The organism is Peribacillus sp. RS7 (assembly GCF_041956845.1).
GTDB lineage: Bacteria > Bacillota > Bacilli > Bacillales > DSM-1321 > Peribacillus.
Map to the genome: position 1 here is coordinate 5,362,121 of NZ_CP168135.1, position 57,671 is coordinate 5,419,791.

Annotated in this window: 49 protein-coding genes, 2 pseudogenes and 1 riboswitch (2 of these 52 running past the window's edge); of the genes and pseudogenes, 15 read left to right on the top strand and 36 right to left on the bottom strand. The window is 36.4% G+C overall.

Going from position 1 to position 57,671, the window contains the following annotated elements; translation table 11 throughout:
- A protein-coding gene (locus ACDZ29_RS26515) for a cell wall hydrolase (protein WP_375089268.1) crosses the window boundary here: on the top strand, positions 1-575 show its 3' portion. Its footprint begins 43 nt before the window's first position; the window shows 575 of its 618 coding nt (coding positions 44-618); the start codon falls outside the window, past its left edge; the stop codon is at positions 573-575.
- Positions 576-1,068: 493 nt separating this feature from the next.
- Here ACDZ29_RS26515 and ACDZ29_RS26520 read toward each other — a convergent pair whose 3' ends face one another.
- Entirely contained in the window at positions 1,069-1,806 is a 738-nt protein-coding gene (locus ACDZ29_RS26520; protein ID WP_375089269.1) for a polysaccharide deacetylase family protein, read from the bottom strand.
- Between the two features lie 259 nt (positions 1,807-2,065).
- On the opposite strand from ACDZ29_RS26520, the gene ACDZ29_RS26525 reads away from it, so the two are divergent.
- Positions 2,066-3,414 (top strand): IS3 family transposase gene (locus ACDZ29_RS26525; protein WP_375089270.1). Its coding sequence is split into 2 segments (ribosomal slippage): positions 2,066-2,510 and positions 2,510-3,414, totalling 1,350 coding nucleotides; the frame shifts between segments, so codons are not numbered across the junction.
- 97 nt (positions 3,415-3,511) lie between these two features.
- Here the strand turns inward: ACDZ29_RS26525 and ACDZ29_RS26530 are convergent.
- The 3 genes and pseudogenes from ACDZ29_RS26530 to ACDZ29_RS26540 form a co-directional block, all read right to left on the bottom strand.
- Positions 3,512-4,309 carry a fumarylacetoacetate hydrolase family protein gene (locus ACDZ29_RS26530; RefSeq protein WP_375089271.1) on the bottom strand — a complete coding sequence of 266 codons (798 nt, stop codon included), beginning with the start codon at positions 4,307-4,309 and terminating at the stop codon, positions 3,512-3,514.
- A gap of 129 nt (positions 4,310-4,438) precedes the next feature.
- On the bottom strand, positions 4,439-5,872 hold the full coding sequence (locus tag ACDZ29_RS26535) for an alanine/glycine:cation symporter family protein (protein WP_375089273.1): 1,434 nt from the start codon (positions 5,870-5,872) through the stop codon (positions 4,439-4,441).
- Positions 5,873-6,037: 165 nt separating this feature from the next.
- Positions 6,038-6,241: pseudogene (locus tag ACDZ29_RS26540) on the bottom strand (L-asparaginase 1); the annotation flags it as partial.
- Positions 6,242-6,787: 546 nt separating this feature from the next.
- Between ACDZ29_RS26540 and ACDZ29_RS26545 the strand changes: the two are divergent.
- On the top strand, positions 6,788-6,967 hold the full coding sequence (locus tag ACDZ29_RS26545) for a hypothetical protein (protein WP_375089275.1): 180 nt from the start codon (positions 6,788-6,790) through the stop codon (positions 6,965-6,967).
- Between the two features lie 119 nt (positions 6,968-7,086).
- Here ACDZ29_RS26545 and ACDZ29_RS26550 read toward each other — a convergent pair whose 3' ends face one another.
- The 7 genes from ACDZ29_RS26550 to ACDZ29_RS26580 all read right to left on the bottom strand — a co-directional run bounded on the left by ACDZ29_RS26550 (position 7,087) and on the right by ACDZ29_RS26580 (position 15,545).
- Positions 7,087-8,679 (bottom strand): APC family permease, encoded by a 1,593-nt coding sequence (locus ACDZ29_RS26550; protein ID WP_375089277.1) that lies wholly within the window; start codon positions 8,677-8,679, stop codon positions 7,087-7,089.
- 56 nt (positions 8,680-8,735) lie between these two features.
- Positions 8,736-8,814: riboswitch (ZMP/ZTP riboswitch) on the bottom strand.
- Positions 8,815-9,810: 996 nt separating this feature from the next.
- Positions 9,811-10,893 (bottom strand): ABC transporter ATP-binding protein, encoded by a 1,083-nt coding sequence (locus ACDZ29_RS26555; protein WP_375089278.1) that lies wholly within the window; start codon positions 10,891-10,893, stop codon positions 9,811-9,813.
- 13 nt (positions 10,894-10,906) lie between these two features.
- Positions 10,907-11,989: an ABC transporter substrate-binding protein gene (locus ACDZ29_RS26560; protein ID WP_370015480.1), complete on the bottom strand. Its 1,083-nt coding sequence runs from the start codon at positions 11,987-11,989 to the stop codon at positions 10,907-10,909.
- Positions 11,990-12,012: 23 nt separating this feature from the next.
- Positions 12,013-12,801, bottom strand: a complete 789-nt coding sequence (locus tag ACDZ29_RS26565) for an ABC transporter permease (RefSeq protein WP_289325466.1) — start codon at positions 12,799-12,801, stop codon at positions 12,013-12,015.
- Positions 12,798-13,640, bottom strand: a complete 843-nt coding sequence (locus ACDZ29_RS26570) for an ABC transporter permease (RefSeq protein ID WP_375089280.1) — start codon at positions 13,638-13,640, stop codon at positions 12,798-12,800. Before ACDZ29_RS26570 ends, ACDZ29_RS26565 begins: the two co-directional genes overlap by 4 nt.
- Positions 13,641-13,652: 12 nt before the next feature.
- Positions 13,653-14,822: a M20/M25/M40 family metallo-hydrolase gene (locus ACDZ29_RS26575; protein WP_375089281.1), complete on the bottom strand. Its 1,170-nt coding sequence runs from the start codon at positions 14,820-14,822 to the stop codon at positions 13,653-13,655.
- A 24-nt stretch (positions 14,823-14,846) separates the two neighbouring features.
- The gene (locus ACDZ29_RS26580) at positions 14,847-15,545 is read right to left on the bottom strand and encodes a GntR family transcriptional regulator (RefSeq protein WP_289325469.1); all 699 of its coding nucleotides are present in this window, start codon (positions 15,543-15,545) and stop codon (positions 14,847-14,849) included.
- Between the two features lie 687 nt (positions 15,546-16,232).
- On the opposite strand from ACDZ29_RS26580, the gene ACDZ29_RS26585 reads away from it, so the two are divergent.
- Genes ACDZ29_RS26585 through ACDZ29_RS26600 form a run of 4 tightly spaced genes read left to right on the top strand, consistent with a single transcriptional unit; the run spans position 16,233 to position 19,638 of the window.
- On the top strand, positions 16,233-16,901 hold the full coding sequence (locus ACDZ29_RS26585) for a GntR family transcriptional regulator (RefSeq protein ID WP_370015487.1): 669 nt from the start codon (positions 16,233-16,235) through the stop codon (positions 16,899-16,901).
- On the top strand, positions 16,885-17,556 hold the full coding sequence (locus ACDZ29_RS26590; RefSeq protein WP_375089282.1) for a DUF2848 family protein: 672 nt from the start codon (positions 16,885-16,887) through the stop codon (positions 17,554-17,556). Before ACDZ29_RS26585 ends, ACDZ29_RS26590 begins: the two co-directional genes overlap by 17 nt.
- Before the next feature lie 12 nt (positions 17,557-17,568).
- Entirely contained in the window at positions 17,569-18,825 is a 1,257-nt protein-coding gene (locus ACDZ29_RS26595; RefSeq protein WP_289325472.1) for an MFS transporter, read from the top strand.
- Positions 18,826-18,849: 24 nt separating this feature from the next.
- Positions 18,850-19,638 (top strand): carbon-nitrogen family hydrolase, encoded by a 789-nt coding sequence (locus ACDZ29_RS26600; protein WP_375089284.1) that lies wholly within the window; start codon positions 18,850-18,852, stop codon positions 19,636-19,638.
- 156 nt (positions 19,639-19,794) lie between these two features.
- Here ACDZ29_RS26600 and ACDZ29_RS26605 read toward each other — a convergent pair whose 3' ends face one another.
- The 4 genes and pseudogenes from ACDZ29_RS26605 to ACDZ29_RS26620 all read right to left on the bottom strand — a co-directional run bounded on the left by ACDZ29_RS26605 (position 19,795) and on the right by ACDZ29_RS26620 (position 23,391).
- The gene (locus ACDZ29_RS26605) at positions 19,795-20,424 is read right to left on the bottom strand and encodes a fumarylacetoacetate hydrolase family protein (protein WP_289325474.1); all 630 of its coding nucleotides are present in this window, start codon (positions 20,422-20,424) and stop codon (positions 19,795-19,797) included.
- 356 nt (positions 20,425-20,780) lie between these two features.
- The gene (locus ACDZ29_RS26610; RefSeq protein ID WP_375089286.1) at positions 20,781-21,614 is read right to left on the bottom strand and encodes a radical SAM protein; all 834 of its coding nucleotides are present in this window, start codon (positions 21,612-21,614) and stop codon (positions 20,781-20,783) included.
- A 60-nt stretch (positions 21,615-21,674) separates the two neighbouring features.
- Positions 21,675-21,961, bottom strand: a pseudogene (locus ACDZ29_RS26615) (glycine betaine ABC transporter substrate-binding protein); the annotation flags it as partial.
- Between the two features lie 185 nt (positions 21,962-22,146).
- Complete coding sequence (locus ACDZ29_RS26620; RefSeq protein ID WP_370015492.1) at positions 22,147-23,391, bottom strand: nitrate/nitrite transporter; 1,245 nt, start codon at positions 23,389-23,391, stop codon at positions 22,147-22,149.
- 844 nt (positions 23,392-24,235) lie between these two features.
- Here ACDZ29_RS26620 and accD point away from each other — a divergent pair.
- Together accD and ACDZ29_RS26630 are read left to right on the top strand one after the other, a co-directional pair.
- Positions 24,236-25,063 (top strand): acetyl-CoA carboxylase, carboxyltransferase subunit beta, encoded by an 828-nt coding sequence (gene accD, locus ACDZ29_RS26625; RefSeq protein ID WP_375089288.1) that lies wholly within the window; start codon positions 24,236-24,238, stop codon positions 25,061-25,063.
- Positions 25,060-26,022 carry an acetyl-CoA carboxylase carboxyltransferase subunit alpha gene (locus ACDZ29_RS26630; protein ID WP_375089290.1) on the top strand — a complete coding sequence of 321 codons (963 nt, stop codon included), beginning with the start codon at positions 25,060-25,062 and terminating at the stop codon, positions 26,020-26,022. The genes accD and ACDZ29_RS26630 overlap by 4 nt, the downstream gene beginning before the upstream one ends.
- A gap of 438 nt (positions 26,023-26,460) precedes the next feature.
- On the opposite strand, the gene ACDZ29_RS26635 is transcribed toward ACDZ29_RS26630, so the two are convergent.
- Together ACDZ29_RS26635 and ACDZ29_RS26640 are read right to left on the bottom strand one after the other, a co-directional pair.
- Positions 26,461-27,690, bottom strand: a complete 1,230-nt coding sequence (locus tag ACDZ29_RS26635) for an NAD(P)/FAD-dependent oxidoreductase (protein ID WP_375089291.1) — start codon at positions 27,688-27,690, stop codon at positions 26,461-26,463.
- Between the two features lie 409 nt (positions 27,691-28,099).
- Positions 28,100-28,735, bottom strand: a complete 636-nt coding sequence (locus ACDZ29_RS26640; protein ID WP_289325480.1) for an FMN-dependent NADH-azoreductase — start codon at positions 28,733-28,735, stop codon at positions 28,100-28,102.
- Positions 28,736-29,255: 520 nt separating this feature from the next.
- Between ACDZ29_RS26640 and ACDZ29_RS26645 the strand changes: the two genes are divergently transcribed.
- Positions 29,256-30,074, top strand: coding sequence for a histidinol-phosphatase (locus tag ACDZ29_RS26645; protein WP_375091225.1), 819 nt, complete (start codon positions 29,256-29,258; stop codon positions 30,072-30,074).
- Between the two features lie 397 nt (positions 30,075-30,471).
- On the top strand, positions 30,472-30,642 hold the full coding sequence (locus tag ACDZ29_RS26650; RefSeq protein ID WP_375089292.1) for a hypothetical protein: 171 nt from the start codon (positions 30,472-30,474) through the stop codon (positions 30,640-30,642).
- A 780-nt stretch (positions 30,643-31,422) separates the two neighbouring features.
- On the opposite strand, the gene ACDZ29_RS26655 is transcribed toward ACDZ29_RS26650, so the two are convergent.
- From ACDZ29_RS26655 to ACDZ29_RS26740, 18 genes are all read right to left on the bottom strand, one after another.
- On the bottom strand, positions 31,423-35,355 hold the full coding sequence (locus ACDZ29_RS26655) for a discoidin domain-containing protein (RefSeq protein WP_375089293.1): 3,933 nt from the start codon (positions 35,353-35,355) through the stop codon (positions 31,423-31,425).
- A 94-nt stretch (positions 35,356-35,449) separates the two neighbouring features.
- Positions 35,450-36,565 carry an N-acetylglucosamine-6-phosphate deacetylase gene (gene nagA, locus ACDZ29_RS26660; RefSeq protein ID WP_375089294.1) on the bottom strand — a complete coding sequence of 372 codons (1,116 nt, stop codon included), beginning with the start codon at positions 36,563-36,565 and terminating at the stop codon, positions 35,450-35,452.
- Between the two features lie 57 nt (positions 36,566-36,622).
- Positions 36,623-37,039, bottom strand: a complete 417-nt coding sequence (locus ACDZ29_RS26665) for a PTS sugar transporter subunit IIA (protein ID WP_375089295.1) — start codon at positions 37,037-37,039, stop codon at positions 36,623-36,625.
- Between the two features lie 47 nt (positions 37,040-37,086).
- Positions 37,087-37,902: a PTS system mannose/fructose/sorbose family transporter subunit IID gene (locus ACDZ29_RS26670; RefSeq protein WP_375089296.1), complete on the bottom strand. Its 816-nt coding sequence runs from the start codon at positions 37,900-37,902 to the stop codon at positions 37,087-37,089.
- On the bottom strand, positions 37,892-38,668 hold the full coding sequence (gene agaW / locus ACDZ29_RS26675) for a PTS N-acetylgalactosamine transporter subunit IIC (RefSeq protein WP_375089297.1): 777 nt from the start codon (positions 38,666-38,668) through the stop codon (positions 37,892-37,894). Before agaW ends, ACDZ29_RS26670 begins: the two co-directional genes overlap by 11 nt.
- A 41-nt stretch (positions 38,669-38,709) precedes the next feature.
- Positions 38,710-39,189 carry a PTS N-acetylgalactosamine transporter subunit IIB gene (gene agaV, locus ACDZ29_RS26680; RefSeq protein WP_375089298.1) on the bottom strand — a complete coding sequence of 160 codons (480 nt, stop codon included), beginning with the start codon at positions 39,187-39,189 and terminating at the stop codon, positions 38,710-38,712.
- A 300-nt stretch (positions 39,190-39,489) separates the two neighbouring features.
- The gene (locus ACDZ29_RS26685) at positions 39,490-39,645 is read right to left on the bottom strand and encodes a hypothetical protein (protein WP_375089299.1); all 156 of its coding nucleotides are present in this window, start codon (positions 39,643-39,645) and stop codon (positions 39,490-39,492) included.
- A gap of 524 nt (positions 39,646-40,169) precedes the next feature.
- Positions 40,170-41,156 carry a tagatose-bisphosphate aldolase gene (gene lacD / locus ACDZ29_RS26690; RefSeq protein WP_370015500.1) on the bottom strand — a complete coding sequence of 329 codons (987 nt, stop codon included), beginning with the start codon at positions 41,154-41,156 and terminating at the stop codon, positions 40,170-40,172.
- Positions 41,157-41,169: 13 nt separating this feature from the next.
- Positions 41,170-42,105 carry a tagatose-6-phosphate kinase gene (gene lacC / locus ACDZ29_RS26695; protein WP_375091226.1) on the bottom strand — a complete coding sequence of 312 codons (936 nt, stop codon included), beginning with the start codon at positions 42,103-42,105 and terminating at the stop codon, positions 41,170-41,172.
- Between the two features lie 377 nt (positions 42,106-42,482).
- Positions 42,483-43,649, bottom strand: coding sequence for an SIS domain-containing protein (locus ACDZ29_RS26700; protein WP_370015503.1), 1,167 nt, complete (start codon positions 43,647-43,649; stop codon positions 42,483-42,485).
- Positions 43,650-43,668: 19 nt separating this feature from the next.
- A complete protein-coding gene (locus ACDZ29_RS26705; RefSeq protein ID WP_375089301.1) occupies positions 43,669-44,574 on the bottom strand; it encodes an ROK family protein in 906 nt (301 codons plus the stop codon).
- Between the two features lie 411 nt (positions 44,575-44,985).
- Positions 44,986-45,750: a carbohydrate ABC transporter permease gene (locus tag ACDZ29_RS26710; RefSeq protein WP_370017063.1), complete on the bottom strand. Its 765-nt coding sequence runs from the start codon at positions 45,748-45,750 to the stop codon at positions 44,986-44,988.
- A gap of 83 nt (positions 45,751-45,833) precedes the next feature.
- The gene (locus ACDZ29_RS26715) at positions 45,834-46,718 is read right to left on the bottom strand and encodes a carbohydrate ABC transporter permease (protein WP_370017064.1); all 885 of its coding nucleotides are present in this window, start codon (positions 46,716-46,718) and stop codon (positions 45,834-45,836) included.
- Positions 46,719-46,838: 120 nt separating this feature from the next.
- Complete coding sequence (locus ACDZ29_RS26720) at positions 46,839-48,083, bottom strand: sugar ABC transporter substrate-binding protein (protein ID WP_370015506.1); 1,245 nt, start codon at positions 48,081-48,083, stop codon at positions 46,839-46,841.
- A 295-nt stretch (positions 48,084-48,378) separates the two neighbouring features.
- On the bottom strand, positions 48,379-49,656 hold the full coding sequence (locus tag ACDZ29_RS26725; RefSeq protein WP_370015507.1) for a Gfo/Idh/MocA family protein: 1,278 nt from the start codon (positions 49,654-49,656) through the stop codon (positions 48,379-48,381).
- Positions 49,657-49,741: 85 nt separating this feature from the next.
- Positions 49,742-50,791, bottom strand: a complete 1,050-nt coding sequence (locus ACDZ29_RS26730; RefSeq protein WP_370015509.1) for a LacI family DNA-binding transcriptional regulator — start codon at positions 50,789-50,791, stop codon at positions 49,742-49,744.
- A 418-nt stretch (positions 50,792-51,209) separates the two neighbouring features.
- A complete protein-coding gene (locus tag ACDZ29_RS26735) occupies positions 51,210-51,941 on the bottom strand; it encodes a GntR family transcriptional regulator (RefSeq protein ID WP_375089302.1) in 732 nt (243 codons plus the stop codon).
- A gap of 449 nt (positions 51,942-52,390) precedes the next feature.
- Positions 52,391-53,383 (bottom strand): MBL fold metallo-hydrolase, encoded by a 993-nt coding sequence (locus ACDZ29_RS26740; protein WP_375089303.1) that lies wholly within the window; start codon positions 53,381-53,383, stop codon positions 52,391-52,393.
- Between the two features lie 214 nt (positions 53,384-53,597).
- On the opposite strand from ACDZ29_RS26740, the gene ACDZ29_RS26745 reads away from it, so the two are divergent.
- Both ACDZ29_RS26745 and ACDZ29_RS26750 read left to right on the top strand, forming a co-directional pair.
- A complete protein-coding gene (locus tag ACDZ29_RS26745) occupies positions 53,598-53,909 on the top strand; it encodes a hypothetical protein (RefSeq protein ID WP_375089304.1) in 312 nt (103 codons plus the stop codon).
- 516 nt (positions 53,910-54,425) lie between these two features.
- Entirely contained in the window at positions 54,426-55,046 is a 621-nt protein-coding gene (locus ACDZ29_RS26750; protein WP_375089306.1) for an NAD(P)-dependent oxidoreductase, read from the top strand.
- Positions 55,047-55,238: 192 nt separating this feature from the next.
- Here the strand turns inward: ACDZ29_RS26750 and ACDZ29_RS26755 are convergent, their stop codons facing one another.
- On the bottom strand, positions 55,239-55,979 hold the full coding sequence (locus ACDZ29_RS26755; protein WP_375091227.1) for a VCBS repeat-containing protein: 741 nt from the start codon (positions 55,977-55,979) through the stop codon (positions 55,239-55,241).
- Between the two features lie 488 nt (positions 55,980-56,467).
- Here ACDZ29_RS26755 and ACDZ29_RS26760 point away from each other — a divergent pair, with 488 nt between their 5' ends.
- Both ACDZ29_RS26760 and ACDZ29_RS26765 read left to right on the top strand, forming a co-directional pair.
- A complete protein-coding gene (locus ACDZ29_RS26760) occupies positions 56,468-57,049 on the top strand; it encodes a TetR/AcrR family transcriptional regulator (RefSeq protein WP_289315956.1) in 582 nt (193 codons plus the stop codon).
- Between the two features lie 25 nt (positions 57,050-57,074).
- Positions 57,075-57,671, top strand: partial view of an MFS transporter gene (locus tag ACDZ29_RS26765; protein ID WP_375089308.1) — the start only. Its footprint extends 606 nt past the window's final position; only the first 597 of its 1,203 coding nucleotides appear in the window; its start codon is at positions 57,075-57,077; its stop codon lies off the right edge, out of view.

Genomic DNA, 57,671 nt, shown 5'->3' on the forward strand with positions numbered 1-57,671 from the left:
TCATGTTTTTTATACCAAATTCAATCTTTGCTCAAGAAATTTTACACAATGGAAGTCAAGGACAAGCAGTTTATGACTTACAAGAAAATTTAAAGAAAATGGGTTACTTTAACAGTCAACCAACAGGGTATTATGGTTCAATTACTGATCATGCAGTGAATCAACTTCAACTAGATTCTGGACTATTTCCAGATGGAGTTTTTGGATTCCAAACACAACAAAAATTACATAGTATTGAAATGATGGCCAGGGTTGTTCATGGAGAAGCTCGAGGAGAAACTTATGAAGGAAAAGTAGCTGTCGCTGCAGTAATTTTGAACCGAATGTCAACGCCAGGTTTTCCTAAAAATACTTACGATGTTATTTTCCAGACAAATGCTTTTACAGCTGTACATGATGGGCAATATTATTTGACCCCAAATAGCTATTCTTATCGAGCTGTTATTGATGCATTACAAGGTTGGGATCCTACTCATGGTTCTGTTTATTATTATAATCCTTCCTCGGCAACAGATGAATGGATTTTCACTAGGGAAACAGTCATTAGAATAGGCAACCACTTATTTGCAAAGTAAAACTAATCTACATACATATTGAGGAATGATATTTTTATAGTTTCGTATTATAAATATCCATTAACTATGTAGTGGGGTATAGTTGAAAGGTCGAGCAGTAGTTGCCCGACCTTTTTTGCGGTACCCCCATAAGAAAAAGCTGCCTTAAAGACAGCTCCGAGCTTCAGCTAACGCACCCGTTAGTTGAAAAGAGTGAAAGTTAAATTGTACCTTTCATTCTAATTACTTTCACACCTAACTCAAATTTAAGTTCTAGCATTGCTTTTTTTAAAAAAAGCTATTGCTTGCTTGTTACTTGGTGACACACGAAGGTGGTATTCATCCACTCCATTGTTTTTAAAGAACTTCAATCATAAATCACCCAATTAGTTCAATATCTATCTCCTTAAACTTTTGAATTATATTTGATGTTTTCCTATTTCCGTACCCATTTGCTTATAAACAATATTAAGTACTTTTCCCTTGGTTCCAAAAGAAAAAGCGATTACCTGGTTTAGGAACCGCTTTCAACTATCTTTGCAAAGTCATCAAGAGTAGTTGAATACTTGATATAAATTCGTGGTAAAAGATAAAGTTCGTCTTTAATGCCCTTCTCAGAAAATAGTTCAGGAGTTGTCGTAAGTCCAAATAAATAATATTTCTTCGTTTCTTCTACGACTTTGTCATTGAAATTTCCGTATGGATACGCAAGAGCATTAACTGGTTTGCCTGTTATTTTTTGAATTTTATCTTTGGACCCTTTCAGTTCATATTCATAATTTTTTATTTCCGTCAAATCAGGATGTGTAGCAGTATGAGACTGGATTGAGATTATACCCGAATCAGCCATCATTTTTAAATCCGATTTCGATAAACGGTTTGAACGACCGATAAAGTCAGAAATAACAAAAATGGTACCACTTGGTTTAAAACGTTCGTTTTCAAGTTTTTGAAAGATAGCAAATGCATTCAGATTGTTTTTGTATCCGTCATCAAAGGTAATGAAAATGGGTTTATTTTCTTTATTAATGTCTTGCCAACGATCAAAAGTTAATAATGTGTAGCCATGGTCTTTTAAATAAATCATTTGTTTCTGGAAATTATTAGGAGTTACATATAACTCCTTAGAACCCTGCCCAGTAAACTCGTCAATCGAATGATAAATTAAAATAGGTACTTTTCGTTGAGCAAAAACTTGTGATGGAAGAATTAAGATAAGAAGACATAGGAAAAACATTACAACCTTTTTCATAAAATTCCTCGCTTTGCATCCTTTTTATATCTTTTCAATTTATTGTGCCTCAAAAGCATAGTTCTATTATGATTTCTCTCATATTTGATTCTATCTCCCATTGATCAATGGTGACTTTGATAATCCCAAATGAAAAACTAATTTCTTAAAACACTAAGGAATCGGACTAACTGCCACAATAGCTCTATAAGAAAAAGAGCTGCCAAATGAACTGCACCCCAATTGTTAGACAACATCTAACAATTGGAGGTGTATTTTTTTGACTAAATATACGATAGACGAAAAATCAAATGCAGTTTTAGAGTACTTAGAAGGGAAAAAATCCTATAAATCCATTGCTCAAGAAAGAAATGTAGGTTTATCCCCTCTGAAAAGATGGGTCGCTCGCTATCTAAAACATGGGATGGAAGGACTTGTTCCATCCTATACAAATTACACTCTGCCCTTTAAACTAGAGGTACTTAAATATATGAACGAATATGGGGCATCGATCAACGAGACCGCTGTACACTATAACCTTCCTTCCGATTCTACACTTTTGAATTGGGTAAATCAGTTTAAGGAAGGAGGTATAGACGCCCTAAAACCAATGAAAAAGGGGCGTCTATCCATGAAAAAAGAAACTAAGAAAAAATCGCAAGCTAATGGCTCTCAAGAAGCACTTCTTGCCGAATTAGAATACTTACGTGCAGAGAATGCCTATCTAAAAAAGTTGAATGCCTTAGTTCAAGAAAAGGAAGCCTTACAAAGAAAGAAAAAGCGAAAGTAGTCCATGAACTAAGGAAACAATTTGATTTAAAACTGCTTCTATCCATTTCTAAAATGGCACGGAGTACGTACTATTATTGGGTAAACGCCTTCGGGCGTGAGGATAAATACACAGAAATTAAATTCCTTATCAAAGAGATTTTCCATACGCATAAAGGGCGTTATGGGTATCGGCGTATTACCCTAGAATTACGTAACCGAGGTGCTCGCATCAATCATAAAACAGTTCTCCGATTGATGAATGAACTAGGATTGAAGTCATTGATTCGCATGAAGAAATACCGTTCGTACAAAGGGAACATCGGTAAGATTGCGCCCAACATTCTAGCACGTGATTTCAAGGCGGCAAAGTCCAATGAAAAATGGGTGACAGATGTCACGGAATTCCATCTAGCTGGGGAGAAACTATACTTATCAGCCATTCTTGACCTGTTTAATGGAGAAATCATCGCCTATACTATCGAATCTCGGCCTGTTTATCCGCTCGTTTCCAAAATGCTGGATAAAGCCTTTGATCGCTTGGAATCGAAAGATTCACCCATTCTCCATTCAGATCAGGGCTGGCATTATCAGATGAAACAATACTCGCATGATTTGAAAAAACATAACATTACACAAAGCATGTCCCGCAAAGGAAATTGTCTCGATAATGCGGTCATTGAAAACTTCTTTGGCTTATTAAAATCCGAATTACTCTATCTTCAAGAATTTGAAAGCATGGAGCATTTCAAACAAGAACTAGGAGATTATATCCATTACTACAATCATCAACGAATCAAGGTAAAATTAAAAGGCATGAGCCCGGTAGATTACCGGGTTCATGCCCTCAAGGCTGCCTAAGTAAATAAAGTGTCTAACTTTTTGGGTTCACTTCATAAAGACAGCTCTGATTTTTGCTAACTATTTATCATTTCGATATTAAGAATTCCAGCACATCCTACTGGACACCATTACACAACCGACCGATATTCTCGACTTCAACAACGACCTCATCCCCCGTCTTGATCGGGCAGCTGCCAGATGGTGAACCCGTGGCCAAAATGTCACCGGGCTCGAGTGTCATCACCTGCGAAAGCCAGCTGATCAGATACGGAATGCTCAGAGACATTTGATTGGTATTCCCGTCTTGTACAACACGGCCGTTTAAAGTGGTCACAATCCGCAAATTGGTAGGATCTATCCCGGTAACGATGCACGGCCCCAAAGGCCCGAACGTATCAAATCCTTTGCCCCGCGTAAACTGTGGATCTTTTTTTGTAAGATCTCTTGCAGTGACGTCATTAAATATCGTGCAACCAAACACATAATCAAGCGCATCTTCTTCTTTAATGTTCTTTCCGCGCTTTCCAATGACCAGGGCCACTTCCCCTTCAAGCTCCACTTGGTTGGTTAGCTCGTTTGGAGGAAGTATAATTTTCTCCTTGTCTGGAATAAGCGAAGATAATGGCTTTAAAAATAGAAATAGTTCTACAAGGTTTGCCTCTCCGCCCGTTTCCTTCGCATGACCTGCATATGTCCAGCCAAAATTAACCACTTTAGAAGGTTTTACAGGTTCCAAAATTTTCACGTCACTATATTTCAGCTCTACCCCGTCATACTTTATTTCCTTGTTGACAAGTTCAGCAAAACTGCTAGACAGTTGTAATATCATCTCATCCTCAACAATACCGTAATGTATTTTGCCCTGTTGATTCTGATAGCGAACTATTTTTTGTGTTTTTTGTTGCACATGCATGATGAATAAACTCCTTTGATGGGTAAGGTATACTTACCTCAGATAATATAAAATTCGGCTCTTCTCATAATCGCAAACAAGCCCCCTGTAGGTGATAATACCAAACCCTTATGTCTAAAATCTTTTTTATTACATGGTGTTTTCCTTTTTTAAAGTGGTAGCATCTTGAGAGTGCTCCCAACAATCAAGGTTTTCAAGACCTTTAATGCTATCTTTATAAAAAACTGGATCTTGACCGGCTTTTTTCTGTTTCATATAATCACTTAATGCTGCAAAAGCTACTTTTGATAATAAGAGAACGGCAATTAAGTTTACGATAACCATTAAGCCCATAAATAAATCTGCTAAATCCCATACAAGCTCGACCTTTGCAACCGAACCGAATACAATCATGGCGAACGCACCTATTCGATATAGAATCAACAACACTTTACTTTTGTGTAAAAATCGAATATTTGTTTCCCCATAATAATAGTTACCAATTAACGAACCGAATGCAAATAGGAATACAAAGATAGCAAGACAACCTGATGCCCAGGAACCGATGTGTTCACTTAATGATGTTTGTGTAAGTGCAATGCCAGTTAGCCCTGGTTGTTTATAAGCATCAGAAAGTAAAATAATAAATGCTGTGCTTGTACAGATGATCAGTGTATCCGTTAATACGCCAAATGCTTGAATAAGTCCTTGTTTCACCGGATGACTTGTTTTTGCCGTTGCGGCAACGTTTGGCGCACTCCCCATACCAGCTTCATTCGAGAATAAACCACGTTTAACTCCATTCATGAACGCAGCGCCTATTGAACCGCCTGCTATTTGTTCAAAGCCAAACGCGTTATTAATAATAAGAGAAAGAATTTCCGGCATTTTGGTTATGTTCATTGCTACGACAAATAATGCCATTCCAAGGTATAACACACCTAGAATCATAACCTTGTATTCAGCAATTTTTGCAATACGATTCACACCGCCAAAGATAATCACAGCGAAAGCAAATGTCATGAGAATCCCTACAGTTAAACGATCTGAACCAAATGAGTTCTCAAAAGCAATTGTAACGGTATTTGATTGTACAGAATTGAATACAAGACCGAAAGAAAGCGTAATTAAAATGGAGAATAATACTCCCATCCAACGTTTGTTCAATCCTTTTTCCATATAATAGGATGGACCGCCTCGGAAACCAGTTTTATCTTTTACTTTATATACTTGTGCTAAGGTACTTTCAATAAAGCTGGTTGCTGAGCTAATAATTGCAATTATCCACATCCAGAATATCGCTCCAGGACCGCCTAATGCAATCGCAATCGCAATTCCTGTGATATTACCTGTTCCAACGCGAGCGGCCATACCAATACAGAAAGCTTGAAATGGGGAAACGCTGTCTTTAGAACTAGTTCTCCCTTCCATTAAAACACGGACCATTTCCTTTAACATTCGAACCTGTACAAATTTCAATTTAAATGTGAAATAAATCCCACAAGAAACAAGCATAATAACTAATAATTTTGACCAAAGGAATTCATTTGTTACGCCAACTACATCATGTAATAATTGTTGCATTCTATCACCTCTTATAAGAAATTTACTAGCTTAGAAGATACCTAGTTTTTTCACTGTAAAAAGACCAACTTCATCAACTGATGAATTCTGTCCAAAGTCAGGAGTTATATAGCCCCCAAATATTTGAGTTAATCGCCTTGATAGCAGTATCTCAAAAAAATATGTAATATCTGCTGCAATCGATGTATCCATCATTTGTTTTACCTTTTTAGGATCTGATGTTTTTCCTAGCACCCACATCAATTTCGTCACGATTGCTACTGTGTTCATATTTTTAGAACGTACTACACGATTATGGTCAATTTTCCGACCAACTTCATATATACCCATGTCTTCTCCTTCTTCTAGACGTTGAGTCGTAATGACAACTCTTTCGTATCAATACGGCAAAGTACATTTAATTCAGGCATGTAACTTAATAGATCATCGGCATGCAGTTCAGGTACAAGTCCGTTTTCTCCTTCAAGTGAGGCTACTGTTCACCAGTCGTAAACAACATTAATTTTTTCAATGATAATGGCTCCTCTATCTCTTTTTTACAATAAGTTTTTTAAAAGAAAGTATTCAATTCGCGTATGTTTATTCAATTCGCGTACTTTCCATGTAATTATAGTAACATAAATATAATAATTCAAGATAAAAATATTCAATTCTCGTACACCTCATCCACTTTTTGAATCCACAGAATGGTGTTTGCTTCCTAAATCTGAGCTGAGTTATTACAAATAATAAATATCAAAAAGATAATTATTTCATTAAGTTACTAAATTGCAACTTAGATGTTTAAGCCTAAAAACCATATACATCAACGTGTTTATATGTTCATATTTAGCCAGACACGTTTTCAGCTCCAGTTTTGCCATTTCGAAGCCTTGTCGAAGTCCGATGGACTTACTTACTGCAGACCAAAAATTAATGGAAGATTTACCAGAGGATGTTGATCCATGTGGTGAGTTTGGTGATTATCACTCATTCGTATATAACGGAGACATTTTCTCTCATTCGATACGACTAGACTTGGGAGATGAAATGTTTGTACTTCCTGCCAATCATTTATTCAGCGAGGTTGGCTATAAACGCGTGGTAAAAGTTTGAATTTTTCATCAATATTGTCAGGTGTTCCAATTTGCGAACACTTTTTAATAAATAAAAAAACATGGTCATAAAGTAACCATGTTTTCTTTTTACTCATATAGCTGTGTCTACACTAAGAGTTATTTATTAATAAATTCTTTGTTGATTTTTTCAGCCTCAGCCAAGTATTCTGTTTTAATCCCGCTCTTAACTCCCCACCAATAGAAGCAAAGTGCCAGACATGCGATGACCACCATATCCCAGCCAAATGTAAGAATATTTTTTCCGCCGAACTTCTCACTTCCAATATAAGAAATCAAAATCATACAACCTAAGTAAAGAAGCATCCAAACACCTGATAAAAATTGTTTTTTGAAACCATTCCATTTATTTTTAGCTTGATAATAAAAGTAAATAGGTAGTCCAATGGCAATGATGAAAACGACTTCTCCTGTTAATGGCCAACGCGCCCAGTATAAAGTAAGCGATGCAAAAACAAATCCACAAGGTGCAATAATAGAAGCACCTTTTAAGTGAAATGGACGGTTAAAATGAGAAGCAGTACGTCTTAAAGTTGCCAATGCAACTGGCCCCATGATATACGAAATAAGTGTAGCAACTGAAATCACTTCAGCAAGTACGCCCCATCCGCGGAATAAAAATAAAAAGATAAAACATACGCCTAAGTTTAATAACATCGCTGGACGAGGAACACCATAAAGTGGATGTAATGTACCAAAGATATTCGGTAAGTACCCATTCTTCTGCATTCCATAAAGCATTCGCGAAGTTGTAGCTGTATAAGTGGCACCTGAACCAGACGGTGATACAAACGCATCTACATACAATACAATCGCTAACCAGTTAAGGCTAAGAGCAATTGCCAAATCTGCAAAAGGTGAATTAAAATTCAGTTGACTCCATCCGTTCACAATCATAGACGGATCGATTGCACCGATAAAAACAACTTGTAAAATAACGTATATAAAACCTGCAATTAGAATAGACCCAATAACAGCAATTGGTATAGACTTATTCGGCGACTTCGCTTCTCCTGCCATATTAACTGGACTTTGAAATCCGTTAAACGCAAACACTATACCAGAAGTAGCTACTGCTGTTAAAACGCTTGCCCAACCATATGGTGCGATTCCTTGAGAACTTGTAAAGTTTTCACCATGAAATCCAGCAAAAAATAACGATCCTGCCATTACACCTGGAACAATTAATTTAAAAATAGTAATAAATGAATTTGCCTTAGCAAAAAGGTTAACTGTCCAATAGTTGACGAAGAAATAGAACAATAATAGTAAAGAAGCTATGAATAATCCTTTGGTCGTTAAGATATTGTTATCAACTAAGGAATGAGACCATCTGGCCCATTCCCAAGGCCACGTACTCATATATTGTACAGAAGCAATGGCCTCAACGGTAATAGTCGAAGCGATAGAAATCCAGTTCGCCCACGCAGCTAAAAATCCAATAAAAGAACCATGCGAATATTGAGGATACTTAACCATTCCTCCAGCTTCAGGAAACATTGCCCCAAGCTCTGCGTAAGATAATGCAATAAATAAAATTACAACCATACCGATAATCCAAGAAAAAATAGCTGCTGGCCCAGCAATCTGGGCAGCTTTCCATGCTCCGAACAACCAACCTGAGCCGATAATAGAACCAATACCTGTCATAGTTAAAGCAAAAGTCCCCATATTTCTATGCATATTACTCATCTCTACCTACACCTCTTCCTAGGAAAATAAAAAACACTTGATCTATTTATAGATCAAGTGTTTGCCCAGGCGCGCGGCTTATACTCTATATGCTCCCCCATGGTTCTCCATGTTGCGCCAGTTACATATAGGAAAATAGTTTTTTTATAGTATATAGGATTATTTTAAATTTCACAACACTTTAAAAATATTTATATTTTATATATAATCTTATTTATTTTTCGTAATTCCCTATCAATATTCATTTTAATTTGAATAAAATAGGAAAATCAAGGTCCAAAAAGCAAACATTCGATTTCCAGAACACATGCTACATCAATATAATCATTTTTCTTTAACATTATACTTAAAAATCTTTAAGAGCTTATATTCGCAAAATAAACCGTTCATATTTTACAAATTATATCCCAACAACATTTACATAAACTGTTCTTTTCTTCCTCAAAAAAAAGCCATGCACAAGTTGGGGAAAATACCTGAGGGATGAAGATTTCTCTTTATCTCTCTTTGTTTCGTCCACAACTTATGCACAACTTTAATTAGTGTCTATTATATTTAACTAATGTGAAACACACTCGGCATAGCTAGAGTGATGAACGTAGATTAAATTTCCAAATCTGATCATTATTATCCACATATGATGATTAGCTTCATGATCATCTTCACCTAATCCGTTACAAAATATCTTTCCCTATCATTATCCCTTAATTATTACAATCGGCTAGGTATGACTTCGTTTTAACGGAACTGTTCCGAGAATAATTGCTTAACTCCGGTGAAGAATGGGAATTTCAATAGTAAGATTAATAGGTAAGAAAAGCTAACCAATGGGTGGATTTGAAGAGAAATAACTATTATTAGAATTTACCTATTAATCCTGATAGTCCTTTTTACAGTAGCAGTACTTCTATTGGTAAGAGAACTAAAGAAAAGCATATCACCTTACAAATTTTAAAATCATTGAAGAGAAAGTCAGATTTAGCTGAATTACCCAACGAAAAAATTTTATATATTTTTATTATTTTACTGAAATAAAAATATGAAGTATTAGAAAGTTTGAGCAGCTGTCCTGTTACTTGAATTGAAAAAAGCTCTGTGAAAAGTTTCCTCTAAACAGAGTTTACCGACATATTAAAGTATTTTCACCAAGTCTTTTCTAGCACTCAAGCAAATACTCTCACCTAGATGATCCATTTGCTCCTCATCAGATAGGTTAACAACAATCTCCTGAGAGCCTGATACACACTCTACCACTCTTTTTGAACCAACAAAATGGACCTTTTTCAATTTAGCCTCAAACGTAATTCGATTAGGCTGAAAGCGACTTTGGGTAATTTTTAAGTGTTCAGGTCTTATTACAAGCTTTTTATCTGAATTCTTAACTTGGGAAAACTCTTTTAATAGATTTTCTCTATTCTGGCTTTCTAATAGATCCACATCTATTACATTCGTTTCCCCAATAAAGTCGGCAACAAAAAGAGTCTTTGGATTGTTATAGATTTGCTGAGGCGTGTCAATTTGTTCGATTCTACCTTGGTTCATAACAGCAATTCGATCGGACATGATTAATGCTTCTTCTTGATCATGAGTGACATATATGAACGTGATTTCGAATTGTTCATGAAGTTTTTTTAATTCAAACTGCATCTTTTTTCTTAGCTTTAAATCTAATGCTCCTAGTGGTTCATCTAGAAGGAGCACTCTTGGCTTGTTGACCAGAGCTCTTGCAAGTGCAACCCTTTGCTGCTGCCCACCTGAAAGTTGTCTTGGATATTTTTCCATGTGCTGCTGCAACCCCATAATTTCGATCATTTCGGTTGTATCACTTGCAATTTGCGCTTTTGATATTTTTTTTTGCTTTAATCCAAAAGCAATATTATTGTAAATGCTCAAATGAGGAAACAAAGCATAGTTTTGAAAAACCGTATTTACCGGACGTTGGTTGGGTGGCAAATTCCCTGCTTCTTTTCCATCGATCTTTATACTGCCTTGATTTGGAAGCTCAAAACCGCCAATCATTCTAAGGGTAGTGGTTTTCCCACATCCGCTTGGACCAAGAAGCGAGAGGAACTCACCCTCCTTTATATTAAGGGAAATGTTGTCTACGGCAGTTGCTTGACTATATTTTTTCGTGATGCTATGTAACTCAATAATGCTGTCTTTTTCTTTGGCTACATGTGCTATATTGTTTTCTACAATCGGAACCACTGACATGATTGAAACCTCCTTAATTTCCGATTTCTCTGTTCCATAGCTCGTTCCACTCATCTCGATGCTGGTTTATGAGATTATAATCAGGCATGTTCAAATCCTGTAAGGTGCCGTTTTTGCCATAAGGCATTCTTTCAAGGGTTGTTTCATCTAATTCAACATCCTTATGAACTGGTGCCAAATATAAATCACTCGCAATTCCTTCCTGTGCAATCTTAGTAGTAGCATAGTTTAAGAAGGAATAAACCTGCTCAGACTTTTTCGAGCCTTTCACAACATGCCAAAAGCTACCTGCACCTAAAACGCCTTCTTCCGGAACAACAAATTCAATCGGTTGACCTTGGTCTTGCATTACATAAGTAGGGCCTCCGTAGTGAGCTCCAACTGATGCTTCCCCGCTTTGATATAGATTTGTAGCCGTTCCAGAACCATCGAAGTATGCTACTACTTCTAATTCCTTCATTTTCCCAAGTCCTTTTTCTACTTTTCCTTTTGCTTCTCTTTCTAGCTCAGAAACTTGTACCAATAAAGGAAAGCCTCCGGTAGTTGCAGGTGTAGGGACCGTTATTTTTCCTTTGTACTCTTCCTTCCAAAGATCTTTCCACGACTTTGGTGGGTTTTTAATTACGTCTTTGTTATAAACAATCCCTAGCCCCCAATACCCTAGAGCTACTCCAAATACTTCTTCACCATTACCTTGATATGCTTCTGGCAGAAGGGCAGCGTTTTCTTTGAGTTTACTTTTATCAATATTTTCAACAATTCCTTTTTCGTAGGATAGTTCAGAAATTCCGGAGTCCATTAATGCTAAATCAATGGTAGGCGCGCCTTTTTCCTGTAATAGACGGGAAAAAGTTGCCGTTGAATTGCCTTCAATGATTTTTACCTTGATACCAGTCTCTTTTTCAAAAGGATGAATGATATGCTTCTTGATAGTTTCGCCCCAATCACCACCGAAAATGGCAATCGATATTTCTTGTTCTTGTACATCTGTATTGGCTTCAGTCGCCCCACTATTTGGTTGAACGGGCTTTCCGCAACCGGTAGCTACCACTAAAATAATTGCCAACAAAATGGTGTAAACACTTAACTTCTTCATATAACATCCCCTAGTCCCATGTTTTATTTTGAAGCAACATTTTCAATGCCTACTAACATATCAATGACAAGAATTAAGAAAAATGCAATATAAATCGTCACGGCTGAAACAGCAGCTATCATTGGATCGATGTTGTACTGAACATAATTGAACATTTTAACCGGAAGTGCCATCTGATCGGCAGAGGTCAAGAAAATCGTAACTTCAACATTTACCCACGAAACAGCAAAGGAAAACAGCGTTCCTGCGATAATACTAGATTTCATCAGTGGCAATGTAATGAAAAAAAAGGTTTTCAATGCACCCGCACCTAAATCCCTTCCTGCTTCTTCAATATACGGACTTATCCCCAGGAAGCTATTCACACACGTCCGAACAACATAAGGCAATGTAATAATGATATGACCTAACACTAGATTTAAGAAATTCTGTGGGCTATTAGTAAAGTAGTAAAAAAACTGAAGCAGTGCCAAGCCTAAGAAGATTTGAGGGAGCAAGAGAGGGGATGAGATAAGACTCATCACAATCCCCTTGCCTTTAAAATTATTCCTTGCCAAACCATATGAGGCTGGAATACCAATTAATATCGCACCTAGAGTAGCAACACCCGATAGTTTAAAACTATATATGAAGGATTCTACGTACGATATATCCTCATAAAGCTTTTGATACCATTTCAATGTAAATCCTTGTCCAGGAAAACTTAAATAATTTAGTTCAGTAAATGAAACATTAATCAACACCAATAATGGAAAGGCCAGAAATAAAAGCAGGAAGCCACCTATTGTCCACATTACTAGTTTAGAGATCAACGTCTTCCCCCCTCCATCCAGTCAGACCTTAATAAATAATGGTTTAATCCAATAATCAAAAAGCTAAAGATTAACACAGCAAAAGCAACCGCAGAACCGAACTGATAGTTGAATACCTGCATCATCTGTTCATAGATAACGGTCGCGATCAATTGGATCCTTCCACCGGAAAGCATAGCAGGCGTAACATAAGCACTAATAGCTAGAGAGAAAACCATCACACTGCCAGCCAATATTCCTGGGACTGTTAATGGAAGCGTTACCTTTAGAAAGGTTTGTAAACGACCTAAACCTAAATCCGACGCAGCCTCTTCCAGCCTGCTGTCTATATTCTCCAAAACCGTCGTAATGGATAAAATCATAAAGGGAGCTAAAATATACACCAAACCTATTATTATACCAGTCTCATTATACAGAAGTCTTAGAGGCTGGGAGATGATACCCAGCCCTAATAGAGTTTTGTTGATAAATCCGTTATTCCCTAAAATGACCATCCATCCAAATGATCTTACGACAGCGCTCGTAAATAATGGTGATATGATCACGATATAGGCAATACGCTTAATTATCTTACTCTTGATATATTTGGTGGTGAAGTAGGCGATAAAATAACCGACCAACAAGGTGATAAATGTTGCTATTAAGGAGATTTTTATTGATCGTATGGTAATAGATAAATAGTGTTGATCGTTAAAATATGAAAGATAATGCTGAAAAGTTATTCTTCCGCTTTCATCCAAGATGGAATTATTAAGAACAACAATTAAAGGAATAACAAAAAGTCCCAATAAGATCAATACGGATGGAGCTAATAGGATAAGAACAGTTTTTTTGGACATGGGAATTCTCCTTTACTCTATCCGATTGAGTAAGTTGAAAACAGTCTCGATAATAAGCTCCACTTTGTCATATTCGATTTTTTCCATAGTATCTGTCGGACGGTGATAGTCCGGTAATCTCCAAAACATAAGGAGCGCCGTTGGAATCCCTTCTAAATGGAACATCCATTCATCGGCTCCCGCTTTAGGAGTATCAACATCAACTTCGAAGTCATCTCTATCATAAGCTCCAGCTTCTCTGAAACTTTCTTTTACCTTTTGACGGAAATCTTCCGGCCCTACCCAAGACCATATCTTGTCTCCCGCACTAATTTGGTCAAGATTGATAACTGCCGCTACCTCATTAAGTGTTCCTTTTTCCTTTAAATCGTTCACATAATAATCGGCTCCTATGAATCCGACTTCTTCATTGGAAAATGCTATGACATCAATATCAAAAGGAAAATCATGATTTTCGGTTTTCAGTCTTCTGGCAACTTCAACGATTCCTGCTATACCTGAACCATTATCATAGGCTCCAGGAGTATTTAACGTAGTATCAGAGTGACCACAGACAATTACTTTTTTCTTTTTAACCGTATTTTTCGATTTATATGGATGACTAATGATGTTTGCCGATTTACATTCCTTTATTTTGCCCTCTACCTTAACAAATACCTCAATGTCATGTTTTTCACTTAATAACTCCTGAACACGAATGTGATCTTCATAACTCATCACTACAGCAGGAATTGGGAATTTTGCTCTTGGATTCAATAATGCAATAGGGTCACCGCCGCTATTTACAACAACCTGTGCCAAAATTTCTCCTTCAGCACCTAAGACATTGTAACAAGGCATATCATACACGCCCGGAATCAGGCCTTTTATTCCATGATATGTAAGCTTCCCTTTAATTCCTGTACTTGGAGTAGATCCAGAGAATAGTAGATAAGCCGTTTTTAATACTTTAGGAATTGGAGACAAGATTTCAAGCTCAGGTGTTCCTTCAGGCTCCCACCCCACAAAAGGATACACTTGCTTTTCATTTTCTACTCCTAATTCGCTAAGTCTTTGGTGTATATAATCAGTACCCTTCCACTCACCTTCTGTTCCTGCGAATCGTTGCCCTACTTCTTCACTTAAAACTCGAATCGTTTCTTTGATTTCCCCACGGATACTTGTCGTTTTCATATTACTCATTACAATCCCCCTGTTCTGATTACATCATTTTTCCAAACCGATTTGTTCGGAATGCATACTATCTTCCATTACCACTCTTTCATAATCTGTAATTCCGCTCAGATGTTTGATAAATACTTTTTCTACTCTGTCTTCGTCACGGCTACATAAAGCTTCATAGATTTCAGAATGCTCTTTGATGGATCTTTCTACAAGGTGGGGTCTGCTTAAAAAGGAATATCTAAAATGAACAATATAATCATGTAAGTTTTCTAGCATATTGATCAGTCTGTTTAACCCAGAAGTTTTAATGATTTCCGCATGAAATAAATCATGGACTTTCATAAGGTCTTCAATTCTACCTTGTTGAAAATACATTTCAGACTGATCTAGATAACTTTTTAATTTCAATAGCTGTTCATCGGTGATTTTGGACGCTGCGACTCTAGCAGCAGTAGGCTCTAATAACGAACGAATGAGGACAATTTCATTGATGGCTTCCAAGGTTATGCCTTTCACAACGCAGTGTTTTCTGGGGAGTATTTCAACTAAACCTTCTTGTTCTAGCCGTTGTACCGCTTCTCTAACAGGAGTTCTGCTTACTCCCATTTCCTTGGCTAGATTCATTTCAACCAATCGCTCTCCATTTTTCAACTCACCATTGATTATTTTTAATCTAAGTTGATCAAAAACTTCTGAAGCGATTGAAACGGATTTAATTTTATTTAATTTCATTGCATCCATTTGCCCTCCTTTTTGTAAATTAAACTCATTATATGCCATATTGTATACAATACACAATATATTTATTTTATAATTCTGAATTTTTTATTAATAATTCATTTACCCAAAAAACCCGTGCCACTCAAAACTTTTTACATTTGAAAAACCGGAACAATATTTTGAATTGGAGAAGTTGCTGTGTCCTTTTCTTTTCCTTTAAATTTGCCTTTAATTAAAACCTTTTTAAAGAGTGCTTATGTTTAAATATGGGCAGTTCTCTTCTATCATCTATTTTTGGAATTCGACCTTTTTTATACAGAATCTCCATTCACCAACTTTGTTAAGTTAATAAATGAAGTTTTGAATACTATTTACAGGAGAATGATCAACTTCCTAGGTCTGCGAACTGAGTAATAATGGTATCACCTCCACCATTTCACCACGGTATATGAAGGAAAAAAGCATTTCATGCCCACCAACTAATTACACCTTTTGTCATAATTTTTGTTGTGATAAAAACCAGCTGGACTAAAAACTTGCGTGTTTAAACGCGTCTGCCGGTTGAAGATTCCCCTTTCGAAACCTTGCCAGAATCCTAATTGCTACAATGATAGAAAAAGGAACCAATGAAATCTGTCAATTATGAATTGACTGAATTTTCAGCGTGTGATAAAGTTGTTGGTATACCACATACCAAGAGGAGGAAAAATGAAAAAAATAGAGCCAGTTATGCCGTTAAGAGATATAGCTTTTGAGGCAATCAAAAAATCAATTTTGAATTACGAACTTCTACCGGGTCAAGCCATTTTTGAAAGAGATCTAAGTGAAAAGTTAGGTGTAAGTAGGACTCCTGTAAGAGAATCCCTGTCGTTGTTAGAAAGAGAAAAATGGATAATTTCAAAACCACGGGTTGGTACGTTTATTAATGAAATTACCGAGGAAAATGTAATTGAAGTAATGGAAATTCGAATGATTATTGACCGATTCTCATTAGAAAAAATGTGTGGAAATATTACTCTAGAACAAATAAAAGTATTGGAAGGTTACATTGAGGAGCAAGAAAAAAATAAAACAGATCACCAAAGATTTATTGAATTAGATAAAGAGTTCCATTCCGAAATTGTATTTTTAACTAAAAATCAGCGATTAGAAAAATGGTTTGAGGAAATTGGTGATCAGATTAGATGGTTTGGGTTAAAAGCCATAACTGAGAAGTCGCGTATTGAGGAAACAATATCTGAACATAAAGCAATTGTGCAGGGTTTAAAATCACAAGATATTAATCAACTTCTGGTTGCATCAAATAACCATGTGGAAAATACCAAAAATGAAATCATTAATCAATTGAGGAGGAATTCAAATGAGAAAAGTAATTAATTTGCATCTTTCTAATGGAGAGGTCAAAAAGCATGAAATTGATATTAATAAAGTAATCGTTGTTGGATATGGTGGACGAAATATAGAAAAAATTCAAGAGCACATAGATGAATTAAAAGAATTAGGTATTGCACCTCCACCCCATGTACCGATGATATATCCACAAAAAATAGAACAACTGAATTTTTCTAATGAATGTAATGGAAGTAAATTTTCCTCTGGGGAAACAGAATATGTGTTATTCCATGACGGAAAAGAATGGTTGGTTACCCTTGGCAGCGATCATACTGATCGAGAAGTAGAAAAAGAAGATATTTTAAAGTCTAAATCAATTTGTGATAAACCTCTTGCAACTGATTTTTGGAGATTAGCAGATTTAAAAGAAGATTGGGATAATATTATTTTACGTTCTTATGTTACTTCAAATGGAGAGAAATGTTTATATCAAGAAGACACTTTAGATGCACTCTTAGAGGTTGATGTATTATTGGAAAAGCTGGACAAGTTCGGGGAAAAGGATTTAGAACATACTATTATTTTTTCAGGTACTGTTCCTACAAAAAATGGGTTTATTTTTGGTGATAAATTTGAATATGAAATCGAACACCCCAAGTTAAAAAGAAAAATTACACATCATTATTCCATTGTTTATTAAGGGGGAATTGTTTTGAAAAAGAAACCTACAAAAGTTAGATGGGGACTAGCATTCTTTTTCTTTATAATAGGTGTAATCGCTTACATGGATAGATCGAATATTTCAATTATAGCAAAACCAATGATGGATGATTTAGGTTTAGATAAAGTGCAGTTTGGTATGCTCGCATCACTATTCTCATTAGGTTACGCGTTAGTTCAAATTCCGGCAGGACTTATGGCAGAAAAATTCGGTCCTAGAAAAATGATCGCTTTTTCTCTAGTATGGTGGTCAGTATTTACGGGTTTGACGGGTTTAGTTAAATCTCATGGTCTCTTGTATATGGTGAGATTCTTATTTGGGATAGGTGAAGGACCGATGTTTCCAGCTAATGCCGTATTTAATACAAACTGGTTTAGAAGAGATGAAAAAGCCAGAGCATCCAGTGCATTATTGGCAGGTTCATATTTTGGACCAGTTATCGCCCCTATCGTCACGGTTTATATCTATCAATATTTTGGTTGGCAAGCTGTATTTTATATTTTTGGATTAATAGGAATAATCATTGCAGGTGTATGGTATGTTATAGCCCGGGACTATCCTGAAATTCATAAACTTGTGAATGAACAAGAAAAAGAATATATTCTAGAAGACAGAGAAATTGTTGATACTGCTAAAGTTAGAGCCCCTTGGAGTACTTTTCTGAAAAGCTATCGATTTTGGGCTTTAGGATTACAATATTTCGTTGTTTTGTATATTATCACTTTCTTTTTAGTTTGGTTACCTACATATTTACTGGAAGATCGAGGATTCTCATTAAGTAAAATGGGATTTGCTGCAAGCCTACCTTGGTTAGCAATACTGATAACAGTAATGACTGGTGGTATTCTTTCCGACTACTTAGTACGTAAAGGTTTTTCAAAGCAAATATCAAGATCCTCTTTAGCTATATCAGGTTTAATAGTATTTATTATTTCAATGTACCTTGCTGTTATGACAGTATCTCCTTATATGAATGTTTTATGGTTATCATTATGCTTGGGTTCACTAGGATTTACAGTAGTGTGTTCATGGGCTTCCGCTACAGACTTAGGGAGAAACTTTTCAGGTTCCGTTTCAGGTTGGATGAACTTGTGGGGAAATCTAGGAGCTTTTGTATCACCGTTATTATGTGGTTGGTTAGCAGAAAACTTTGGGTGGAATATCACATTAGGAGTAACTGTAATCCCTGTGTTTATTGCAGCTATATTATGGTTGTTTGTGAAACCAGATACTTCATTACTAAACTAAATACTATTAAGAGGAGTGACCGATTTGAATTATTTAGTATTTCAAATGGATTTAGTGGTTGGAAATCCTGTAGAGAATAGGAAAATCATTGAACGCTGGTTAGAAGCTAACTATAGTGATGATGTAGATGTTGTTGTACTTCCTGAAATGTGGTCTACGGGCTATGCGTTGGAGGAATTGAAAGAAATCTGCAAAGTGGATGGAAAGCAATCCATGGAATTTTTACAATCACTAGCTAAGAAGTTTAATGTAAACTTGGTGGGTGGCTCGATTGCCGTATTAGAAGGTAAAGATATCTTTAATCGTGCGATTATAGTAAATCGAATGGGTGTGATTGTTCACACATATGACAAGATGCACCTTGTTCCGATGTTAGATGAACCTAAGTTTTTAACGGGCGGTCATAATCAAGTTGAAATATTTGAACTTGAAGGTGTGAAGATGGGGGTTATTATTTGTTACGATTTACGATTCCCTGAAATTATTCGTGACTTAGCATTACAAGGTATTCAAGTGTTACATATCGTCGCAGAATGGCCACTTGCAAGGGAAACACATTGGAATACGTTACTTCGTGCGCGCGCAATTGAGAACCAAATGTATGTTGTTGCATCAAATGTGGCGGGGACAAAGCTAGGGGTGGAATTTGCAGGTTGCTCACAAATTGTAGATCCATGGGGAGACATTGTTCAAAAATTAGATCAAGAAGTTGGTGAATTAAAGGCAACTTTAAATTTAGAGAAAGTACCCCAAATAAGAAAAGATGTTCCCATATTCGATTCCAGAGTACCAGAAAAGTATAGAAAGTTATAAAATAGGAGCTACTTCAGAGATACCAATCTTTAGGAGTAGCTTTTACGTTTAATTCAACAAAGCATAAGTTTCATGTAAAATCCATTGATAATTTTTATTTTCTTATGCAACTACTGTCCCGACAGTTGCATACAAAAAGGAAATGACTACTCTTTATCATGGATGTAGTGTGACAGAACAGGATCCAATTTCCTTTCCACCCCAGTTTAGTGAAAGCTTGTCTTGATCTGAAAGAGGACCGACGCCACTAGGAGTACCAGTAAAAATAATATCTCCTTTCCCAAGCCCAAAATGCTCTGCTGTAAAATCTATAATTGTTTGCAAATCAAAAAGTAAGTCCTTAATATTTCCGACTTGTACACGCTCTCCGTTTTTAAAAAGGGAAAAATCTAATTGTTTACATGCTTCGACACCTTGAAACGGAATGAAATCACTTACAACAGCCGAATTTTTAAATCCTTTAGCCAAAAGCCAAGGATGCTGTTTTTGCTTTAACTGTGCTTGAACATCTCTAAGTGTTAAATCCAAACCAATGGCTAAGGCATCTACTATTTCATCTACTTTCATTCCTGTTTCGTACGGCTTTGCGATATGAAGGACAAGTTCTGTTTCATAGTGAATGGAACCCTGATTACTCGGCAAAGTAATTGACTGACCATTTGCTTCAACTAGCGAATGAGTTGGTTTTGAAAATAAAAAAGGGGAAGTTGGTACTTCATTATTTAATTCTTTTGCATGCAAAGCATAATTTCGACCTACACAATAGATATTTTTAATGTCTTTCATTATTAAACCCACTCTTTTCTTTTAAAGAATAAAATTTTTGATACCAAAAATTTCAGATTTCTTTTTTATTAAATCTTACTGTGTAATGATTCAATAGTAAATGGAACTAACGCCCTTGTTTTTTCTTTAACTACTTTATTAATAATATAAATAGTTTTTTCTTAAATTCAATGTCAAACGATGTCATAATTATTAAGTGTGATAGATTGGCCCAACCTTCCTTACTATTAATTCTTCACAAACCCAGCACACGTATGAACAGTGATTCTCTAAAAGGTCACATACTTCCTAACGAGTCGTTGTTACTTAACTTTACTTTACTTTCAATTTCGATAATCCTACTCAAAACAGGAACTTTATTTTGGGAAAGCCTCTGTTTTTGAAACTCGTATTATGTCACTAGGAAAGTACTTTTTAAAATATTTAACCACCATTACATGTATATCCTCCCGATACCATTTCGAGAGTCCATGTTCTTTAAATAATTCTGGCATTCCTAATCTCCTTGAACGTTTACCCATCGTACCATCGCCAATAATTAAAGTATCAATCCAAATATGATCCACGATTCCATCTAAAACTTTTGGGAAATCCGGGCTAAATGGCATTACGGGAGAAATCGAAACTTGGGTGGATATTCCGGCGTCATGTACCTCTTTTAAAGCTTTAGTACGCAGCTTAACTCCTGGTGCATAAGGAGAGAAAATTCGCTTTATATCTTCCCTATCTGTTTCAATCGTCATGGAAACAAGGACTCTACATTTTTTTTTCAATTTTACTAATAAATCAATATCCCTAATTATCAGTGGACTTCGAGTTTGGATTTGAAGAAAGTCAGGAGGATTTTTAATCATCTCTTCCAGGATTGCCCGTGTAATGTTTGTTTTCCGTTCAATTGGCTGGTATGGATCTGTTGCGGAAGACATAAATATATTCACAGTTTTGCTTTTTCCGCGAAGTGTTAAGATCTCCTTCCGGTAAATTTCTGCAGCGTTTGTTTTTATGTCCACCCATTCCCCCCAAGGAACTCCCTTAAATTTTTGAATGGGCATTTCTCTGACATAACAGTACCTGCAAGAAAATGCACATCCACTGTAGGGATTTAATGAATGTGTAAATCCAACTTCCAAATAACCCTTTGCCTCAGTGAGGATTTTCTTTGAAAGAATTTCCTTTGTTTCTATTATCATTTGAATTCTCCTCTCGTATTTATAGACGGATGAAATGCTGTCTGGTTATTTACGTCTAGTTCAGCAAATGATTTTTTCTAAAAACTCTTTGGCGCTATTCGCCTCTTTCTTCTCTGCGGCTACTTCGTAATTCATTTTTCTCATTTCGTCATCGGTAATTTTATCAGACAATTTATTCAAAATTCCTTTTAACTCTGGGTATTCTTCTAATGTCTCTCGCTTTAACAATGGTGCTCCTTGATAGCTTGATAGGGAGAGAATTAATGTTTGTCGTCTTCCAATACTGTAAGATGATATTTTTGCAATTCACTATCTGTTGAATAGGCATCAAGTGCATTTATCTCTCCCAGTTTGTTTATAGTATTTTGATAAGTTCTATATAGCTAACTCGTTTGCTATAAGTGAAAAGGACATATTCTCCTTTACATATTGTTTTAACTATGTAAAGGAGAATATGTCTGGTAATTTTATAAAAACTTACTTTTTAGAACTTGGACGTTTACAAATCGGACCTTTATAACTGAAATATATATTAAAACGTTTTTTTCTCTTTGATCAAAATGACACCTAACAATCCCATCAAAGAAAATATGACAGGTATGAGAAATCCATAATGATAGCCCACATCTATAGAATGCCGAGGAAATAGATCCAGTACATTTCCGAAAACACTAGGCAACAACACGGCACTTAAGAATCCACCCATATTGGCAAATCCAGAAACAACACCTACTTGTTGAATAGGAAATGATTCCCGTACCACTGCAAAAGTCAAAGAGCTAGCTCCATTTCCAAAACCTATGATAAATAGTAAAACCACCACCATTATAAATGGAGGTTTTACGCCGGAGAAGAACAACCCACTCCAACTGCATAAGACAATTAGATGGATAAAGGTGTAGACCTTTTTGATAGAACCCAGCCGGCTTGTAATCCAGCTAATTAAAGGGCCTCCTATGATGGCTCCAAAAAGACCATACATAATAAGCTGGCTTGCCCCTGAACGAGACATTTCAAACACATGAATTCCATAGGGAACTCCCCACGAACCGATGAATCCTATATATGTGCCAACAACTCCAAAGTGGCAAAAGAAAGTGGCCCAGGCTTGACGGGTAGAAAATATTCGGCGTAGAATCGACCAAACACCTTCCCGGTCTTTAATTAGAATTTCCTTGGCTTTGGAATCAACTTTAAATATTTGTTTTGGTTTCGATACAAGAACGACATACAGAAGATATGATGAAAGCACTAAAATAATTCCTATGCTAAGGAATGGGGTTCTCCAACCAGCGAATGAAATCCACATGGAAAAAGGAACGGTAGCTGATAACGAACCAAGGCTCGCAACCATGGCAACCAGGCCTAATAATTTTACAAATTCCTGTGCCTTAAACCATTGGCTTAATATTAAAACCAAGTTGACAAAAATGGTGGCATCTCCAATTCCAACTAATAACCGGGAGAAAATCAACACATATTCATTGGGAGAAAGGCTGTATATTAGGCTTCCCAGCCCATTAAGGAGTGTGCCGATAATGAGAAATCGATTGGGGCCATATCTGTCTGATAAAAGACCAACCGGTATTTGTAATCCTGCATAGGCTAAAAATTGAATGCCGCTCATAAGACCTATGGTAGAAGCGGAAACATGAAAATCCTTCATCAATTGATCGGTAATAAGACCAGGAGCCGTTCTTTGGCTCACAATTAAAAAGTAAGCAAATAAAACGGTGCCAAATACCACCCATCTATAACCGCTTTCTTGTTTATTCATCTTTATGTATCGCCTCCCGTCTAAACCTCATCCTCCCCACAAACAAAATCAATGCAGCGTGAGCACATACCGCTCTCATACATGAAACCCCCAATTAATCTAATTCAAGCACTGGATGCCACATAGGGCTCTTCGATTTATTCAAATTAGGTGACATCCATCACATTATAAACAGCGTGACCGCCATAATTCAGAATTTCTTTTTGTAATTTTCTAAACAAACTTCGCGATGAGCTACCGATACCAGCTTCGCACCCTTAGATGCAAGCTCCTTTGAAGCGGCTTCTCCATTGCCCCTGGAGGCGTAATAAAGACAACTTTATCTTGAAAATTAGACATACTGCATATCATCATTTTAGTTTTACCCACTTTTGGAGCAAAATGTACGATTATTTTTGGTGCGGTGATAATTCCTTGGATTTTAATCCCTACGATGCATATATAGTGAATCACACGATAGGAGTTTATTCCAATTATATGATTTCCCCCTCATTACACCTAGGTACATATGTCCATTTAATTGTAATGAACTGCTTAACCCATTCCATTACTTTAGTAATTGCATATGATACCTCTATCCTCTTTTCAGAAAGAGAAAGAAGTTTTTAATACTTTTATAAGTACAAGCCTATGTAATTCCCGTCAATATAACCCTGTGTTTCTGATTCATTCATACCTTTTTTCTCCTCCCAGTAAATGTATTATACAGGAAAAGTAAAATCATAATGAAGGACCGACAATAAAGTTTCATTCTCTACAATTACTATGATTTTAAAAAGTTTTATAAAAATATCGCGCTCCTTTTTTTACATAATTGGGAGCGTAACTTGTTATAGGAGGATTGATGAAGGTGTATCCAATAAAGAGAGAAAATATCGAATCGGACTCTTTTACTTGTAAATCGTGTGGGGAAACGTATGATCACTCTCTTATGAAAATGAATTTGAATGTTTGTCCTAAGTGCCAATATCACTACCCCGTAACAGCTTATGACCGCATTTCAATGATTACAGATAGTAATTCTTTTTCGGAATTCAATAAATGTTTAACTTCCGTTGACCCGTTATCCTTCCCTGAATATAAAGATAAATTAGTTTCTGATAAGAAAAAGACTTCATTATATGATGGGGTCATTACTGGGGAAGCTTCCATAGGCGGCTATCCGGTTGTCATTTGTGTCATGGATTCTCGCTTCCGTATGGGTAGCATGGGCTCAGCCGTGGGTGAAAAAATCACAAGATCCATTGAAGAATCATTAAAAACCCGAAAACCATTAATAATATTTTCAGCAAGCGGTGGAGCTCGGATGCAAGAAGGGATTCTTAGCCTTATGCAGATGGCGAAAACAAGTGGTGCTTTAGAAAAACTAAACTATGAAAAAATTCTTTTCGTATCCGTTTTGACGAATCCTACAACAGGGGGCGTTTCTGCTAGTTTCGCTTCATTAGGCGATATCAATATTGCCGAACCACAAGCTTTAATTGGCTTTGCAGGTAGACGCATAATTGAACAGACTATAAGAGAAGAACTCCCGGAAAATTTCCAAACCTCTGAATTTTTATTAGAACACGGTCAACTGGATATGGTTGTAAATAGAAGTGCATTAAGACAATCATTAACAACCATTTTAAAAATCCATCATCTAAACTTCAAGGAGTGCCTTGAACGATGAATTTTCAAGAATTAAAAAAACTAGAAAACCATATTGCCGAACTGAAAGAGATGTCAGCAAATCATAATCTTGACCTTTCCGAAATATTAAATAATCTTGAGCAAAAAGCCATTGAAATCAAAAATCATCTTTATGAAAATATGGAAGTTTGGGATAAAATTAAACTATCTAGAATTCAACAACGCCCTACTACTTTAGATTTCATCCATCATATTTTTGAAGACTTTCTTGAACTACATGGTGACAGACTTTTTGGGGATGACCCTGCTATGGTTTCAGGAATAGCTACCTTCGAGGGAATGCCTATTACTGTAATAGGAAATCAAAAAGGGAAAAATACAAAAGACAATATCCATCGTCGTTTTGGCATGTCGCAACCTGAAGGCTACAGAAAAGCTCTAAGAATTATGCAACAAGCCAATAAGTTCAATAGACCTATCGTAACATTTATTAATACGTCTGGAGCCTTCCCGGGTCGTGAAGCAGAAGAACGTGGACAATCTGAAGCTATTGCCCGCAACCTTCGTGAAATGGCTGGCTTTGGAGTGCCCATAATCTGTATTATTATTGGTGAAGGTGGGAGTGGTGGCGCTTTGGCTTTAGGTATCGGCAATCGAATCTTCATGCTAGAAAACACATTTTATTCGGTTATATCGCCTGAAGGAGCAGCAGCATTATTATGGAAGGATGCCACACAAGCAAAACGCGCAGCTGAAGTATTGAAAATTACGGCTAAGGATTTGATGAAACTAGGCGTGATTGATGAAATCATAAAAGAACCAGTTGGAGGAGCACATATTGACCTCCCTCTTCAATCGCATTATATCCAAGAAACTCTACGAAAAGCATTGCAAGAACTTGGTCATTTAGATAAAGGCATTTTACGCCAACAACGTTATGATAAATTCCGCAAAATTGGTGAGTATATGGACGAAATACTGGTTAAACGTGATAATTAACTAAATCGCGGAGTATTTTCATGTTGGATTTCAATTCAATTGAAAATCGCCAAACTTCGGTATTTTGTATGCTAAGCAAATCCCAGCAAAAAAGAGCCGTTTCCTGTACGTAAGGAAATGACTTTTTTTATTTCTCTAATTTGTGCCATGGCACCTGGTGAAAAAAGTACCAACCGTAGCTTTGAAATAAAGATTTATTAACCGTTCCTCTTGATCCCCCATATTAGGGGTAGCACCACTGATGCAGGCTCAATAGGTTAAGCTGTATTGTGTAAACCGGGGCAACTTTACCAAGAGGATACGCTTTCCAAAATGAGATTGAACTGCTTTATAATTTGTTTGAATTAGTCCTATCTTAAAATGAACAGCATATTGTCGCTCTATCTTTATTAGTGAATTATTTTTGTACTTGAATCACTTTATTTTTTAGAAATATCGCTAGATTGACTGCATGATTCGTACAAGTTCTTTTTCTAAAACAACGGGCTCATTTGCGTAATTGTAAATCCCTAAAAACTTCTCTATGGCCTCTGGATGGGAACTGATTAGCTTGTTGACAGCATCCTGTTGTTCAGATATGCGTTCGTTCTTGGAAATTTGGCATCCCATGTGAAACCGAACCATAAACTCATCTTCCATTGCCTTTTGATATTCTTCAGACATTTGATTTGATTGATCTGATTGTCCCTTATATTTTAATAGAATATTGGATAATATACGTGCCCCACATATAGCATCATGGATACCCTGCGCCATGCCAGGATCTTTAAAACATACCGCATCTCCAACTAACGCCCATCCTTTTCCCATTCCTTTATACCAGTAATTATCATAGCCTTGAATGCCTTTGACCGGTTCTTCTAGTTTTGCATTTTTCAAGCGGGCCCCAATTGTTGTATTCGGAAAGTTATCTGTTAAGAGATTGCGTAGACCGCTTTCCGGATTTAATTTCAACCGTTCTATCAATTCCTTATTTCCTAATGGGAAAATGCCGACAATAACATATAAATCATCATTCGTCGGAAAGAGAATGGCTGTGTTATCTTTTAACTTGTATACTTCGAATTTAGGAACATTATCATGGCAAAATCCAGAGAAATACCCAAAATAGATGCCGACTGTTGCCGGAATACTTATTTTGAGTTCACTTTTTACCAGCTTGCGAATAATAGAGGATCGGCCGTCTGCACCGACTACCAGGCGAGCTGAAAATTCTTGTTTCTCGTTGTTGCTGTCTAAACCTTTCACGCCTATTACTGTTTCGTCTTCACGGATGACATCCGTCACACGAAATCCTTCTAAAACAGTTACATTCATTTGAGATTTGGCATGTTCAAGTAGGATATGATCGAGATAAGTGCGTCTAATGCAATAACAACTGTCCTCTCCGTAAACCTCAGGGATGAGACCTTCTATCACGGTATCCTCAAATTGAAATTTAATATCCCGTACCGGTGGTGCTTTTGTTTCCAATAACTTGTCCAGGACACCTATTTCTCGAAGAAGAGCGACAGTATTATTGAAAAAGGTATGGGTTGATAATGTGTCCCTTGGAAAAGTCGATCGGTCCACTAACAACACATGGAAACCAGCCTTAGCAAGATAAATTGCCAAGGTAGAGCCGGCACATCCAGCACCGGTAATGATGACATCATACATCTTATTCATCGTATCACTCCATTTCTAAGTACAATTATTAACTTGCATTTCCATTTGCAGAGTTCTAAAGTTAATGCTCCTAAGAGTTAAAGCAATGGGGAAAATTGATAAGAATATTCTTCATACATAAAGTATGGAAAATAAAACGAAATAAGTACAGAGAATTCCAAAGTCGATCTCCTCTACGTTTAGGATCGACTTTATTACTTCTTCATATAGAACATTAAGAAATTAAATTATCAGGCGAAATTTTAACAAGCCAAAATACTAAAGCAACAATAATAAATACCCACTAAATAAAAGAAATACGAATTTATTAGAGAAATGCCCCTGATTGATGAAGTAAGAATAAATAAATCCAGATATTACTTTTAATTATGCAAAAAACAAAGAGCCAACAAGTTGTTGACTCTTTGTTTTAAAAAGTAGATGCTAAATCTTTTGATCGTGCAATGGCATTTTCTTTAATTTCTTGTGCTTTATCAGGCATTGCAGCATGTCCTTCAACGAATATACCTTCAAAGGAGGGCACTCCGAAGAATTGCATAATGATATTTAGATATCGGTGACCCATTTCCATTTCAGCTGCAGGTCCTTCGGAATAAATACCACCACGAGCTTGAATATGTAAGGCTTTCTTATCAGTTAAAAGACCAACTGGGCCTTGTTCGGTGTATTTAAATGATTTTCCTGCTACACAAACGGAATCAATATATGCTTTCAATACTGGAGGGAATGAAAAATTCCATAAAGGTGTTACAAATATATATTTATCGGCAGCTATAAATTGCTCACATAACTCTGAGAGACGACTGACTTTTGCTTTCTCTTCCGACGAAAGTTCTTCAAAGCCCTTTCCAGATTGAAGTTTCCCCCAACCACTGAAAACATCTACATCGATCTCAGGAATATTTTCTTTATAAAGGTCAATATTCACAATCTCATGGCTAGGATTAACTTCTTTATAAGTGTCAATAAATGCTTTTCCAACGGCCATACTGTAAGATTGTTTGTCATCATGGGGATGAGCTGTGATGTACAATACCTTTGTCATTTTGTATCTTTCCTTTCTTTTTACATATTTGAACATTCTAGTTTGTCTAAGAAATCCTACATTTATACAAACCTCGAACTAAAAATGACCAATTCCTTGTACAATGCGCCCTTAAACAGAATAACCTTCTTCTAGCCGGTTCGTTTAAGACCAAATAATTTTAGTTCCTGGAAACTAAACCAATCTCCAATCATATTTTTTCGTGTTGACCAATTCGATTCTGCCTCTTGTTTCTACTAGGAACAACTCACAATGGATGTTGTGTAACCGACAAACATATGAAAATCCCCCGACTAAGAAATTTTCTGGCAGGTATAAAGTTGTTTTCAATGATAAGTGATGTGTATAAAATTATTTCCTTTAAAAAAAGGGGTATCACCAGCTAAAGTAAATCCATTCCCCGTCCATAAAACGGCAGATTTAAGGAAGGTATAAATCTTCTTACAATTTGTGAGAAAGAGTTTGAATTTTGGATATGATAAAACAAGACAATATGGTTGGTTTTAGGAGGCCTAAGGAAATGACGAATTCAATAAAATTTGATCTGCACACTCACCATCATCGCTGTGGGCATGCTATCGGCACAATTGAGGATTATGTAAAGCAAGCCATCGAATACGAGTTGCATTATATTGGGATTTCAGATCATTCTCCATATTTTTATAGTGAGGACGACCATCTCTACCCAACTATTGCAATGGCAAAAAGTGAACTTGTCCCTTATATTGAGGAAGTACATCGTTTAAAAGAGAAATATGAAGGTAAAATTCACGTGTTATTAGGAATGGAAAGTGATTTCTTCCCTGATCACATTGAAGTCTACCGTGATCAATATCTTTTACACCCTTTTGACTACATAATTGGATCTGTTCATTATGTTCAAGACATTAGCATTTTTAAAAAAGGGCGTTGGAATGGTTTGACCTCAAAAGAACAGTCAAGAATCAAGGATGAATACTATGAATTAATACAGAAATCAGCAAAAAGCGGAGTGTTTCAAATCTTAGGCCATATTGATGCAATGAAGGGGTTTTATCCAGCCTTTTCATCCATTGAAACAGACAGTATTGAAAAAACGTTGAAAATCATTAGTCAAGAAGATATCGCCATTGAGATCAATACTTCTGGTAAAACAAAAGATTGTGGTGGATGGTATCCAGCGGATGACATTTTAGAACGAGCACTTTTCTATAATGTGAAGGTAACATTTGGATCAGATTCCCATACACCTGAACGTATTGGTGATGAATTTGAATTAGTCCAAAAAAGACTAAAGGAGATTGGCTTTTCTGAGTGGGCTTACTTTGTTAATAAGCAAAGGATTCTCACTCCACTTTAACCTTCCCGTCAATAGGATTAGAACTGGGCCGATCACTAGAGCGTCCTGTCACAATGTGTATCGGAGGGATGGATTGATGTTTTTCAATCCTTTTGCTACTAAGAAGGTCGAAGAACAAAAAATAATTCGTGGACAGGAATCGATAATGAATCCTGCCTGGAATTAATTTCATTACACCCCTCATCAGATCAATGAATCGGTACCAATCTTTTTTATGAACATAAAATAATCATTATGCATTCTGTAATAAAAATTATAGCACTTTTGCTTACAATTTCTTACCCGTTCATTTCAACGAATTCGAGTCATCGCCGATATTTTTTAGCATAAAATTATAATATATAGGGAATTAATAACTTACCATTCGTTAATCTTATAAAAAGGAGTTGATCTGGGTATGATTGATAACCCATTGCGTAAAGAGAATGACGAAACCTCTGTAGAGTCAGTTGAAGGTGAGGCTGTAATTAACTCTACTATAGGGCGATCCGAAGCCCCTCCCATAACTCAGTCAAAAAATCCTGAATTCGATCTTTTTGGTACAGGATTAAATGGGTATCCGTTTTAATTCAAACTTCCTATTCAATTTACCTTCAGAACATATTGAATGGTATTAGAGGATTAGATATCAAGACCTACATTATAAATACCTATAAAATATAGAAGAGCACATATTGTCACGTATAATATGTGCTTTCCATTTATTAAATTCAAGCGCCCTTTTCTGGAATAAAGCTGGTGTACCTAAATGTTAATTAACTTTATATTATTAATGAGTATATATAAATGCAGTTTAATATCATTGTTAATTTCTTTATTTGGATTTCCTTAACGTTGTAAATCCGCATTTTCCTAACGCTAGCCCTTTAAGGAATTGGCCACTATAATATCATAAGTGACAATAGTTTTACCCTTTTAAAAAAGGAAAGTATAGTTAGTGCATTTTACTTTACATACTAAAAAAAATAGCCACTCTCTTAATGGTTAGAAAAGTGGCTGGTACACATTATTATTTATTTTAAATCTTTCATTTTAGGTGTCGCTCTTTGCTTATTGCCTCGGTCTCTTTTATTTTGAATTCTAATGCCATTATTCCAGATAAGCACTATTCTTAGCTATAAATTGAACTTCAGCAACAGATAGCATAAGAGGACCGCTATGTGATTCCTCAAAGGTAGTGAAATTCCATCTTCAGATGTTATACTCCATTTCAATTCGGCCAATGAACCCTCACTTAGATCTCCATCTATAGGTTGTCAAAAGCGGCAACTCCACCTTGCATTTTTTCTAATTCTCCTGTAACAGTCAGATCCCTTTTCGTTATTGATAATTTCTTAGGCTCTTCAGGTTAGTCTATCTCACCTGGTTCTTCACCTGGAATTAACACTTCTCCAATTTTATCAATTGAGTCAAAAGCTGTATTAACCAGTAAGGACCTTGTAATTGGCATATCAAAATCAATATCTTTCTTAGCCTTGAGCCTTATGGTGGCTAATGTATTTTTACCCTCTAATGTTTGTTGAGATCCTTTATGGGAAAATGCCGCCATAATCCGTTGCTCTGTATTTCCTATACCTGCAAGTATTGAGTAATTTAACATACCTTTAGTTACATGGGTTGGTTGAACAATACTTGAATCACATGTACCATCTGCTTGACATTCCTTAACCAATTCATATTTTTTCGGATCTAACTTCAACTCTAAATTAAAGGCATTGATATCCTTTAATCCCACTCCAATTATTTCCACTAAAAATTCCTCTCCTGCCTTTAACTGTTGTTTACTAGGTCTAATATCTAGTAAACCAGCAATTGGCCGACCTGTTGCTATAAGTGGTGTTTTTCCCAGTTGCCCTGCTACATACATTAAATCATAAGCATCAATTACCCCATTGTAATTAATATCAACCTTTGCTACCTGATCCCATGCTGTATCTGTGTTTTCAACCCCCATGTAGCTAGCAAAGAATAGTAGATCTTCATCATCAATTGCACCATTTGGTATATTTTCACCTACAACGGTTCCTTCTGTTTTATCTTTTTTATATGGTCTAAATTCTTGAGCAGAACCAAATCTTCCTACAGCATCAGTAATTGTCAACTTAATGTATCTAGCTGTCACGCTATCGTTAAAAGAAATCGTTTTAACATCCTTATTTCTTTCGAATGTACCATTAGTGACAATATTTTTGTACGTTTTACCATCTAAACTGACATCTAAATTATATTTTAAGATGGTTCCATTTCCAGCATCAGGTCTTGGAAGATACTCTAGCTTATCTAATTGGTAAGCTAACTTCATATCAATTTCATAGGTATGAGGCAATACATTCCCATCAGACCATTCAGTATGCCATAAAGTATTATCGTCACCATCTACAGCTTTAGATCCTTCGTTGCCCGGTTGTTCACTACTTGCTTTTGCTGTCATATTCTTCGGTACGTTTCGATATCGATCAAGCTTTGTTCTAGCTTTAACTTCATCACTCCAAATTGATACTCCCTTTGAGTTTGCTGCTCTGACTCTGTAAGAATATTCTGTATCAGCTGTTAATCCTGAATGAACATAGAAAGGTACTTGTTCACTATCGGTTGCCTTAAACACATTTGTATAAATTACACCATTAATCAATAAATCATAAGTATTCTTACCATCAACTTTATCCCAATTTAATTTGATACTTTTATCCGTAATGTTTACATCTTTTGCTCCTAGGCCTGTTGGAACATTTGGCACTGCTTCATCTACTACATCCTTAACTTGGGTATTATTGAAACCATCTACTATTAATTTAATAGTATTTGCTGAAACATCAGTTTTCCCAACCTTAACATAGAGTTTAGGTGATGTAGTAATCTTAGTTTTTTTAAATTCTGAGTTCTTTGTAGAATATTTATTAAAGGTTGGATTTTCATTAAAGAAATAAACATTATCAGAACTTTTGTATTCTTCTTCCGTTGTGACTTCTCTTAATACAACATCTTTACCTCCAACTTTAACAGATACATTCTTTGGATTTTTACGTGTATTTACTATAAATTCTGTACCTCTATTCTTAACTATGCCGGTATACCCTTTTCCTTTAGCCTTCCCGACAGTTATAACAACTCTTTCACCTTTAACATCTGAAGTGATATTGGTTCTAGTGTTTTTATCCTTTTTATATTCATTGGTTTCCCCATCATCCTCATATAATATAAATTTTGATTTACCCGATGGGTACACGTCAAATATTCTATTATCAGAGCCATCCAATTGATTAATGGAATTGTTTTCAGGTGACATTGGAATAATAGCACCAGCCTTAACAAATACAGGGGTCTTCCATAATGGAGCACTAAAATTATTGATGACTGAACCACCCTTATACTGATCACCAGTAAAATAATCGATCCAAATTTGATTCTCATCAGGAAGGTAAATTCCGTTTCTTACACCGGCTGTATGATCATTTTTATTATATACTGGTGCCACTAATAAATTAGGTCCCCACATATATTGATATTGTGTTTCTGTACCAAACGTATATGGATCATTCGGGTATTCTAACATCATTCCTCTAATCATAGGCATTGATTTTGATGTTGATTCTTCTGCAATCGTATAAATGTACGGCATCATTTGAGCCTTCAATTTTAGATACATTCTATTAATGGATGCATATGGTTCTCCATAATTCCAAGGATTTTTCGACTTACTATAATCGTCACCTGAAGATGCCCATCCATCCATATCTATTTGAATAGGAGTGAATGCCTTCCATTGGTAATCTCGTGTCTGGATGACTTTATCTCCTCCAAATATACCATCCATATCAGAACCAACATTTGGATTTCCTGATAAGCCTGCTCCAATGTAAGTTGGGATATGCATTCTTATATATTCCCAATCTCCGCCATATTGGTCACCAGACCATAATGATGCGTAACGTTGCGTACCTGCCCATCCATCAAGAGAAATGACGAAAGGACGTGCTCCTTGAGAGTTTTCTGCTTTTTGTATTCCTTCTGCTGCTTGACGAGTTGCATTTAAAGCCATTGAATAACCTTGTCCAACCCATGCAACATCAGTCTTTATTGCTCTTACACCAGCTTGAACTTCTCCGTCAAGGTCTCTGCGTAAAGGGCTATCTTCTGGTAAACTAGGATCTGGATATAGATTACTTTGTGTCCATAAGCCCACCTCAACATCTTTCGCATTAGCTTTTTCGACAAAACTCTTTAAATTGTCTAATCCGCCATAACCACAACCATACCCATCATTTGGTAAAAACCAACCTAGAGGCATATCATTACTGCCATATTCTTTTAAATTATTTAGTCCATTATTTAATAGTGTTCTTTGGTCCTTATGACCATTATGAGTTCCATTAAAGCAATCAGCCTTTCCTAAATAAAACCCATATTTCGGCATAAGAGCAGCTTTACCAGTTAATTCCGTATATTCACCAATGATCTCTGGAATTGAATCTTCTACAAAATAATAAGCATCAAATCTTTTTTCATCATGAGAAAAGGTGGCTGTCTTAGAAAAATTATAAACTCCTGGCTTAAACGTATTACGCATCACACCATAGCCTTCAGTACTTAAATAAAATGGAACTGGACTAGAAGCAGCACCTGCATCCCAACCACCACCAATCGCAATATTTATTGAAGTGTTTTTATGCGAATAGTATCCATTTTGTTGTCCGCCACCATAAAAATATTCATTGTCTTTTGTATCAAGAGTTTGCAATGTTTTATCATTATTATATTTAAGCGGCTCTTTTTCACTCCAAAGAACTTTGGATTTAGTTTTATCATATAAGCTCATCTTTGAAGTAGCTATTTCAATTCTTAACTCTATAGATTTTGTAGAAATCTTATAAAAATTAGCATCGCTTTTGTTAACCTTTACATTTATTTTTCCGTATTCTTTATTGTAATCGCTCACATTTTTGTCAATTATCCTTGTGACGTGATCTGGTTTATTCGGGGTCGGATATTCTGGAAAATCTCCTGCTGGGTCCAAGTGTAATCTAAATAGGTTATCCTTAAGGAAACTAATTTTTATTTTTTCACCTGTTGAAAAATCAAGATATACATCATTTCCGTCTCTTATGATTTTCGTTACTATGCCAATTTCCTTAAACGTTTCATTAGAAACAGCCGAATTATTTACACTATGATCGTCCAATGCTTTACCAGTTAAAGGAACCATCGTTAACCATAGGATGACTAATAAAAACAAGCTTGCAATTTTTTTAAGATTATTAGCAATCTTCATTTTTCTTAACAACAAAATATACCTCCCCTACAAATATTAATTATTCAAGGAAAAAAGGTACTGCGGGTTAAGCGGTAGCGTATTTTTTAATAGCATCTTCTTCATTTCAACCTCTTCTATACCTGACAACTCCATCAACAGCTGTAGCTTGAACATCTAACTTATCATTCAGGACTACGTAATCAGCTATTTTCCCACTTGATAGGCTACCGAATTTCTTATCTTTTCCTATGCTTGCTGCTGGTGATAATGAAGCACTGTGCCATATTTTATACAGTGGTTCACTACTCCAACTTTTTAAATTTTTGACTCCATCAATCAATTTCAAAGTGCTACCAGCTAATGATCCTGTTTCTGTTCGAGCCATACCATCTTTCATTACAACAGTGAATTCACCTAGTTGATATTTTCCATCAGGCATTAACCCTGCGCGCATACAGTCCGTAATTAGGACAAGCTTGTCCCCTTTTACACGTAATGCCAATGTTGCAATGTCTGGATGTACATGAAAACCATCACAAATTAATTCAGCAAATGTTTTAGAATTCGTTAATGCCGCACCTACCACACCTGGGTTACGATGATGTAATCCTGACATGCCGTTAAATAAATGGACAAAGTTTTGGGCACCCGCATTAATAGCCTTCTTACAGCAATCATGACTTGCGTTCGTATGTGCTATGCAGACAAATACACCTTCTTTACTTACATTATTAATAAAAGCTAACGTGTTTTCCCGTTCAGGAGCCAGGGCAATTTTTACAATAGTCCCTTCTGAAAGTCTCTTTAATTCTTGAAATTCCTTAAAATCCGGATCCCGAAAATAAAAAGAATTTTGTGCTCCTTTATGTTGTTCGGAAAAGTAGGGGCCTTCCAAGAAAATACCTTCTGATTGTGCGCCAGGCAGTCCTTGTCTGACCGCTTTTGTTACCGCGAAAATGGCTTGATTCAAATCTGTTTTAGACGATGTCAATGTTGTTGGTAAAAAACGCGTAACACCAAGTTGTAAAATTGCTTTCGAGATTTCCTGAACCGCTTCGATAGTTCCGTCCATTATGTCATAACCTTTGATTCCATGAATATGAGTGTCAAATAAACCCGGGGCAATTGTATGTCCACTCCAATCGACCACATAGGAATCTGAGGGAACCGTCTCTGAAAATCCACCAAATAATCCATTACTTACTTGCAAATATCCACCTGTTTTTTCTTCATTCTCCATTAAATATCGTTCTGCTTTGATATAATATTTCACCTAATATACGCTTCCTTTTTTTGCTTATATTCCAGCTACATCTTCTTCTGTTTGTTGCTGTATTTTTTTAAATTCCTTTATATTCTCTTTACCATCTTTTAAGATTTTATCGATAAATGCATTAAGACTGAGTTCTCGGTGAAATAATCCGCTCAACAACATAGGTAGGTTTGTTCCAGCTACTACTCGAATATTATCTTTACCTGAAGCAATCCTAGAACACACATTAAATGGAGTTCCACCCGCTAAGTCTGTAAAACATACCACTCCTGCTCCTGTTTCTACATTGTCAATAGCTTTAAATACAACTTGCTCTAATATTGTTACATCTTCTTCAAACGGAATAACCTCTACTTGCTTTATTTCTCCAACAATTAACTGAACCGACTCAAGCATTCCAGTTGGAAAAGAACCATGTCCTGTTAGCACAATTCCAATCATTTATTTCATCCTCTCTTATCAGTATTTTTTGTGTTAAGATATAAATATTATAAAATATTAAAGTAAGATCCAATTAAACCGACTACAACAGTTAGGCCAATCAGCATTAAAGGAGAACGCCCCTTTTTAAGTAACCAGTACATTAGTAACGTATATAATAACGGCAGTATCGCTGGCATTATCATATCTAATACATCTGTTTGGATATTTAATTTTGCGTCTCCGGATTTCCAAGTATATCCAACTTTAAATGCTACATAAGTGGCAATTAATCCACCAACTACTGTCAAACCTACAATTGATGCAGCGCGGGAAACGAATTTTGTACCATCTTTTAATTTCACAATTGCTTTAACACCTGTTTTATATCCATAGTTCATTAATCCGAACCGGACACCAAAGTGAATAATATTAAATGAGATTAAAAATACGATTGGTCCAATGGGGTTCCCCTCTACCGCTAATGAAGCACCAATACCCGCTGTAATCGGTAGTAAAGTAAGGTAAAACAATGCATCCCCTATACCACCAAGCGGACCCATCATAGCAACCCGAATACCACGAATAGCCTCTCTATCTTCTTTCTTTTGTTCCATGGCTAAAATCACACCCATAATAAATGTTACTAAAAACGGATGCGTATTAAAGAATTCCATATGGTCTTTCATTGATTTACTTAAATCTTTTTTATTTTTATGAATATGCCTTAGACCTGGTAAAATGGAGTACAGCCATCCAGCCGACTGCATACGTTCGTAGTTAAAAGATGCTTGTAAAAGTAAAGAGCGCCATACTAAGTTTCGTAATTGCTTCTGTTCTAAATCCGGAGCTTCAGATACATCTTCATATTTATTAGATGCCATCGGTGATTTCCTCCTCACTAGGCTGATATTTATCTGGACCTCGTTTTTCTTTGTTTTGGTAAAAATCATACAATGCGATTGCCAAACCAATTAATGCAATTGCCAAAATTGGCAATTTTAAATAAGCTGCTGCTACAAATCCTATAATAAAGAACATGATATATTCGACTTTCATCATAATTTTCAATAACATCGCAAATCCAATCGCTGGCATAATCCCTCCAGCAATGGACAATCCCCCAATAATCCATTGTGGTACTGTTTCAACAAATCCTGATGCTTTTTCTGCTCCGAAGAAAATGGGTAAAAACGCAATTACTGCATAGAATGTAAACAGAATTAACAAGCCTAAATAATTTATTCGTTCAATACCTTTATAGTTTGCTTCTAGTGCATATTGATCGGCTTTGTGCATCATTGGTGCAAATACTGTGAAAAATAAGGTAATTAATCCTTGTACAGCTACAGCAAACGGAATTGCCACCCCAACTGCAACATTTGGGTCCTGACCAGCAATAATACCAAATGCTGTTCCAATTACTCCTCCAATAACAACGTTCGGTGGTTGTGCACCAGCAAGTGGCACCATACCCATCCAAATTAACTCCAAAGTTCCTCCAACTATTAAACCAGTCTGAACGTCCCCTAAAATAAGACCAACTACTAGTCCCGTAACTACCGGACGGTGAATATGGGTTAATCCATTAAATAGATCGACACCTATAATCCCAGCCCATAAAGCAATTAATAATGCTTCGACTAACATAGGTTATCCCCCCAATAAAATTACTTTTATCCATTATTTTTTTAAAATAAATCTAATATATTTTGTCCCTTTTCGCTTGGTACTCTTCTTAAATCTAAATTCACTCCAAGTTCGCCTAGACGTTTAAATGCAGCGATATCTTTTTCATCAACAGATACAGTGGATGCAATCTGTTTTTTCCCTTCTTCATAATGCATGTTTCCAATATTCAACAGATCAATTGGCACTCCGCCTTCCTTTAGCGCCAATGCATCATGCACATCTATTACAACTAAGAATATTTTTTGACGAGGAGACGCTTTATGAATGACGTCAATCGTTTTTTGTATTGAAAAATAGCGTGATTGAATAACATCAGGCAATACCATATCCATTAAATTTTGTTGAACTTCATCTGTGGATACCTTGTCATTCGCAACGACAATTAAGTTTGCCCCCAAATGATTGACCCATGTAACCCCCACTTGTCCATGTATTAAACGATTATCAATTCTGGTTAATAAAATATTTGGAGCTGACATAAAATTCTTCCTTTCATAAAAGAAATTTTTTTCTACATTTTAAGATTTGAATTTCAACTTGGCTTTAGAGTAGGAATATCCCATTATTTAAAGTTATGAAATGTTACACCCTTACCAACACGATTTATCCGACCATTTGGACTTGGATTATCTGAAGTAATACCGAGTTGAATTGACTTTTTCATAGCCAGCGCTTAAACGAAAATAATATTAACAGCACAATCTGAAAATCACTTGAAAATGTATCTGTTCCAAAGTTTACTGAAACCTAATTGTTCTGCAGCTAATTCTCTTAATCTATCAATCCTGTGAAATAAATAATTCATTTACAATTGATATCGGACCATTACGAAAACCTAGTGATGAATCATGAATCGTGACAACTTTACCTGGAGATAGATCAAGCATCTTCAATGCTGCTCGTATGAAGGCTGCCCTAGTATTCCCGAAAGACAAAGTCTAAAATTGCCTAAATACTCCCTGTTATAGAATCGACTAAACACTCAGCATTAAAAATAATATTCTCTCGCATTCGAAAGCGCTTCCATACCAAATAAAGAAAAGGCAGCCAATGAACTCATAGAAATACTAGGTTGCAGACGCCGGATTCTGTTGAGGTTTTTCATAAAAAAAACTGATTAACTATGAAGGAATAGCGGCCAGACAGTTCACAATTTTGCTTGAATAAATTTCTTTTCCATTAAAATTATCTTCTATAATCCCTGAGCACACGCATTTTCAATCATTTCATTTCCTCCAGTAACTCAGGGATTTCGCGGTAAGCATCACCTACCCCGGCAGCTTCCCCTTCGTAAAACTACATGCAGGACGATAGGATTTGATTGAGGGCATTGAATCTTACCTCTCAATTAACTGAGTGACAACCGCCTGATTCATTAATTGTTAAACCAGTTGATGAATCACTTTTTTACCCTCTAATTCCTGTCTTCATTAAAAGACACAGAGCTTAAATTGAATTATTATTTTACTTTCTCGAACCAGGAACTGGCTGTCTCTTTCAATACTACATTCAGTTCTTCAATATTTCTTTTACCTGTATCTTGTAACCAGGCACGTCCTGCTTGTTCTCCATTTATAGCAAATGATGCCACACCATCTTTCCAGGTTGCCCGGCCACATAACACACCGTTAAAGGAAGAACCGGATTCTTTGGCAAATTTCAACGTTGCTTGGAATAGTTTTGCACTTACCCCTGCACTTAAGAAGATAAACGGCAGTTCTGTTGCTTCACTCTGTTCCTTGAAAATAAAGGCAGCTTCTTCTTTACTGTAAACAATTTCGCCTGCCGCATAACCTTCCACAAAGTTCATATCTACCGGAACTTCAACTTTCAACACATCAACTTGATATTGAGGTTTGGAGAACTCCTTCATGGCCCTGATCACTTTATTCGGTTTAACTTTTGCGTACTCTTTACTTTTCACATCATTATTTCCAGCATCATAAGAGACTATTTCCAAGAAAAATGGAATATCTTCAGCCGCACACTCGGATCCAACACGTTCCATATAGACATGTTTATAGTTATTGATTTTCTCTTCTTCATCTACATCATAATAAAGTAAGAATTTGATAGCATCAGCGCCGGCTTCCTTTAAACGCTTTACTGAACATTCCGGTAATAAATCAGGCAACCGGCCCACTTCTGACGCATCGTAACCGGTTTTTTCATAGGCCACTAATAAACCTGCGTTCTTGTCGCGGACCTTTGCTGCCGGCAAACCATATTCTGGGTCCAATAGAATTGCGGTTGCAAGCGGTGTTAATTCCTCAGAAACCAATTCTTTGAAACGGATGATACCTTCATCTCCCACTTGACTTGCATCGCCAGCCGCAATCATTTTTTTCAATGAGCCACGTTGATCAATGGCTAATGCTCCAATCACGCCATTTTCATCCGATAAACGTTTAAGAGCTTCTAATTTATTTTTAGTAAGATCTAACATTTTCATTCTCCTATCAATCTATTTTTTCAACTTTTACGAAATCAAAGTACTGTTTAAATTTGTTTATATTAATAAAACCGGTTACGGCTTCCATGGTATTTAACATTCCTGTGGTCATAGCCGTTTTCAGTACAGACTCCACCGTTTGATTTCGGTTCAGTGCCACAGCTAACCCAGCAACGGTCGCATCTCCGGACCCTACAGGATTGACCACATCTATTTTTGGAATCGTAACCTGATAATAATCGTCCCCATGCCTGACAAAGGCACCTTTATCACCCATAGACACGACAATCCACTCAATACCCTTAAAAATCTCATGGTTTAACATTTGTTTCAAATCGATGATTCCAACTTCAGCTTTGAAGCCCAACAGCTGAGACAATTCCGCAGTATTCGGCTTGATGGCTAATGGTTTTTTCTCATGTAACAAGACTTGTTTTAACGATTCCCCTGACGAATCAACTATCACGGGCTTTCCCTTATTACGACTGATTTCAACCATTTTACGGTAATAGTGAGTTGGTAACCCTTTCGGTAAACTTCCTGAAATCGTAACAAGTGAAGCGGTTGTAAGCAGGCATTCGAATTTTTCTAAAAAAGCTGTCCCTTCTTCTTTGGATAACGTCGGTCCAGATTCTAAAATCTCTGTTTGCATTCCCTCATGAATAATGGCGATACAATTTCTTGATTCATTTTCGATTCTCAAAAAGTCATTGGTAATATTACTTTTATTTAATTCCTGAACAATGAAATCACCAATCGTTCCGCCTAACACACCTGTCGACAAGACCTCTTCTTCCATCTGTGCAATCACTCGGGCAACATTCAAGCCTTTTCCACCAGCCGTTTTTCTTACCGTTTCTACCCGGTTGACATCGTCAAACTTGAATCGATCAACCGGATAAGAAATATCGACCGATGGGTTCATTGTTACAGCTAAAATCATCGTAATCACTCTTTCTGGTTGTTGTTTAGGTTTGATAACGACAAACACCATTCATGTAAGTCTCGATCAAATCAAGCTCAGGATTAAACACAATAAAGTCAGCAATTTTCTCACATTCATTATCGAACTGAACACTCTTAGCAAGTGCAGTACATGCTTTATAAATGGTTTCTGCCGCAGTGGCAATACCTCAATACCTCATTGCTGATCCATCGGGTCTATTTTCTTAATAAATATCGAATTCTCCATCTTTAATTTCCAGAAAACCAGGACCTACCACCTTTTCCTCAAGAAAAAACTTATCTGCAAAAATAAATGTTGACATGCTTCTTTCCCCTTATTCTATAAAACTACTTAAGCGTTCAAGTACATTCTATTTACTCATATTCGTATACGGTTACGCCTTTAACTACACGATTTACCGTTCCTGTCGGTGAAGGTGTATCCGGTGTATTACCGACTTTTACGGAAGCTAGTAGTGAGACAGTTTGCCCAATCATGACAAAAGGTAATGCCAGGTAAACATCCGGTACGGATTGAGCATCTCTGCCGAATAAAAACGTGTTCCCAACAAACCTGGTTTTGCCATCGACTTCAATCGCACAAATGTAGTTGGCAATGTTATCCCGCTGCAATTCATTTAACATATCCAAATCATATTGACGTGTATAAGGATGATTGGAAACAAAAACAAAAACCAACGTTTTTTCATTGACAAATGATTTAGGCCCGTGACGGAATCCTAATGGCGAATCAAATGCGGTAACAATTTTTCCCGCTGTTAGCTCTAATATTTTTAACTGCGATTCTCTCGCTAAGCCTTCTAAACTTCCTGAGCCCAAATAAATGATCCTGTCAAAATCACGATTGATGATTTTTTGGATATCCTCTTCTCTACGAATAACACCTTCACCCATTTGGCGAATCGTTTGGACAATTGACCCTTTTTCATCCAATGGCAGCGGATCAAAAACGAGTAATGTTGTTAGTGTCATGCAAGAGTAGCTTCCGGTCATGGCAAATCCTTGATCATTGGCTCTTTCAGGCATCAATAATAAAAGATTGTGTTCATCACCTTTTGCCCTTTTCGCTAACTCGCCATCATTTGCACAAGTAATCGTTAACTGGTAGAAGTTCGTTACGATTTGTTCAGCTAATTCTATGGCAGCCACACTTTCGGGGCTATTGCCGCTTCGAGCAAATGAAACCAACAAGGTTGGGAAATTTACATTTAAAAATTCATAGGGGTTTGACACCAAATTGGTAGTCGGAACACTCAGCAATTCCCACTTTTTTTCATCCACTTTTCCTTTTAAATAAGGTGTGACAGTATCACCGACATAGGCAGAAGTACCGGCACCTGTAAAAATGACACGAATTCGTTCATGTTGTTCAGCCAGTTTTTGTAAAAATGCTTGAATCTCTACGTGTTTCTTTGTATACAATAAATAGGTTTCATCCCATAAAACAGGTTGCTGCTTGATTTCCTCTGTTGTAATCGATGCACCTAACGATTCTAATTTTTCTTTATCAAGTGAAAACATCTCCAACACTTCTCCTTTTTTAAAATCTCTCGAATACTCTTAATCCTGCACCAACGACGCCATTATCTTGCTTCAATGTGCTGATGCTCATTTGGCCTAAAATATGTTGTTGTTCAGGTAGCTGGTAGCTTTTTAGCTTTTCTTTCATTAACTTAAGCAGAAAAGGATTGTTTACGATGACACTGCCTCCGAAAACCATTTTATGTGGATCCACTATACAGGAAATCGTATAAAGTCCTTGAGCTAAGTTGTCAGTCACTTCTTCAATGATGGGTAGATATCCACAAGTCCCATTTGCATAGCCTGCAAAGACTTCTTTAGTGGAAATTTTTTCAACTTTCAAAGCCTTTTCCGCCAACTTTTCGATGGCAGGTCCAGCAGCCACTTTTTCCAATCGCTTAATTCCCTTATGGTCTGCCTTCGAAAGTATCGGTATCAACCCAAGTTCCCCGGCGAATCCGGCCCCCCTGAAAAATGAACCATTTTGAATGATGGAACAGGAGATTCCGGTACTAATAGTCACATATACAAATGTCTCGTTCCGCTTTACCTGAGCTGTCTTCCACTCGGCAAATGCCGCCATATAGACATCATTGTCAATACAAATCTGTTCGAGTCCGAATTGCTCCCGTATACGGGCAGTGATGGGGAACTGTTTCCAAGGTAAATTATTTTGAAAAATAGCTATGCCATTTTCACAATCAACTTTACCTGGTACACCCACACCGATGCCCTCTATGTCAGCTAGGGAAAAAGATGATTTTTCAAGAACTTGTTCCACTGCTTCTAATACTCTGGCAAACATATTTTCCCGATCTAAAGGATCACTTTTTACATCCACGCGCTTTAGCAATTCTCCCGATTCCGTAATGATACCCGCTGCAATTTTTGTCCCTCCAATGTCAATGCCGATTGCCTTTTTCATTTTCCTGCACCTCTTATTCCTATCCATCGTCTACTTTTTGAACAAGCGATTCCGAACACTTCATAAACTTTTCCCCACTTCCACAAATATTCAATTCCTTCAGACTTTTTATATCCTCTTTATATAGTTGGGTTGTTGGTACAAGTTTACTTTTAATAAAAACTCATAGCCAAAATACTATGAGTTTTTAAAATGTAAATTCAGTATAAAAGTGTCTAAAATATGCCTGCCTTCCAAAAACCATACTTACAATCTATACTTATTTATTTTACATCATCAATACTTGTTGGGTCAACCCAACAAGTATTGATGTCCTAGAATTAATACTTGTTGGGTCAACCCAACAAGTATTGATGTCCTAGAATTAATTTTAGATGTAAGTACCATATTGAATCCTGTATATTTTTTTGTTTATTTTCCGCCGGTTACTGCAATTCCTTCAATAAATTGTTTTTGCAAGAAGATAAATAAAATCAGCATTGGCAGTATTGCTAAAAAGGAGCCTGCCATAAGTATAGGATAGTTTGTTAAATATTGACCTTGGAGCGATGACAATCCGACAGAAAGTGTCATGGCTTCAGGAGAACTATTTACAATCATTGGCCACATCAATTCATTCCAGCTCCAAAGAGTAGTGAAAATACCCAAAGCAATCAAACCCGGCTTAGCGAGGGGAAGCATTATTTTCCAGTAAATTTGGAAATGGTTACAGCCATCTAGTCTGGCTGCCTCTTCTAGTTCTTTTGGAAGCCCCATAAAGAATTGCCTTAGCAGGAACGTACCGAATGCACTAAACAGACCTGGTACTATTACCGCCTGTAATGTGTTTAACCAGCCAAGTTCCACCATAATCATATATTGCGGGAGTAAAAATACTTGCCCTGGTACCATTAATACCGATAAAGCTAACATAAACAGAATATTCCTGCCTGGAAATTCAATTCGAGCGAATGCATAGGCGGCTAACGAACACAAAAATAGCTGCCCTGCTGTCCGGATGACCGTAATTATAAAGGTATTAAACATAAATTTGAAAAAAGGCAGAAGTCCAAAAACCTCTATATAGTTCCCCCATTGGAAATCCTTCGGAATTATAACAGGTGGAACATGAATAGACTCAGCATAAGTTTTTAATGAGGTTAAGATCATCCATAAAAAAGGCATGACCATGGCCATAGATCCAACAATAAGTACGAAATGGATAAGGAATGTCTTACTTGTTACAAACTGTCTCGTTCTTTCCAATGGTTCTCCCTCCTTTAGTCATAATGAACCCATTTTTTCTGTAAAACCATTTGAATTGCAGTAATAATCAGGATTACTATTAATAGTAGAACAGCAATTGCTGCTGCATATCCCTTATCGTTTAAAACGAAAGCGTGTTGATAGAATAAATAAACAACCGATTGTGTGCTTTCCAAGGCTGTACTACTTTTTCCAATCATCATGAATATTAAATCGAACACTTGAAAAGCTCCAATTAGAGAAGTGATGCTTACAAAGAAAATAACAGGAGAGAGCAGTGGCAGTGTAATTTTAAAGAACACACTGATTGGACCTGCTCCATCCATTTCCGCTGCTTCATAATAGGACTTTGGAATTCCTTGTAGTCCGGAAAGGAAAATAACCATGTTATAACCAATTCCACTCCAGATTGCTACCACAATAATCGAATATAAGGCAATTTTCGGATCACTTACCCACTGTGGGCCCTTGATCCCAAATAAAGACAAAAGATAGTTTAGCAATCCGTAATCAGAATTATAAAGCCATTTCCAAACCATTGCGATGGCAGCAGGCATAGTAATTACGGGTAAGAAATATAATGTGCGATAAACGGATGTCCCTTTAATTTTCTGGTTTAGGAGTACCGCTATTAGAATAGAGAAGATAATTCCAATTGGGACAGTGATAATAATATAAATCCCCGTATTCTTAAACGATTTCAAAAGGTTAGTATCCTCGAGCATCCGTTTATAGTTATCTAACCCCGTCCACTCATAATGACCAAATGCTCCCCACTCGGTGAAACTAAAGTAAAAGGTCTGAAAGATAGGCCACAGGTAAAAAATGAACAAACCTAACATGGTAGGAGCAATCATGAGATAAGCCCAAAAGAAGTCTGAACTTTTCCTTGTCTTCATTAAGTTAGAAACCTTAAGTTTTGTATTCGTTTTCACTTCAACCTGTAGAGGGTGCTCCTTCACTGTATTCACTCCTTTTAAGGAAAGAAGAGAAGAATGATCTTCTCTTCTTCATTTTTTCTATTTCTTAGATAGCGCCTCATTTGCCTTTTCTGTTAACTCTTTTACAGCGTCTTCTACACTTTCTTCTTCGCTCCAAACCTTTTTAAGAACGTCCGTTTCGTACTGCCAAATTTCTCCTGTTCTTATCACACTTGGCAGTGGAACGGAATAATCGACACCATCAATGAAGGCTTGAAGATTTATATTTGGAACGGCTTGTATCCAAGCATCTTGTGTATCATTATAGGCTGGAATAACCGTCCCTGTTTTCGCAAATATATCTGCTGCTTCTTTAGAGCCTAGGAACTGGACGAACTTCCATGAAGCATCTTTATGCTTTGTGTTAGCCGCAATAACATTGGCTAGCCCATGAATAGCAACCGCGCGCTGTTTTCCTTTTGGTACTACAGCAACATTTATATCAGGATTATTCTTATACTCTTGTACCATCCAAGGGCCATCAAACATCATCGCTACTTTTCCTGAAGAGAATAATTCAGAAGCGGCTGTTTCTGTCATTTGAGCTTGTGTTGGAGATAATCCATCCTTAATGAAACTAATATTATACTTAAGTGCATCAATGGCCTCCGGTTGATCAAAACCTACGGACTTACCATCGTCAGAAATAATATAACCGCCATTTTGCCAGATAAAATCATAATAGCCACCTTGGTTGCCCATTAATGCAGCATAGCCCCAAATACCTTTGTCTTTATCTGTCAGTTTTTTAGCGACTTCCTTTAACTTATTCCAATCCCAAGTATCATCTGGATATGGCACACCTGCTTCATCAAAGATTTTTTTGTTATACCATAAGCCCGTTGTATCAAAGTCTTTTGGAATACCGAATATTTCTCCTTTAACAGTATAAAGATCAATTAAAGATTTCGGATAATTATCTAAGCCATAGTTTTCTTTTTTTGCAAGGTCAGTAAGTGGGAGGATTACCTTTCCTTCTGCATATTTCTCAACATGGGCACCATTCATCCACATAACATCTGGCAACGCCGCTCCAGTTGCAGCAGTTTCAAGTTTTTGAAAATACTGGCCATAAGGAGTAATCTCCGTTTTCACTTTAATGTTCGGATATTTTTCGTTAAATAATTTGATAACTTCATCTATAGCAGTGACTTGCTTCTTATCCCAAAATCCATAAGTAATTTCAACTTTTCCGTCCCCTGATGCAGTGTCATCATTACTACATCCGGCTAATCCAATTAATCCTAAAATTGCAGTTAAAAGCATTATTAGCCATTTTTTCATCATGTTACCTTCTTTCAAATAAAATTTAGTAGATTTCTAACAAAATACTCCTAGAACACGAATGGTTTTGTGACAAATATCCCCATGATAGCCCTTACATTTATTTCAACCATTAAAACTTTTACTACTACATAACTGCGAAATAAGTACGAATGCTGAATTGTATAGGGCTTACCACCTCCACTAAATAAAATAGTCTCGGGAAATAAAACCAGAATGTGAACAAACTTTCTTTATATTGAATTTACACTCCAAAGAAAATGGGAGATGGTACTTTTCTCTTAATATAGGGAAACTACTTACCGCTTGGTTTTTCTTTTAAACTATTATAATAATCGTCAATATTAATGGATTGACCCTGTTTTAACCTTGACTCTTCAGCAGCAAATGCCATTAGGTGACTTCTTACTGAAGCAAGTGCGGAAGAAACGCTATCTAGTTTATTTCCATTTTGAATTTCTCTCAAGAAAGTTCTAATGATGCTGTTATCTCCTCCACCATGTCCACCAATGGGATTGTCAAATTTTATTACCGTTTCATGCTTGCTGAGAAAATTAAAGATTGAAATACTATTTTCCTCCATATTTCCACGTATTTCTCCTTTGGTTCCCATTATTTGAACAATACGTGTTTGCTCCTTTGTGAATCCGCACATACTAAACGTCGCTGTTGCTCCACCCTCAAATTCCATATTTACAACTTGATGATCCACCACATTATTATCTGAGCGATATACGCATTTTCCAAATGGAGTTTCATTTAACGCTTTTATTATCCCTTCATTTGTAAAGTCTTCCGTAAATTTCCTTGCCCATCCTTTTCCTTCACCAAGATAATACCTACCCGCATGAAATGGACATTCATGTTCAACAGGACAGCCATCTAAACATCTCTTCGGCGCTCCAATTGGTGCATTATCTTCCTTAAAGTGCATAAGCGAACCATATGAACTAATACGCTTACACTCCTTGTCTATCACAAAAGAAATAATATCCATATCATGACATGATTTTTGCAGAATCATTGGACTTGTTCTTTCTTTATTATTCCAATTTCCACGTACAAAGCTATGCGACATATGCATCACTTCTACATTTTCATTTAATTGCAGCGATACTACCTCTCCAATTTCCCCTGAGGAAATAACCTTTTTAATCGTTGCCCAAAATTCTGTATACCTCAATACATGGCATATTGTAAGATGTCTATTATACTTTTGGGCTGCTTGTTCCATCGCTATGCATTCGATTGGATCTGGGGACATAGGCTTTTCCAACAGAACATGATAACCCAGTTCCAATGCTTTCATGGTCGGTTTAAAGTGATTGCGATCAAGTGTACATATAATAGCTATATCTGCAATTTTTCTTCCTAGATTGAATACATCTTCCCACGACTCATAACAATTTTCATTGGAAACATTATGTTCTTGTTGAAATTTAGTTCTTCTTTCTTTATTCGGCTCAGCCACACCTGTGATCTTTAATTCATTAGGATAATCTAAGGCATAAGGCGCATAAGCTCTTACCCCTCTGTCACCTGCCCCGATAATTATTGCTGTCATTTGTTTCATGGTATACTCTCCTATCTTCCATTTTCCCGATCGTTTTCCTGATTTATTCCAAACGTTTTCCAACAAATTTCAAAAAAAGAACCGCTTAGGTTCGTTTTATGTTAGATGATTCCCGAAGGACTAATTCAAATGGCAATATGATTTTTATCGGAAGTTTAATCTTCCCTTCTACCATTTCCATAATAGTTTTAGCTGCAATTCTTCCCATTTCATATTTAGGTATTTCTACCGTCGAAAGCTGTGGAGACGAATATTTACCCATTTCAATATTATCAACCCCAAAGAAAGCGATATCCTCTGGAATTCTAAGGTTATTTTCTCTGACAGCTCTCATAGCAGGGATGGCCATCAAGTCACTCGCACAAACCATTGCTGTTGGTAAATGCAATGGATCTCTTTTAATCAAACTTTTCATTTTCTCATAGCTATTTTCCATTTTCCACTGTGTATTCATTACCCATTCAGATTGGATGGCTAACCCGGCTTCATCCATGGCATGTTGAAAACCTTTATAACGATGTTCAGCATACAAATTTTCAAAAGTTTCATTAACACCTCCACCAATAAAACCTATATCCTGGTGACCTTGCTTAACTAAATACTGAACCACCATTTTAATAGATTCCTCGCGGTCGTAGTCTACGATTGCTATATTTTTATCTGTATAAAAAAAGTCCAATCCTACTAGCGGTATATTTTGTTGAATATATTCGATAATGCTGTCATTAATCTTATCGATAAGAAGCAGTCCTTCAATCCCCGAATCATGTATAGTCTTTAGAAGTAGCGTCTCGTTTTCAAGTTCATCCCTGGTAATACTAATTAAGTTGTAATCATGATCTGTTAACACATCACGAATACCTGTATAAATATTTGCAAAGTAAGGGTTAATTTCCGCTTGTTTTGGATTGGCTACCCATCCAATTTTCATTGTTCTTATGTTATTCTTCCCTTGCTTGTTAGCAACTAAATTTCGTGCATGCTGATTTGGTATATACCCTAACTCCTTAACAGCCTCCCAAATTTTTGCTTTTGTTTCCTGGTTAACATTTCGTGTCTGATCATTTTGAATTACTCTCGAAACAGTAGAAATAGAAACACCTACACGTTCTGCAATATCCTTTAATCTTATCACTAATAAAACACCTCTTAATTATGTACTTAAGCGCTTTCTTATAAAGGATAACAAAAATTTTTATCCTTTATAAGAAAAACTTTTTGAATGTTTGTAATGTTTTTAAGAGTAGTTTTATTTCGTTCCATATCATACTCATTTTCGCTTAATGGTTAATGGGTTGTAGGTACAAGATGGATTAAAAAAAAGGTTCCAAAAAACTATTTTTGTCGACTTTAGCTTATAGTTGACAGAAAATTGTGACTAATATAAATATATACTCCTTCCATTAACCTGTCAACCCAACAACTTAAATTAATAAAAAAATTCGATTCCTTTATATTATAATGTTCTAGTATCTCTTTTCTTTCATGTTAGTGGGTTTTTGGTCTAAGTTGAATATAAAAAACTCATAGACACAATGCTATGAGTGCAAACTTTATGTTAGTTCCGTGTAAAAGCGGCAGCGATCGCCTCGTACAATGGATATACAAAATTCAACAGGCATTCCATTGATATCATAGGCTGTCCGTTCAAGCAACAGTGCCGGACGGCCTTCTTCTGTTTGAAGGTACTCACTTTCTTCAGCACGAATGAGGACGGGTTCAAATGCCTCTTTTGCTCTGGTTACTACGATATTAAATTGTTGTGAAAATAAATCATATAATGAAATTTCGCCAACTTTTTTAAGTTGCTCCGTATCTGAAACCACGTTTTTCGGGATGAAAGATGATTCCAAAATATACGGCTCATCGTTGGCACAACGAAGGCGTTTCATTTCAATGACATTCTCATCTTCTCCAAGCAGCAGCGCTTCCCGGATTTTTGCCGTTGATTTAACTTCCTCTATTTTTAGAATGATATCTTTAGGGTTCATTCCTTTTTCTTTTAATACTTTGCTAAAGCTGTAAAACCCCATCAATGACTGTTGCAATTTTGGTTTTGCCACGAAGGTACCTTTTCCTTGAATTCGGTAAAGGATGCCTTCCTGTACTAGCTCCTCAATTGCCTTTTTTGCTGTGTTCCGGCTCACACCGAATTGGTCCATTAATTGATTTTCAGATGGGATTTTATCACCATGCGCCCAATTCCCCTTTTCAATAGAACCCCTCAGCCTCTCCATTAATTGGTGATAAAGTGGAATTACACTTTCGTGCTGCAGTGGTTTCATTATAATAAGCCTACCTTCCATCCATACTAACATTTCTATAACAAATTATATCATCGACACTTATAGTGTCAACCCAACAAGTACAGTTGGCTTAGGAATTATTGTTAGTAGTTGGGTTAGCAGATTGCAGCCTCATTATATTTATTTTCCTATTAGTTTTGGTGAAGTTTTATAGGAATAGCAAGTAGTACATTTTATTGTTATCTTGGGTTATTGGCATTGTTGCTATGATTGCTGTTCTTTCTACAATTTTTCTCTTGATTTCAATTCGTTTAGGAACGATTACAAAAGATAAAATTAATTTCCCATCTTGAAGAAATTAAATAAAATGAAATGCCTATTGGCCCTTTTTTAACTGCCTGCCCCTTTAGTAACATAATAAAAAAGGTTGCATCAGCAACCTTCTTTTGAAGTAAGCCCTCTCTTTCATTAAATAGATGAAGCTGGTCTTATTCCCCCCCTAAGTTCGCCTCTTTTCCCTGGTGTAATACTTGTACCTTGTCTCCTATTTCAATGGACAATAAATCCTCGCCTACTACAACTGTTCCTTCATATGTTTCTTTTGTTCTTCCGGGCAAATCAGCATTTTCTTCTGTTAACCCACCCAATAATACAATATGTGAGTACACAGCGAGCTTTGGCTGTATTTGGCTAAAGACTTTACCTGCTTCCTCAGGTGTGGTATGAAGATCAAGTATATTGGATATTGCTTCTGATTCATTATCAGGTCTTGCGGCTGCAACCTCATGAATGACTACGTCAGCACCTTTAGCATATTGAATGAGATTTTCATTATAACGGGTGTCACCTGAGATGACTACTGAATGTCCTTTGTAATTAACCCGATAACCGAAAGCAGGTTCAATTGATTTATGGTCAACCTTGAAGGCTATCACCTCAATTCCCTTTTGTTTATACACAACACCTTCCTTGATATCATTTGTAACGATACTTGCTCCTTCATCGTTTCCATTCCCAGAGGAATCCCTTGCATCCAAATCGGCTTTAAATGCTTTATTCATATGTAACATCATTTTCTCTGTTCCCTTAGGTCCCCAAATGTTAAATGCTTGCGCTCTTTTCCCTCCTGTTGGCAAAGAGCCAGTAAGCCATACGTCTGGGATGCCAACCGTATGATCCGAATGCAAATGAGTAAGGAATAACTTGTCAACACTTCCTGGTAACATATTCGCTTTATATAATTGTAAAGCGGTTCCACGTCCTGCATCAAAGAGTAGTTTTTCATTACCAACTTCGACAAGGGTTGCAGGACCGGAGCGAGCCGTACTTAAAATAGGAGAACCTGTTCCTAATAGAGTTACTTTAAAATCCGTTTGCTCTCCAGCTGACCGGCCAATAGAAGGAAGTAATATTGATAATGGTAGAATTATTGAAACTACCAACAAAAAACTGATAGAGGTATTCCTTATTCTTTTCTTCATAGCAAATCCTCCTGTTAGAATATTTGACTTTACTCATGGAAAATCCATCCCAGACCTCCTTCTAACTATTTGTTTTCAATAAAAAACAATGTTTTATTACTGAACTCTGCAAACTAAATGCTACAACATTCTTAATATTCAGTCAATATAATCCATAGTGATTTTGGATTTAAAACATGTATGCTCTTTTAACCTATCATTCAGAACTAGAAGAATGATTAATTACAGGTCTCTGTTCGTTAAAGAAGCTGAAAATAATATTGATTTTATTTTGGTTCAATTGTTCATACTAAATAAAAATACTGTTAAAGAAGGAGTTTATATGCCTAATCAAAAAAATAGTAACCCTAACACAGCCCAACATAAAAATCAGGTTAGTCGTTTAAATAAAGAAAAGGATACATTCGATATAATTAACCAAGAAATGGAAGTGGATACAGATGTCAATGAAGATCCAAATCGGGAAAAGTTATTAGATGAATCAGTTGATGCTTTTCTACAATCGAAAGAAGAACAGCAATATTAGAAATCAAAAAAAGTGATACATAATTAAACTAGAAGACAAGATAAAGTCATTTCTCACCAATGGAAATCAGATCATTCTACCAAGTGGCATTTTCAAAAGGGCCACTCCTGAAGCTATTGGGGGCCCTTTTGTATTAGTCTTGTAACTCTTATTTCCTGACTTTCACCTAGCTCACGAGACGAGAAAACTTTTCATCGACACAATCCTGTTCTATTTTTAAATGGTAGGTTAGATTTTAAAAACATTATTATCTAAAAAAAGATTGGCAGTTCCTTCTTGGAGGACCGCCAGAAAACGCGAATTTACACGTTAAGGATGTTCTCTATTAAAAATCCCAATCTTTCAATGATATAAATCAAAAATTGGAATTTTATTAATATATTATTTGCTGATTCATTCTTTATAGAAAAGTTTGTTCGTTTTATGATGTCATATTGCACTAAAGCTCTCATTTGTTGAAAAAGACGATATAATGTTTAGTGTAATATTTGTATTCGCAAAAGGAGGTTCTTTCTTATGAATATTTTGGTTTTAGGTGCAACTGGACGTGTTGGGAGTCAATTAGTTACTTATGCCCTTCATGATAGACATAACGTTGCTGTATTAGTTCGCACTCCAGAGAAGATTGAAATAAATAATGAAAATTTAACGATTATCAAAGGTAATGTTTTAAATAAAGATGATATCGTCCGTGCAATGCAAGGGATTGATGTTGTTATTAGTGCACTGAATACTGATGGGACAACCACATTATCAGCAAGTATGCCACTAATTATCAAAGCGATGGAAGACGAAGATATACAACGAATTATAACTATTGGAACTGCAGGTATCCTGCAAAGTAGAACCACCCCAAATTCACTGCGTTATCTGTCAAGTGAATCAAAGCGTAAGTCTACCCGTGCAGCGAAAGAACATCATAAAGTATACGATATGCTTAAACAATCAACACTAGTATGGACTATTGTCTGTCCTAAGTATTTGCCTGCTGGAGAAAGTGTAGGTAAATATCGTGTAGAAGGTAATTTTTTGCCGGAGGGTGGAGTTGAAATATCTGTGCCGGATACTGCAGAATTTACATTTAGCCAAATAAAAAGTAGCGATTATATAAAATCACGTGTAGGTATCGCCTACTAATAATAGTCTTTTACTACTTGCTTATTGAACTAACCCGTTTATTGAAGAAGTAACGATGACTCAAGGGAATTGAAGTGACAAAGAAGAAGGGCATGAAATTCTGTCGACGCAATAAGAGATTAACGCAAATTATATTCGGGTGAACGATAAGTGGAAATCTGTATTGATCACTGCATCGTCTTTTCTTCAATGCTATATTCCCCCTCCAAAAATAGCTACATTCTGCCGGTCAGGAACAAACGCTTGCCCGTTCCATTTCAATATGTTCTGTACAAACCCTAGTGAGTCGGCATTGTACCTCCCTGCTATTCTCTGATAGGCTTCGAGCTCATATATGCCGTCCCTATTAAAATCAACCGGATACAAACCAGATAAAGGATTGACCCATCCTTCTATCGGCGCCTTCAAAACACCATTCTGGTTATAAATTTCAGATAAATATTCCTTCCCCTTATAAGTTAGGTCAAGAATGTACTTTTCATTTAGATAATGACTGTTCACCTTTGCTTTGTATTGATTTTCATAAGCCACATCATACTTATAGTTTTCATTGAATGCATCGGAATCAAAAATCGGCGTGAGTTTACCATTAGAATAAGAAAATACATACGCATAAATAGTACCAGCGCTGCCACCTGTATCAATGACCACTAAAATATCATCCCTCTTGTTACCTGTAAAATCACCAAGAATAAGGGTTGGATTGTATCCTGCATTATTTTTCAAAGGAACTTGTTCATATTGATTTGTACTCCCATTCCGGATGACTAAAGTTAGGTTTTTCCAAAATGGACTATCGGGGGTTTTATTTGCGGTAAGAAAAACATTGTCCTTTTCACCGTCCCCGTCAATATCGCCTTGCTTTGAAGTTACTATGGTTGATCTGTTCTGATTCATTTCTCTTGAAAGAACTGATTGGAGGCTCACTTGCATTTCTAGCAGTTCCTGTTTTGAAGGATATGGATTTCGGAACGACAAGGCGTTATCAATCGTTTGCAGTGCTTCGTTGGTTAATCCGGCTCTAATCTGAGTCTCAGCCAAACAATACCAATAATAAGGGTCATTCGTTTCTCGTATTTTTGTGGAATAGTAATGAAGCTCTTTTCTGATATCATACGTAACCATCTTCATCCCACCTGCCTTTTTATTCTCAATATAGAATTATATGCAGGAATCTAAGGAATAGCCGTATCTGCAAAACTTGAGGTGGGTAATATGAATTTCCAAAAAAAAATAAAAAATAAAGGAGAATGCAAATTAGACATGTCTCATTTGCATTCTCCTTTTGATTCAATTAAAGCGTCCGATTTTTCTACATTATCGCATTGCATAATACCATTCTATAAGCTAATCCGCTTGCTTATATTTATTAAATTTGCTAATATAACTGACGAACGTTCGTTAAATTTGAGGTGATATTATTGAAAAGCAATGAAATTAAAGAAGCCGCTCTAAAGTATTTCACGATTCATGGTTATGAAGGAGCATCCCTTTCTCTGATAGCTGAAGAAGTCGGCATGAAAAAACAATCCATTTACGCCCATTTTAAAGGAAAAGATGATCTTTTTCTAAACGTTTTACGTGATGCGAAAGAGACTGAGCTATCTTCGAAACTCCAATATTTCAGTAAAGTTGATTCAAAAAATCCTGAAAAAGATTTATACGGATTTCTACAATTGATCATCGATCTTTTCCAAAAAAATGAGCATTTAAAATTTTGGCTGCGTATGTCCTTTTTTCCGCCAGCCCATCTTGAAAAAGCTATCGTAGAAGAAGTCATGGATATCGAGGAAAAGGTACAGGCGATACTGGAAAGAAAATTCCAAGATTGGATCAATGCTAAATTAATCGTCGGAGATGCAGCAATAACGCCGACCTATGCTTTTTTGGGAGTAGTCGATTCCATTATGCTGGAGCTTGTATACGGCAATGATGAGAAACGGCTGAAGGATAAATTAGCAGCCTCTTGGAAAGTATTTTGGAGAGGAATTTCACAAAAATGATTTACATAGAAAGAGGTGTTAATACATGAATAAACCAATTAAAGAACAAAAGATGGTATTAATTATTCTTCTAAGCAATATATTCATTGCCTTTCTGGGAATTGGACTCATTATCCCCGTTATGCCATCTTTTATGAATATCATGCATTTATCAGGAAGTACGATGGGCTTTCTTGTTGCCGTATTTGCGGTATCACAACTTGTTATGTCACCATTCGCAGGCCGTTGGGTTGACCGTTATGGCAGAAAGAAAATCATCATTATCGGATTATTCCTTTTTGGTGTTTCAGAACTTATCTTTGGTGTAGGCACGAACGTATCCGTCTTTTATATATCAAGGATCCTAGGGGGAATTAGTGCCGCCTTTATTATGCCGGGTGTTACTGCATATGTTGCAGATATTACATCAGTACAAGAAAGGCCAAAAGCAATGGGCTATATTTCAGCCGCCATTAGCTTGGGCTTTATTATAGGACCTGGTATCGGTGGCTTTATTGCAGAATATGGTATACGCTTGCCCTTCTTCCTTGCGGCAGCCATTGCTTTTTTAGCATGCATTACATCCATATTCATTTTAAAAGAGCCTATGACAAAGGAACAGCTTGCAGAAGTTTCTGCTAAT

Excerpts from the sequence above, each read along its gene's own strand:
- ACDZ29_RS26670 (WP_375089296.1), bottom strand. The coding sequence starts at position 37,902 with ATGGCATCTAATAAATATGAAGATGTATCTGAAGCTCCGGATTTAGAA.
- ACDZ29_RS26570 (WP_375089280.1), bottom strand. The coding sequence starts at position 13,640 with ATGTCCAAAAAAACTGTTCTTATCCTATTAGCTCCATCCGTATTGATC.
- ACDZ29_RS26750 (WP_375089306.1), top strand. The coding sequence starts at position 54,426 with ATGAATATTTTGGTTTTAGGTGCAACTGGACGTGTTGGGAGTCAATTA.
- ACDZ29_RS26705 (WP_375089301.1), bottom strand. The coding sequence starts at position 44,574 with ATGAAAAAGGCAATCGGCATTGACATTGGAGGGACAAAAATTGCAGCG.
- ACDZ29_RS26535 (WP_375089273.1), bottom strand. The coding sequence starts at position 5,872 with ATGCAACAATTATTACATGATGTAGTTGGCGTAACAAATGAATTCCTT.
- ACDZ29_RS26520 (WP_375089269.1), bottom strand. The coding sequence starts at position 1,806 with ATGAAAAAGGTTGTAATGTTTTTCCTATGTCTTCTTATCTTAATTCTT.
- ACDZ29_RS26580 (WP_289325469.1), bottom strand. The coding sequence starts at position 15,545 with ATGGATGCAATGAAATTAAATAAAATTAAATCCGTTTCAATCGCTTCA.
- ACDZ29_RS26710 (WP_370017063.1), bottom strand. The coding sequence starts at position 45,750 with ATGGCCATGGTCATGCCTTTTTTATGGATGATCTTAACCTCATTAAAA.
- ACDZ29_RS26555 (WP_375089278.1), bottom strand. The coding sequence starts at position 10,893 with ATGTCAGTGGTTCCGATTGTAGAAAACAATATAGCACATGTAGCCAAA.
- ACDZ29_RS26585 (WP_370015487.1), top strand. The coding sequence starts at position 16,233 with ATGAAAAAAATAGAGCCAGTTATGCCGTTAAGAGATATAGCTTTTGAG.
- ACDZ29_RS26635 (WP_375089291.1), bottom strand. The coding sequence starts at position 27,690 with ATGAATAAGATGTATGATGTCATCATTACCGGTGCTGGATGTGCCGGC.
- agaV (WP_375089298.1), bottom strand. The coding sequence starts at position 39,189 with ATGTCAGCTCCAAATATTTTATTAACCAGAATTGATAATCGTTTAATA.
- ACDZ29_RS26665 (WP_375089295.1), bottom strand. The coding sequence starts at position 37,039 with ATGATTGGAATTGTGCTAACAGGACATGGTTCTTTTCCAACTGGAATG.
- ACDZ29_RS26640 (WP_289325480.1), bottom strand. The coding sequence starts at position 28,735 with ATGACAAAGGTATTGTACATCACAGCTCATCCCCATGATGACAAACAA.
- ACDZ29_RS26725 (WP_370015507.1), bottom strand. The coding sequence starts at position 49,656 with ATGAAACAAATGACAGCAATAATTATCGGGGCAGGTGACAGAGGGGTA.
- agaW (WP_375089297.1), bottom strand. The coding sequence starts at position 38,668 with ATGTTAGTCGAAGCATTATTAATTGCTTTATGGGCTGGGATTATAGGT.
- ACDZ29_RS26560 (WP_370015480.1), bottom strand. The coding sequence starts at position 11,989 with ATGAAGAAGTTAAGTGTTTACACCATTTTGTTGGCAATTATTTTAGTG.
- ACDZ29_RS26590 (WP_375089282.1), top strand. The coding sequence starts at position 16,885 with ATGAGAAAAGTAATTAATTTGCATCTTTCTAATGGAGAGGTCAAAAAG.
- ACDZ29_RS26650 (WP_375089292.1), top strand. The coding sequence starts at position 30,472 with ATGATTGATAACCCATTGCGTAAAGAGAATGACGAAACCTCTGTAGAG.
- ACDZ29_RS26550 (WP_375089277.1), bottom strand. The coding sequence starts at position 8,679 with ATGAGTAATATGCATAGAAATATGGGGACTTTTGCTTTAACTATGACA.
- nagA (WP_375089294.1), bottom strand. The coding sequence starts at position 36,565 with ATGGAGAATGAAGAAAAAACAGGTGGATATTTGCAAGTAAGTAATGGA.
- ACDZ29_RS26610 (WP_375089286.1), bottom strand. The coding sequence starts at position 21,614 with ATGATAATAGAAACAAAGGAAATTCTTTCAAAGAAAATCCTCACTGAG.
- ACDZ29_RS26740 (WP_375089303.1), bottom strand. The coding sequence starts at position 53,383 with ATGAAGAAAAGAATAAGGAATACCTCTATCAGTTTTTTGTTGGTAGTT.
- ACDZ29_RS26715 (WP_370017064.1), bottom strand. The coding sequence starts at position 46,718 with ATGAAGACAAGGAAAAGTTCAGACTTCTTTTGGGCTTATCTCATGATT.
- ACDZ29_RS26630 (WP_375089290.1), top strand. The coding sequence starts at position 25,060 with ATGAATTTTCAAGAATTAAAAAAACTAGAAAACCATATTGCCGAACTG.
- accD (WP_375089288.1), top strand. The coding sequence starts at position 24,236 with ATGAAGGTGTATCCAATAAAGAGAGAAAATATCGAATCGGACTCTTTT.
- ACDZ29_RS26755 (WP_375091227.1), bottom strand. The coding sequence starts at position 55,979 with ATGCAAGTGAGCCTCCAATCAGTTCTTTCAAGAGAAATGAATCAGAAC.
- ACDZ29_RS26745 (WP_375089304.1), top strand. The coding sequence starts at position 53,598 with ATGATTAATTACAGGTCTCTGTTCGTTAAAGAAGCTGAAAATAATATT.
- ACDZ29_RS26735 (WP_375089302.1), bottom strand. The coding sequence starts at position 51,941 with ATGAAACCACTGCAGCACGAAAGTGTAATTCCACTTTATCACCAATTA.
- lacC (WP_375091226.1), bottom strand. The coding sequence starts at position 42,105 with ATGATTTTAGCTGTAACAATGAACCCATCGGTCGATATTTCTTATCCG.
- ACDZ29_RS26530 (WP_375089271.1), bottom strand. The coding sequence starts at position 4,309 with ATGCATGTGCAACAAAAAACACAAAAAATAGTTCGCTATCAGAATCAA.
- ACDZ29_RS26645 (WP_375091225.1), top strand. The coding sequence starts at position 29,256 with ATGACGAATTCAATAAAATTTGATCTGCACACTCACCATCATCGCTGT.
- lacD (WP_370015500.1), bottom strand. The coding sequence starts at position 41,156 with ATGTTAGATCTTACTAAAAATAAATTAGAAGCTCTTAAACGTTTATCG.
- ACDZ29_RS26545 (WP_375089275.1), top strand. The coding sequence starts at position 6,788 with ATGGAAGATTTACCAGAGGATGTTGATCCATGTGGTGAGTTTGGTGAT.
- ACDZ29_RS26700 (WP_370015503.1), bottom strand. The coding sequence starts at position 43,649 with ATGTTTTCACTTGATAAAGAAAAATTAGAATCGTTAGGTGCATCGATT.
- ACDZ29_RS26575 (WP_375089281.1), bottom strand. The coding sequence starts at position 14,822 with ATGAGTAATATGAAAACGACAAGTATCCGTGGGGAAATCAAAGAAACG.
- ACDZ29_RS26720 (WP_370015506.1), bottom strand. The coding sequence starts at position 48,083 with ATGAAAAAATGGCTAATAATGCTTTTAACTGCAATTTTAGGATTAATT.
- ACDZ29_RS26620 (WP_370015492.1), bottom strand. The coding sequence starts at position 23,391 with ATGAATAAACAAGAAAGCGGTTATAGATGGGTGGTATTTGGCACCGTT.
- ACDZ29_RS26605 (WP_289325474.1), bottom strand. The coding sequence starts at position 20,424 with ATGAAAGACATTAAAAATATCTATTGTGTAGGTCGAAATTATGCTTTG.